We start from the raw sequence: 57,671 nt of genomic DNA, 5'->3' as shown, positions 1-57,671 counted from the left end.
CCGGACCCGCCAGGTTGCCCCGGTCGATGACCGCATAGCCCTGCCGCGCGAGCGCCTCCGGCAGGCCCGCCACGCGCAGCGCGTCGGGGCCCATGCCCGCGCCGCGCACGCTGGCGCCGACGTCGGTGGGTGCGCCGATCAGTTCGAGGGTGACCTTGGCTTTGCTCATTTCAACTCCTCAGGTGTCGCCACAGGTAGGCATAGCCCAGTGCGTCCATGAAAGCGGACTCCTTGTTGTCCGTGGCCGCGCTGTGGCCGCCTTCCAGGTTCTCGTAGAAGCTGCTGTCGTAGCCCAGCGCGCTCATCTTCGCGTGCATCTTGCGCGCGTGCACCGGGCCCACGCGGTCGTCGCGGGTGGAAGTGGTGAAGAGCACGGGCGGACAGGCCAGCCCCGGCTTCGCGTTCTCGTAGGGCGAGAAGGTGCGGATGAATTCCCACTCCTCGGGCTGGTCGGGGTCGCCGTACTCGGCGATCCATGAGGCGCCGGCCGACAGGTGCGTGTAGCGGCGCATGTCCAGCAGCGCGACCTCGCTCACGATGGCGCCGTAGAGCTTCGGGTGCAGCGTGAGCATGTTGCCCATCAGCAGGCCGCCGTTGCTGCCGCCCATGGCGCCCAGGTGCGCGGGCGAGGTGATCCTGCGCGCGATCAAGTCTTCGGAGACGGCCGCGAAGTCCTCGCAGGTGCGAAGCCGGTTCTCCTGCAGCGCGGCCTGGTGCCAGCGCGGGCCGTATTCGCCGCCGCCGCGGATGTTTGCGACGACGTACACGCCGCCCTGGTCCAGCCATGCGCGGCCGATGCTGCCGCTGTAGCTGGGCTGCAGCGGGATCTCGAAGCCGCCGTAGGCGTACTGCAGCGTGGGGTTGGTGCCGTCGGCCTTCAGCTCCTTCGGGGCGATCTCGAAGTAGGGCACACGCGTGCCGTCCTTCGAGGTGGCGAAGTGCTGGCTCACGCGGTGGCGCGAGGCGTCGAAGAAGGCGGGGCTGTGCTTCAGCACCTGGGGCTCGCCCTGCCCGATGGTGCCGATGTAGAGCGTGGTCGGCTGCAGGAAGCCGCTCACGGTGAGGAAGTAGTCGTCGTTCTCGTCCTCGTCGATGCCGCCCGCCGCGATGGTCGAGAGCTCGGGCGCGCCGCCCAGGCCCTCGCGCTTCCACGGGCCCTTGCCGTCGGCGGGAGGCGTGAGCACCTCGAGGCGGTTCACCACGTCGTGCATCACGTTGACGATCAGGTGGTTGCGCGTCCACGAGTAGTCGTCCAGCGCGGTGGTGTCGTCGGGCTCGAACAGCACCGTGAGCGCGCGGCTGCCAGCCATGTAGTCGTCGAACTTCGCGGCCAGCAGCGAGCCCGCCCTGTAGGTGGTGCCGCCCACGGTCCAGTCCTCGCGCGGCTCGACCAGCAGCCACTCGCGCGTGATGTCGGTGTCGCAATCGTCGGGCACGTCGATCTTCACCAGCGTGCCGTCGGCGCCGCGCAGCCAGGTCTCGCTTTCGTAGAAGTCCATCTGCCGCGAGACGAAGTCGCGCTCGAAGCCGGGCGTGTTGTCCCGGTAGGCGCTGACGGACATGTCTTCGTGCAGGCCCTCGTACACCGTCACCGCGCTTTCGAGCGGCGTGCCGCGCCGCCACTCCTTCACGATGCGCGGGTAGCTGGAGCTGGTCATCGAGCCGGGGCCGAAGTCGGTGGCCACGTAGAGGTGGTCGATGTCTTTCCAGCCCACGTGGTTCTTGGCCTCGGGCAGCGAGAAGCCGCCCTCGACGAACTGCTTCGTCTCCAGGTCGAACTCGCGCACCACGTCGGCGTCGGCACCGCCGCGCGACAGCGAGATCAGGCAGCGCCTGTACTCGGGCTCCAGGCAATCGGCGCCGTGCCAGACCCAGTTCTCGCCATCCGCCATGGCCAGCGCGTCGAGGTCGAGTACGGTCTCCCATTCGGGCCGGGGCTTGCGGTATTCGTCGAGCGTGGTGCGGCGCCAGACGCCCTTCGGGTGCTCCTTGTCGCGCCAGAAGTTGTAGAAGAAGCGCGGGCCGATCTTGCGGACCATCGGAATGCGCTCGTCGGAGTCGAGCACCTCGAGGATGCCCTGCTGGAGCGCCTCGAACGCGGGCGACTGCGCGTAGGCCTGCACGGTGACGGCGTTCTGCGCGCGTGCCCAGTCGAGCTGCTTCTCTCCGTCGATGTCCTCTAGCCAGAGGTTGTCGTCTTCGTCCTGTTGCGGATGCTGCGGGGGGAGGCTGGATGTCATGACCCCAGTGTACGGAGGCGCCGTGAAATACAGCGAGCCTTGTGAGCAGTTGTTGCGGCTTCTGCTGGCGTTCTTCTTTGGACCCGTACTTTGGGATTACTGGGGCAAACCCCTGTCGCGCCGGTGCCTGCCCTCGGTGGAAACACTGAATAAGCGAGGGCCCGGGAATGCGATGCGCACGGTATCCTGCCAAGCGGCTCATGCCCCACCAAGGAGACACTACACATGAAACACCTGAGCGGTCTTGATGCCACTTTCCTGCACCTGGAAACGCCGGAAATGCCGATGCACGTGGGTTCGCTCAACGTGCTCGACCTGCCCAAGGGCTACACGGGCGACTTCTACGAAGACGCCAAGAACTTCATGGCCAGCCGCATCCACCTGGCCGACGTGTTCACGCGCAAGCTCGCGCTGATGCCCTTCGACATGACCAACCCGGTGTGGGTGGAGGACGACGACATCGACCTCGACTACCACGTGCGCCACATCACGCTGCCCAAGCCCGGAACCAACCGGCAGTTGCAGCAGTACGTGGCACGGCTGCATTCCTCGCTGATCGACCGCAGCCGCCCGATGTGGGAGTTCTACATCATCGACGGCCTCAAGAGCGGGCAGGTGGCGCTCTACACCAAGGTGCACCACGCGGGCATCGACGGGCAGGCCGGCGTGGAAGTGGGCAAGGCCATCTTCGACCTCGAGCCCACGGGCCGCGTGGTGAAGCCGCCGCGCTCGCGTTCGCGCGGCCACAACTACCAGCTGGGCATGGCCGAGCTCGCGACCGCCGCGCTGCGCAACACCGCGCAGCAGTACGTGAAGCTCTTCAAGATGGCGCCGGCCATCGCGCGGGCCATCAGCGGACTCGCGAAGCCCGACGAGAAAGTGGCCGAGAAGGACGCGGCCGCCGCGCCGAAGAAGTTCAACCTCTTCGCGCCGCGCACCTCGCTCAACGTGTCGATCACCAACCAGCGCACCTTCGCCGGCCGCACCATCTCGCTGGCCGAGACCAAGTACATCGCCAAGCACTTCGGCGTGTCGCTCAACGACGTGGTGCTGGCCACCGTGTCGGGCGCGCTGCGCCACTACCTCGCCGACAACAACGAGCTGCCCGCCAAGCCGCTGGTGGCCGGCGTGCCGGTGAGCCTGCGCGAGGCGGGCGACGACACGGCCAACAACCAGGCCAGCATGATCCTGGTGAGCCTGGCCAGCGACATCACCGACCCGATCCAGCGGCTGAAGGCCATCAACGCCTCGTCGACCAGCTCCAAGTCGACCATGAACCGCTTCAAGGCGGTGGTCCTCGACGACTTCCCGACCTTCGCCGCGCCCTGGCTGGTGTCGGGCATCGCCTCGATGGTGGGGCGCTCGGGCATCGTCAACCTGCTGCCGCCGGCGGCCAACGTGGCGGTCTCCAACGTGGCGGGCGCGCCCTTTCCGATGTACTTCGCGGGTGCGCTGGTCACCTGCTACTACCCGGTGTCGATCGCCAGCCACGGCACGGCGCTGAACGTGACGGTGCAGAGCTACAACGGCCGCATGGACTACGGCCTGATCGCCTGCCGTCGCGCCGTGCCCGACATCACCGAGATCGGCGACTACATGCTGGCCGAGCACAAGCTGCTGATGGAGCTGACGCAGAAGCACCCGGCCGCCGCCGGCGCAGCGCCCGCGCCGGTGCCGCCGAAGACGGTGGCGGAGCCATCGGACGATGAGGCCGAGGCGAAGTCCGCAGTCGTCGCGAAGAAGAAGCCGGCCGCCCGCAAGAAGGCCCCGGTCAAGGTCGCGGCGAAGAAGGCGCCCGTGAAAGCTGCCGCGAAGGTGGCCGCCAAGGCTCCGGTCAAGGCTCCCGTGAAGATGGCAGCGCCCAAGGCCCCGGCCCGCAAGGCCGCTCCGGCCAAGCGTTCTTCAGGCTCCGCGCCCAGGGCTGCAACGGCCTGATCGGCACAAGGGGCGGGCCCGGAAAGGAAAATTGGGGCAGTTGGACTAGTTTTCCGACCGTTCTAGTTTTCCAGGCCTAGGCCCCCTGGAAGAAGATAGGCCCATCGCGACTGATACATCCCTGTTTCCTTCGCGAGCCTTTCAACTTCAAGGAAATCTTCATCATGTCCACGCAAACCTCCATCGCCTCCGCAGCCGTTCACGTCGTCGGCCAGTACAACGACGCGGGCAAGACCCTGGTCGGCGCCTACCGCGCTGGCGTGCATCGCCTGCTGGGCGGCGCGGCCTCGCGCTACAGCGACTTCCTCGGCAGCCGCAAGCTCCCGCTGGTGAGCGAGCAGGTCAAGGCCAATCTGATCGGCGCACAGGAGAAGATCAATGGCTTCCTGGCCAACCGCGTGGACATCGACACCGGCCGCATCGTCTCGGTGATGGACCGCGTCGCCGCCGGCACCACCAGCGGTATCGAAGCCGTTGCCGGCCGCGTGGCCCGCGTCGAATCGCCGGTCGCCACCTCGGTCATCAACGCCCTCGGCGCGCTGAACCAACCGCTGGCCACCGTCTCGGTGCAGATCGCCGACCGCATCGCCGCCGGCACCAGGCAGATCGAAGCCCGCGTGAATGGCGAAGAACAAGCCGTCAAGCCGGTCCGCACGGTGAAGGCCAAGGCCACCGCCGCCAAGAAGCCGGTTCGCCGCGCTGCCGCCCGCAAGGCGGCCTGATCCCCGGGGCGCGTTGCGCCCCTTTTTTTCTTCCCGGCATCTGGAGCACCGCATGGCCACCCGTCCCGACGAAACTGCAAGGTTGAAGAAGAGGGCGGCGCCTGCGAAAAAAGCTCCGGCCGCAAGGAAGGCACCCGCGGCAAGAAAGAAGCCCGTGGAGCAGCCCGGCAAGGCCGAAGTCCTGCTGCGAGCCGGCCTCAAGGCGCTGGACAACGTGCGCAACGACGTCGCCAAGCGCCAGGCCAATGTGATCGAGGGCTTGCTCGGCATCGGGCAGGGCAAGGTCCCGAGCCTGGGCCTCGACAGCTTCGGCATCCGCAAGTTCGAGGACGTGTTCGACCAGCGCGTCGCCACCGCCATGCAGCGCCTGGGCATGCCCGACGCGGCCGAAGTGCAGGTCCTGCGCGACGAAGTGGCGCGGCTGCGCGAGCGCGTGGCGCAACTCGAAGGCACCGGTGCCGCCACTCCCCGTGGCCGGGGCACCAAACGCTGAGCGGCAGGCAACAACGCGACAAGCCGCTTGTGGCCAGCTCCAACACCACGCGCGACCGCATCCTGCAGGCCAGCCTCGCGCTGTTCAATGCGCAAGGCCTCGCGGCCGTGTCGACCCACAAGATCGCCGCCGAGCTGGGCATGAGCCCGGGCAACCTGCACTACCACTTCAAGGCCAAGCAGCTCATCGTCGAATGGCTGTTCAGGCGCTTCGAGCAGAGGCTGGAGGCGCTGAACGGTTCCTCGGCATCCATCGCCGCCATCGACGACCTCTGGCTGGCGCTGCACCTGCGCTTCGAGGCCATCGACGAATACCGCTTCATCTACCGCGACATGGCCTTCCTGGCCAGCGAGTACCCCTCGCTGGGCCAGCGCGCGCAGGCCCTCACCGCACAGAACCTGCTGGCCGCGCAGACGCTGTGCGAGGGCCTCGTGGCCTCGGGCGTCATCGAGACCAGCGCCGAGCAGGCCCGCATCCTGGCGCTGCAGATGGTCTTCACCACCACCTGCTGGCTCTCGTTCGAGCGGCTGGTGCCGGGGCGCGAGGCGCTGGCGCAGGCCGATCCCGGTTTGGCGGCTTTCTACACACTCACGCTGGTTTCCCCGTATGTTTCCAGCGAATCGAGGGCTTACCTTGATTACCTGAGGGCCAAATACCTCGGATAAATGTCGCTGCCGTCCGACGGGGCATTCACTCCGCCGGCCTCATGTTCGTCCTGAAGCAGATACAAGAACCACAAAGGAGCCATCCATCATGACCACCGCCACCTACGCCAAGGAACACGTCGCGCCGCCGTCGCGCCTGCTGCTGCTGGCCGAAGCCCGTGCGCTCTGGGAAACCGGCGCCGGCCTCGCCATGTGGCCGCTGCTGCAGCTCACGCCGCGCGGTGACGGGCATCCGGTGCTGGTGCTGCCGGGCCTCGTGGCGGGCGACGGCTCCACGCTGCTGCTGCGCCGCTACCTCTGCAGCCGCGGCTACGACGCCCACGGCTGGGGCCAGGGCCGCAACTTCGGCCCGCGCGAAGGCGTGGAGCAGGGCATGGTCGAACTGCTGAAGAGCCTGCACGACAGCAGCGGCCAGAAGGTCAGCGTCATCGGCTGGAGCCTGGGCGGCGTGTATGCGCGGCTGCTGGCGTCTTCCTATTCGCACATGATCCGCAACGTCATCACCCTGGGCAGCCCCTTCTCCGGCAGCCCGCGCGCCACCAACGCATGGCGCGTGTACGAAGGCGTGAGCGGCCAGAGCTCGCACGACCCGCGCCGCATGAAGTTCGTGCAGCCCACGCCGCCCGTGCCCACCACCTCCATCTTCAGCCGCACCGACGGCGTCGTCGCATGGCGCTGCAGCATCGAGAAGACCGGCCCGCAGTCGGAGAACATCGAAGTCATCGCCAGCCACCTGGGGCTGGGCGCGCACCCGGCGGTGCTCTATGCGGTGGCGGACCGGCTGGCGCAGCCGGAAGGCGAGTGGAAGCCGTTCAATCGCGGGGTGCTGGGGCCGCTGGTGTATCCGGATCCGGATCGGCAAGGCTGACAAAGGCGCGGTCGGCCTTCGTCGCATCCGGTAGGTTGCGCAGCACGGTCAGGTGCTCAAAGGTCAAGCTCGGCTCTAAGCTTTTTCCTGATGCTCTCCATCATCGCCTTGTAGTCCGGGTCGAAGATGAAATCGATTTCTGACTCGGCCGCAGACTCGATCTCTCTCAGAACATGCTCTTCTTCCGGCGAGAGTCCGAACTGGGCGATCTTGGTACAGATTTCCATCAGGACGGCCATTTTGGCTTGAGACAGTGTGATGTTCACTTCCTTGTCGAAGTCGTACTTGTCATTCGTCACAGGCTGCCTCGTGTTTGGACGTTGTTGATCTGAGCCGGATTGAGCCGCCATCCGGAAAGAAAGTTGTGAGAAGTATCGGTCATGACGTTCAAGCCCGTGGAGGGATTGAGATAGTGAATGACAGAGTCTCCGCGGTATGTTCCGTTGATCATCTGGGTACCTGGATCCTGCACGTGGGCTTCCAGGGCTGACTGATAGTTCCCCGCCGCATTTTTCCCCCAAGGATCGTTTACGCCGAAGTCTTTGGCATGCTTGTACTTGGCCTGCAGCTGCTTCTTGTCGTACTGAACCTTGGGCCTCGGTGGTGGTACTGAAGGAGGAAGCCGTCGGACAACAGTGCCTTGCGTCGGGGTCTCCAGGGGCGGATTCTGTGTCGAAGTCTTTCCCCCGACGGGCCGGCTGACCGGTTCGAGAGGTGAGCCGCGAGAGCTTTCTCCGGCTCTTGGCAGAGGCTCTCCAGCACTCTTCTTTCCACCAAGACCCACATGCGCGGCAGCCATGTCGAACGCAGCAGCGCCAACCTGGTTGGCCGCCGCTACCTGTTGCTCGCTTCCCCCGAGCACACGCGTGGCCGCGCCAGGTGCCCCGAAGAGGGGCCCCAGCAGCGCGATGCCCAGCGAATTGCCGAAGCGCAGGTTCTGCTCGCTCAGCCAGGCGCTCTCGGCGCCGGAAACGCTGTTCTCCCAGCGCGGCCCCGGCGTGTAGACATCCTGCAGGAAAGAGGTTCTTCTCCTGAGCTCCAGCGACTGTTCGGGCGGCAGAGGATTCTTGCCGCTGTAGTGGTCGTTCAACTGCTGGAGCTTCTCGTCCAGCGCCGATTTCGGAATCTCGTCGGGCATCTGTTCGCATGCCCGCTGGAAGGTCTTGGCCGACTGCAGAGCATCGGTCGGTTCCAGGCGCGCGTCGCGTCCGAGGCCGATCCACATCCGTTCGTACAGCGGAATCTTTTCGAACTCCGCCTTCTCCCGCTCGTACCGCTCGCTGCAGATGCCGGGCCGGCGCCGCAGCATCGGCCCCTTGGGCACTTCGAAGGTCAGCACCCTGCCCAGCGTGCCGTTGCTGGTGAAGGCCGGTGTCGAGAAGGGCGACGAGGAAGAAGACGAAGACGTGGACAGCACCTGCCCCAGCGTCTTCCTGTCGTCGGGCATCGAACCCATCAGGCGGCTCCGTTCATCTCGCACAGGTCGCCGTGGCGGGCCACGGGGCGGCTCTCGACGAAGACCGTCTGCGAGCCCGAAATGATCTTCACGTTGCCCGCGCCGAGCGAGACGCCCGAACGCACGCCGCTGCCCGCGTTGCCCGTCACGCCCTTGACGATGCTGTCGACCATCAGCACTTTCTCGCTGCGTGCGAACACCGTGTGCGAATAGGCGGCCTTCTCGGGCGGCAGGATCGACACGATGTCGAAGGGAACGACCTGCGTGCCGACGATGCAGAAGTCGGGCACGACGTTGACCACCATGAAGCCCGACTCCGCGTCGGCGATGTGCTTTTCGGCGCTCATGCGGTCGTTTCCTCCTGGTGCGTGCCGGCGTCGCTCGCCGTGGCTTCTGCAAGCTGTCGGTGGAAGAGGTCGGCCGCCACCGTGTCGAGCGCCTGGTCCAGCGTGAGGCGCCAGGTGAGGTGCACGAGCATCTCCTCGAGGTCGATGTGCACGGTGTCGAGCTTCATGGCCTCGCTGCGTTCCGTGCCGCTGCGGTCCTTGCACAGCGCTTCGATCCACAGGTGCGGCAGTTGGAACTCGACCTGCGGCGCCGAAGCGAAGAAGCCGCTCATGTGCACCGATTCATCTCCCCGCAGGCCACCGGCCACGAGCTGGTCGGCGGGCGCGTACTGGAAGAAGCGCTCGTCGAAATCGTCGGCGTAGTCCATGTAGGGCTGACTGGCATGGCGTTCGCGCCAGGCCTCGTCGTAGGTGCCGGCCAGCGCGACGCGCGGCTGCCAGAAGCGTGCGACGGGCCCGAAGCCGGCGGGACGGGCGTCCTCCTGATTGGCTTGCCGCAGGGGCGCATCGGCGTACTCGATCTGCGGGCCGGGAAACGGCTGGCCGGCGGCATGGCGCGCCGCGGGATGATCGTCGCGGCTCGCACTGCCGAACCATCCGCGGCCGCAAGGGTTGGCTGGATGGGTGCGGGGCGGCGCCGATTCGTCGTCGCCCTGGTCGAAGCCCCAGCCGCCGTACGCGAGTTCGTAGCGCAGCGGCACGGCCAGCGCTGGCTGCGGATCGGAGAGGGTGCGCTGCGTGGCGTCCGGCTGCCAGTCCCACTGGCGCGGGCCCGTCAGGCGCAGCGCCTTCTGCAGCAACGGCTGCTGCCGCCGGTGCACCTGAAGCTGCGCCTGCCAAGCGGGCCGTGGTGTCCAGTCGAGCGCGTGCGCGGTGCCCGTCACGTAGATATCGGCGTCGGGCTTGCGCAGCAGCAGGTCGGTTGCCGCGCGCAGGCTCGACAGCGTCGCGAAGGACGCGTCCCAGGGCTCATCGGCGAAGACGGGCCCGCGGTGGAACGTCGCAGGCTCGAGCCGGCCGGGTGCCAGCACGAAGCTCGCGCACACCACCACCACGTCGTGGAAGCGCCGTCCCTTGCCCATCTTGTCGAACTGGAAGTGCGAAAAGGGCGTTGCGTTGCGCAACTGCGCGAGGCGCGGCGCGGGAATCGGAGGCGCGGGCTCAGCCACGGGTGTCGCCCTTGTCCGCCGCCATTTTCCCTACACCGGCGGAGACAGCCGCCGAGACGGTGCCCAGCACCTGCGTCACCTGGTCCGCCGCCCCGCCGCCACCACCGCCGCCGCCTCCGGCCACCTGCTGCGCGATCGACGCGAGCTGCCCCGCCTTGCCGAGCAGGTCGGCGGGGTTGCCTCCCATCAGCGCACCGAGGCTCGCCAGCGGGCTGCCCGGAGGCTCGGCCGGCGGCGAAGCAGGCACCGCGTTCGGCTGCAGCGCCGCGCCGCCGCCCTTGGGGTTGAGCCAGATGTGCTCGCCGTTGATGGTCACGTCATCGCCCTGCGCCGTGATGTTGATCTTCTTGCCGGTGACCGCGATGGAGCCGTCGGCCTTGAGCTGCATCACCGACGCGCCCACGCGCAGCGAGATGGTCTTGCCGTCCATCTCGATATGGCTGCCCTTGTCGCCGCCCACGGACAGCAGGTACTTTTCGCCGACCTTGGTGGTCTGCGTCTTGCCGACCATGGTGTTGTCCATCATGCCGACCACGCTGTTGCGCAGCATGCCGACGTTGAAGGAGTACGCCAGGCCGATGTTCACCATCTTGGCCAGGCCCACGTTGTGCATGTAGGCCATGCCGATGGTGGCCATCTGGTTGCGGCCCACCTTCTTGCTGCGGTCTTGCCCTACCGAGTGGGTCTCGTCGTGCTCGACCTCGATGTCCTGGTTGCGCTCGGCATGCAGCCACACCTGCTCCTGCCCCTTCTTGTCCTCGAAGCGAAGCGCATTGGCGTTGGCGCCGCTGCCGCCTTCGGAACTGCGCGTGAGCAGGCCGCTTTGCGTGGCGTTGTCGGGCAGCGTCCAGGGCGGCATGTTGTCGGCGTTGTAGACGCGGCCGGTCACGATCGGCCGGTCCGGGTCGCCGTTCTCGAAGTCGACGATCACCTCCTGGCCGATGCGAGGGATCTGGATGCCGCCGAAGTTGGTGCCGGCCCAGGGCGAGGACACGCGCACCCAGCAGGAACTGTTCTCGTCCTTCGTGCAGTAGCGGTTCCAGTGAAAACTCAGCTTCACGCGGCCGTACTCGTCGGTCCATATCTCGCGGCCGGCCGGGCCGGTGACGATAGCGGTCTGCGGGCCCGTGGTGCGCGGCCTGGGCACCGGCGGCACCGGCGCGCGAAAGACCTTGCTCGACGGAATCACGTCGAAGTCGACGCGGCACTCGAATTCCTGCTGCGAACTCGCATCGCCCACATCCTGCAGTTCCAGATGCGCATGCGTGACAAGGTACTGCCGGTTCGATTCGTTCTGCGGATGGCGCTCCAGCGTCACCATGCAACCCGGCACCACCGCGCGCAGGTTGCCCGAGCCGCTGGCGACCTCGCCCTGGCTGCCCGTCTCTTCCATGCGCGTGCGCACCAGTTGCTCGCCTTCGGACTCGACGACATAGTCGCCCGGCCAGCCGTAGCGCTCCCAGGTGTTCTGCGCGGTCTTGCGCGGCATGGCGCTGATCTGCTGCAGCTCGGCCTTGGGGCGCTTGAAGTCGAAGTCGTCAGTCACCCAGCGGCCGCTTTGCAGTTCCTCGCAGGCATTGAAGCGGTCGCAGTGCTCCTCGCGCACCGTCGCGTCCGCCGGATGGAAGGGGATGGTGCGGTAGCCCTCGTGGGCGAAGGGCTGGTGCGAGGCCATGTCATCCACGATGACCAGCTTGTGGCTGTTCTCCTCGTGCTCGAAGTAGAAGTACAGGCCCCATTCGTGCAGCAGCCGCGCGACGAAGTCGTGGTCGCTCTCGCCGTACTGCACCTGGAACTCGCGCGGCGGATAGCTCCTCGTCGTCCGGATTTCGAAGGGCAGGCCGTACTTGCCGAGCACCGCCTTGACGATGTCCAGCACGTTCTGGTTCTGGAAGATGCGGTAGTCGCTCGTGCGTGTCGCGAGCGTGAGCCACGGCTCGATCACGGCCTCGTAGAGCGCGCGCCGGTTCTCCAGCCGCAGGAAGCGCACGCGCGTGACCAGCCCCGAGATGTGGCGCTGCTCCGGCCCCGAGCCCGGACGGCCGTCGAGCACGATGTGCGCGGCCAGCATTTCGCCCACCAGCTGCTTGATGGTGACGTTGGCCGCCTGCCGCTCGTTGTAGCCCTGCTGCTCGGGCGTGGCCAGCGTCAGCGTGTAGCGAAACAGGCTGCTGAGGCCCTCGTCGCCCACGATGGCGATGGGTTCCAGCGCCGGCGAATTGCCGAGCGTGGGCATGGCGGACGAGGAGGCGGTAAGGACACGCGCGAGCTGCGCTGCGCCGACAGACATGAAATCTCCCTGATGTTCTTGGCTGACGAAGCAAATCGTAGCAATTCGAGCCTGAAACACCAGTAAGACGATAGATTGCTGCAGATCGGATATTTCCGGCGTTCCCGCGTTCGTGTACGCAAGATTGCGGCGAGCCATGACTTCCGTCACTTGTGGCGCCGCTGGTCCGCCTAAAACAATGGCTGCACCATGCACAGCCTCCCGCCCGTCTACCCCCGCATCAGGCATGCCGGCTTTCTGGAGCAGGCGATGCGGCCGGTGCTGGACCTGATCGAGGCGCTCGGAGGCAGCCGCGAGGCGCACGAGGCCGTGGCTTTTCCACTCGCCGCGGACTCCGACCTGCTTGTGAGCTTCGTGGTCGACACCTCGGCGCGGTTCGTCACGCTGACCCGCGAAGGCCTGCAGGAAACGGGACTCGACACGCAGTCGATGTACGAGCTGGCCATCGACAACATGCTGCGGCTCGTGGCTCCCAACGTCGGCACCCGGGACTTCGGCTGCTACAGGGCGCTCGTCGCGGGCGATGGCTTCGAGGCCTGCATGCTGCTGTTGCCGGACCTCTGGGAGCAGTTCGCGCAGGAGTTCGAGGGCGAGCTGATCGCGGTGGTGCCGCGCAGCGACGTCGTCTACTTCACCGACAGCCGGGGGAGCTTCGAGTCGCGCGGCGAGGCCGTCACCGCCGCCGATGCGCTGGGCCGCATGTGTTCGGCCGCTGCCAGGATCAAGGCAGCGGCGGGAGCCGAGGGCCTTTCCGACAGGGTGATGGCGCTGACCCCGGACGGCTGGTGTGTTCGCGGCACGCTGGGCGCCTTCGCGCCTGCGATGGAGGCCTGAGCCTCCACCTCCGCTTCAGTTGCCCGCCCACACGTCCAGCACGTAGCGCTGGTCGGCAATCATCTTGTCCATCCATGCGGTGCTGTCGTGCCCGTGCTCGCGTGCGAGGTCGCTGAGCGTGCGCCGCACGTCGGGCTCCATGCGCGAGCCATCGCCGCACACGTAGACCACCGCGCCGGCTTCCAGCAGCTTCCATACGTGGGCGGCCTGCTCGCGGATCAGGTCCTGCACGTAGACCTTGCGCTCGCCGGCGCGCGAGAAGGCGGTGTGCAGTTTCATCAGGCCGCGATGCGCCCAGGCCTGCAGTTCGTCGGCGTAGATGAAGTCCTGCTCGGGGTGGCGGCAGCCGAAGAAGAGCAGCGCCTCGCCGAGCGCGGTGCCCGCCTCGGCCTGCGACGCGCGCTCCTGCAGGAAGCCGCGGAAGGGCGCGAGGCCGGTGCCGGGGCCGACCATGATGAGCGGCCGGCCCGCATCCTCCGGCAGTCTGAAGCCTTCGGCCGTGGTCTCGCGCACCACGCCGTGCACGGTGTCGCCGGCCTCGGCCCGCGCGAGGAAGTTGGAGCACACGCCCTCGAAGGTGCCGATGCCCGACCTGGCCGGTCCGCTCACCACGCCCACGGTCACGCTGCACTTGCCCGGCGTCATCGCGGGCGACGAAGAGATCGAGTAGTAGCGCGGCGAGAGCGGCGACAGCATTTCCAGGAACACGGCAAACGGCACCTGGCAGGCCGGAAACTCCTGCAGCAGGTCGAGCACCGACTTGCGCTTGTGCAGCACCTCGGCCTTGTAGTTCGCCTGCGAGGCGTCGTCGCTGCCCGACAGCGCCGCCAGCTTGGGCTTGCTGAAGGGGCATTCGGTGTACGCCGCGAGCGTGGCGATCTGCTTGCGCGTGGCCACGTCCTGCAGCTCGACATAGTCGCCCAGCAGGCGGTCGACCGCGATCACCTGCTCCACCGGCAGCGCCGCCTTGCGGCCCGTGGCCGCGTGCAGCCGCACATGGGCCGTGCGGTCGAAGCCGAAGCGTGCCATCGCGCGCTCGACCTGCGCAGGGCCGTTGCGCGGCACCACGCTCAGGTGGTCGCCGGCGCGATAGACAAGGCCCTCGGGCAGCATCAGCTCGACGTGGCGCGTGGAGCGGCCGGCCTCGCCGTTGCCACCGCTTTGCAGTTCGCGGTTCTCGATCACGCGCAGCGGCACTGCGCCCAGCGCATCGACGATCGCGTTCTTCTGCGGCGGCGGCAGTTCTTCCAGCGTGTAGAGCGGCTCGCTCTGCGCGGGCGTGTCGGCGCCGGTCTTGATGCCGAAGGCCTTTGCCAGTTCGGGCCAGAGGGCGTCGCTCCAGTCCTGGAAGGCGCCGTCCATGTCCTCGCGTGCATCGCCTTCGCCGCGCGCATGCACGCGCGTGGCGCCCAGTGCCTCCAGCCGCTCGTCGATGCGGCGCGGCACGGCCTGGTAGGTGGAGGCCCAGTCGGTGTTGCCGCAGCCGAAGACGCTGAAGCGCACGCCGTTGAGCGAATCGTCGGCCTTGTCGAGCCAGCGGTGGAACTCGGCCGCGTTGTCGGGCGCCGCGCCGTTGTACGAGGCGCAGACGATGGCGACCGCGCCGCTGGCCGGCAGGCGCTCGGCGTAGTCGTCGAGCGAGGCCAGCTGCGTCGAGAAGCCGCGCATCTCGCCGGCCTCGGCCAACTGGCGCGCCAGGTCTTCGGCGGTGCCGAGGTTGGAGCCCTGCAGCACCAGCAGCGAGGTGCCGTGGCGCGCCGCCTGCGGCTTGCGCTCTGCCTGCTGCACGGGCTGAACCGGTGCGGCGGCCGCGTCGCTCATGTTGCCGCGCGGGCGCGTGGCCGGGTCGCGCAGCAGCGCCTTGATCCTGAAGTTCTCGGGCTTGATCGTCAGCGCTTCCTTGATCTTCAGCTTGTAGCCGGTGTGGTCCACCAGGTTGAAGCGCTGCAGGATCATGCCCAGCGTGAGCACCGCCTCCTGCAGAGCGAACTGCCGCCCGATGCAGGCGCGCTGGCCATTGCCGAAGGGCTTGAAGGCGTTCACCGGCCGCTCGCGCTCGGCCTCGCGGCTGAAGTGGTCGGGGTTGAACCGGTCGGCGTCCTCGCCCCAGATGCCCTTGTCGCGATGCAGCGCCAGCGCGTGCATGATGACCATGTTGTTCTTCTTGATCGTGTACTGCCCGCCGATCTTCGTTTCTTCCTTCGCGCGCATCGAGATCGCGGGCGCGGTGGGGTACAGGCGCAGCGATTCCTTCAGCACCTGCATCACGTACTGCAGGCGGTTGACTTGCGCGTAGGTGGGCTTCTGCGTGGTGTCGGGGCCGAACACGTTGTCGACCTCGGCCTGTGCCTTGGCCATGGCCTCGGGGTTGTTCAGCAGGAAGTAGATGGCAAAGGAAAGCAGGCCGCTGGTGGTCTCGTGCCCCGCGATGAGGAATTCGATGCACTCGTCGCGGATCATCTTGTCGGTGAGCTTCTCGCCGCTCTTCTTGTCCACGCCCGCGATCATGTAGCTCAGCAGGTCGGGCTTGGTGGCAATGTCGGCCCCGCTCGCGCGCCGCTCCTCGATGATGTCTTCCACCATCTTGTGCATGTAGCGGATGTCCTTGCGCTGCTGCGCGAGCTCCTTCTTCAGCATCAGCTCCTCCAGCGGCAGGCCGCGGCGGTTCTGCACCGTCTCCAGCGTGCGCACCATCGCATCGACGAAGGGGTGGAAGCCCTCGCGGTAGAAGGAATTGAAGCGGTAGCCGAAGCCGCACAGGCCGATGGTGTCGAGCGTGAGCGCTGTCATGTCGCGCACCACGTCCACCTCCTCGTCGAAGTTCAGCCGCTCCCACTTGGTGACCAGCTGCCCGGCGATGTCCAGCATCATCGGGTGGTAGGCCTGCATCGCGCGCTGGCTGAAGTTGGCCAGCAGGATGTTGTGCGGCTTCGACCAGGTCTCCTCGTTCGTGTCGGAGGTGAAGAGGCCGTGCGAGGCCGCGCGCAGCCGGCGCAGCGCGCCGCGCGTGCTCTTGTCGAAGCGTTCTTCCTCGCAGAGTTCGTCCACCAGCGCCGGAGACGACACCACGATCACCGGCATGCCCGGCATGTCCAGCCAGTAGATGCCGCCCAGGTCCTGCGCGATCTTCCACATGTCGAGCACGGGAGAGTCGGAGCCGATCGACAGCAGGTTGCCAACGAAGGGCTTCTTCGCTGGATGCGGGATCGGGTGGAGCGAGTTTTTGCCTGCCATCGTTGTTGTGCCTTCGGGTTGGACCCGCTTCGGATGTCCGTGGTGTAACAACCGGAGTATCCCGACGGCACGGGGGCAGGGAGGACGGGGTTTCCCTTAGCTTCTGGATTCGTTTCTCGGGGTCATTCAGGGCTCGCTCACGCCGACGGGGTACTTTGCTCCGCGAATGTCCTCCGCCCTTCGGGCTCCCCCTTTATTTCGCTGCGCAAGGCACCCCGCCGTCGCGAGCGTTCAGAGCACTTGCTGATCAGGCGCAAACCAGCAGCGTGCCCTGTGCGCAGGGCACGGGTGCTCCCCGCAGCGAAATAAAGGAGGAGGGGCGCAGCCCCGGGGGACATTCGCGGAGGGGAGTACCCGGTGGCCTGCGCACACGCCCTGGACCTGGAGGCCCTTGGAAGAGTCAGGGCCGAACCATCTTGCACTCGGTACCCTGAGCCAGCTCGTTCCCGGTATAGACCGCGTCAGTGCGAAACCCGTAGTTCGTGCCTTCCCAGCCCATCTTCACGGTCTTTCCGTCCACCGGCGCAATGGTGTTGACCACTTGCGGCAACAGCAACTGATGGTCTTCGCCACGCATGCGCACCGGCCCCACCACCGAATCGAAAGTCAGGTCTTCGAGCGCATGCGCCACCTTCACCGTGTCCGTAGAGCCGGCCTTGTTGATGGCCGCGGCCAGCAGGCGCGGCGTCATGTCGATGCGCGGCGCGAGGAAGTCCTTGCCGGTCTTGGCCTTGTAGGCCTTGGCCAGCGCGTCCACCTTGGGCGTGTCGGCCTCGCCCGGATGCCATTCGGCCACCCAGGTTAGCTGGCCCAGCTTCGCCTGCGACACCGCGGTGACCGTGCCCGGCACCGAGCCCGCGCTGTGGTTGAAGTAGCGCAGGTTGTAGCCCGCGTCGCCGGCGGCCTTCAGCAGCAGCGTCATGTCCTGGCCCCAGTTGCCGGTGATGACGGAGTCGGCGCCGCTTTGCTTCACGTTGGCGATGTAGGGTGCGAAGTCCTTCACGCGGCCGATGGGGTGCAGCGTCTCGCCGACGAACTGGATGTCGGGCCGCGCCAGGCCCACCATCTGGCGGCCATAGCTGGCCCACTGCTTGCCATGCGCGTAGTCCTGGTTCAGCAGGTAGACCTTCTTCACGTCGGGCGTCTTCTTGATGTAGTTGGCCAGCGCCTTCATCTTCATCGCGGTGTTGGCCTCGGTCTGGAAGTGCCAGAAGCTGCAGCCCTTGCCCGTCATCTCGGGGTCGATGGAGGAGTGGTTCAGCACGATCAGCTCCTTGCCCGGGTTGCGCTGGTTCCAGCGCGCCACCGACTGCACCAGCGCCGTGACCACCGAGGAGCCCGATCCACCAGTCACGATGGCCTTCGCGCCCTGGTCGATGGCCGCCTGCAGCGCGCTCTGGCTTTCCTGGGCCGACAGCTTGCTGTCGAACTGCAGCAGCTGCAGCTTCGTGCCGCCGAGCACGCCGCCCTTGGCGTTGATGTCCTCGATGGCGTATTGCGTGTGCATCAGCATCAATTCGCCCACGTTGGCGAAGGGCCCCGAGAGCGGGTCGATGTAGGCGATCTTGTAGGWCGCCTGCTGGGCGTGCGCAGCGCCGGCCGTGGCGGCCAGGCAGGCAAGAGCGATCCGCGCCAGTGGCGCATTCCTGAACTTCATGATGGTTTGTCTCCGGAGGTTGTTGTCTTCAGTTCTTCGTTCGCAGCCCGATCACGCGGCTGGCCAGCTTGGTGAGCTCGGCCACCACCTCGTCGGGCGAGAGGCGCCCGCCCGGGCGATACCAGCTGTAGAGAAAGCCCGGCAGGCTGCAGGCAGCCAGCGCGGTGATCTTTGTTTCGTCGAAGTCGAGGTCGCCGTCGGCGCGCGCTTCCTCGAGCAGCGGGCACAGCAGGTCGTAGAAGTGGTGCGCGAGCTTCTTCTGCGCGGCGAGGTACTCGGGCCGGTATACCTGCGGCTCGCGGTACGGGAAGAAGGCCACGGGGTGGTGCGAGATGGTCGCGCGGATGAGCCGCTCGATGCCTTCGAGCACCTTCTCGCTCGCGCGGCGCGGATCGGTGGCGGCGAAGTCGAGCGCGGTGAAGCAGTCGACAGCGGGGCGCCACGAGAGCGTCTCGAAGATCTCCTGCTTGTCGCGGAAGTAGTAGTAGACGAAGGGCTTGGTCATGCCCAGCTCGCGCACGATCTGCGCCATGGTGGTGTTGGCGTAGCCCTGGGCCGCGAAGAGCTGCGCGGCCGCCTGCAGGATGCGCTCGCGCTGCTGGTCGGTGCCCTGCGTGGCCGCGCGCTGCCGGCCCGTGCCCTGGGGCAGGTGCGGCTGCGCCGTGACGTTGCCCTGGTCTGCGGAGCCAGAGGGTTTTTGCCGTGTCGCGGAAGTTATACCCATGGGTAGGATTGTTCGTGCACCATGCACCATTGGCAAGCGCCTGCCCCTTGCGGGCTGCTATCGATAACCCTGAGAAAGTGACGCCATGGAGACATTGCCCGACCGCCCGCAGCAGCCCCTGCACGAGTACCTGCGCACCCACGCGCGCGAGCGCGGCGACAGCCCCGCCTGCATCTGGTACGGCAACACCACGAGCTGGAGCGAGCTCGACCGCGCCAGCGACGCCTTCGCGGCGCGCCTGCAGGCGCTGGGCGTCGGCAAGGGCGAGCCGGTGGTGCTCTTTCTCAACAACTGCCCTCAGTATCTGGTCGCGCACTTCGGCATCCAGAAGATCGGCGCCATCGTCTGCCCGAGCGGGCCGCTCAACAAGGAGCACGAGCTGGCCTACCAAGTCAACGACCTGAAGGCGCGCGTGATCGTCGCGGCCGCGCCGCTGCTGCCGGTGGTGCGCAAGGTGCAGCCCGAAAGCTCGCTCGAGCATGTGTTCGTGGTGCACTACGCCGACCTGCTGCCGGCCGAGCCCGCGCTCGACCTGCCGGCAGAGCTGGCCGCCGAACGCAAGACGGAGCGCAGCGTGCCCGAAGGCTGCGAAGACTTTCTCGCCGTGATGCGCGCCGACGCGAAGCCGCAGCCAGTGGCCATCGACATGGACGACGTGGCGCTCATGACCTACACCTCGGGCACCACCGGCCTGCCCAAGGGCGCGATGCTGAGCTACGGCAACGCGCTCTTCAAGACGCGCGCGGCGGCCGACTGCAACGGCGTGGGCCCCGCCGACGTGCTGCTCTCGATCGCGCCGCTCTATCACATCGCCGGCATGCTGATGGGCGTCAACGTGCCGGTGCTCACCGGCGCGGCCTCGGTGCTGCTGCACCGCTTCGATCCGCGCGCGGCGCTGCAGGCCATCGCCGCATACAAGGTGAGCTGGTGGTACAGCATCGCGCCGATGAACGTGGCCTGCATGCAGGTGCCGGACATCGCCAGCTTCGACCTGCGCAGCCTGAAGATGAACCCGGTGACCAGCTTCGGCATCGCCTTCACCGAGCCGCTGGCGCTGCAGTGGCGCTCGCACGCGCCTAACTGCACGTCCTTCGAGGCCGCCTACGGCCTGAGCGAGACCCACACCTGCGACACCTACACGCCGCACCATGCGCCGCGCTGGGGCACGCAGGGCGTGGCGGTGCCGGGCGTGAAGATCCGCATCGTCGATGCCGACACGCAGGCCGACCTGCCCGCGGGCGAGGTCGGCGAGATCGTGCTCACCAGCCCCGGCACCTTCAAGGGCTACTGGAACAAGCCCGAGGCTACGGCCGCCACGCTGCGCAACGGATGGGTGCACACGGGCGACATGGGCAAGATCGACGCCGACGGCTACCTGACCTTCATCGGTCGCTTCAAGGAGATGATCAAGGTCTCGGGCTACAGCGTGTTCCCGGAGGAGGTCGAGACCATCCTCATCAAGCATCCGGCGGTGGCGCAGGCGGCGGTCATCGCGCAGCCCGACGCGGAAAAGGGCGAGGTCGTGAAGGCCTTCATCGTGCGCAAGCCCGGCGCCGAGCTCGATGCGGAGGCGCTCATCGCATGGGCGCGCGACAACATGGCGAGCTACAAGGCGCCGCGCGCAGTGAGCTTCATCGACGCGCTGCCCACCACCGGCGCCGGCAAGGTGCTGCGCCGCCTGCTCAAAGACAAAAGCTGAGAGGTTCCGTTTGCTGTTCTCCAAAGTTCTGATTGCCAACCGCGGCGAGATCGCGGTGCGCCTGGTGCGCGCGCTGCGCGACCTGGGCATCGCCAGCGTGGCGGTGCATGCGCGAGACGATGCCGCCGCACTGCATGCGCAACTGGCCGACACGGCGGTGGCGCTCGACGCGACCGGCCCTTGCGCATACCTCGATGCCGCCGCGCTGATCGCCGTGGCGAAGGCGCAGGGTTGCGACGCGGTGCATCCCGGCTACGGCTTCCTCAGCGAGCGCGCCGACTTCGCGCAGGCCTGCGCGGATGCGGGCCTGGTCTTCATCGGCCCCACGCCGGAGCAGCTCGGCCTGTTCGGAGACAAGGCGCGCGCGCGTGAGCTCGCCACGCAATGCGACGTGCCCGTGATGCCCGGCAGCCCCGGCGCCGTGACGCTCGCGCAGGCGCAGGCCTTCTTCGCACAGCAGCACGCGCAGGGCGCGGGCGTGATGGTCAAGGCCATCGGCGGCGGCGGCGGGCGCGGCATGCGCGCGGTGCTGGATGCGCAGGAGTTGCCCGAGGCGCATGCGCGCTGCATGTCCGAAGCCAAGGCGGCCTTCGGCATCGAGGGCGTATACGTCGAGCGGCTGATGCTGAATGCGCGGCACATCGAGGTGCAGGTGATCGGCGACGGCAAGGCCGTGGCAAGCCTCGGCGAGCGCGAATGCACGCTGCAGAGGCGCTTCCAGAAGCTGGTGGAAATCGCGCCCAGCCCTTCGCTGCCCGAGGCATTGCGCGCGCAGGTCACGCAGGCCGCGCTGCGCATGGCGAAGGCGGTGGGCTATCGCGGGCTCGGCACCTTCGAGTTCCTGGTCGATGCGTCTTCTGCGACGCTGCCCTTCGTGTTCATCGAGGCCAATCCGCGCCTGCAGGTCGAGCACACGGTGACCGAGGCGGTGACGGGGCTGGACCTCGTGCAGCTGCAGATCGCTGTCGCCGCCGGCCAGCCGCTGGCCGAGCTCGGCGTGGAGGACGACCGCACGGCGCCGCAGCGCGGCTTCGCGGTGCAGTGGCGCATCAACGCCGAGACGCTCGACGCACAGGGCAACGCACGGCCTTCGGGCGGCACGCTCGCGCGCTTCGACCTGCCGGCCGGCCCCGGCGTGCGCGTGGACACGCACGGCTACGCGGGCCTGGCGCCTTCGCCGCACTACGACACGCTGCTCGCCAAGCTCATCGTGCATTCGCCGTCACAGCGTTTCGAGGACGCGCTGCGCCGCTCGCTGCGCGCGCTCGACGAGTGTCACATCGACGGCATCGCCACCAACCTCGCGCTGCTGCGTGCCATCGCGGCGCGGCCCGAGTTCGCGACGCAGGCGGTGCACACGCGCTTCGTGGAGGCGCATCTGGGCGATCTGCTCGCCGCCGCTTCGGCGCTGGAGAAGCAGGTGCGAAAGACGGTGGCCGCTCCGGTTGGGCAGATGCCCGTTGCCGGCGATGACGATTCCGACGAACTCACCGTCAAGGCCCCGATGCCCGCGCGCCTCGTGCAGCTCGAGGTCGAGGTGGGCGACGTGCTGCCGGTCGGCGCGCAGCTCGGCGTGTTGGAAGCCATGAAGATGGAGCATCTGCTGCACGCGCCCGTGGCCGGCCGCGTGGTGGCGCTGCAGGCCGCGCCGGGCGACTACCTCGTCGAGGGGCAGTCGCTGGTGCGGCTCGAAGCCGTAGACGCGCAGGCCGTGCAGGCCGAGGCGCGCGCCGAGCATGACCTCGACGCGATCCGCCCCGACCTGCAAAAAGTGATCGACCGCCATGCTTTCACGCTCGACGCCAACCGCAAGGCGGCCGTCGACAAGCGCCATGCGCAGGGCGGCCGCACCGCGCGCGAGAACATCGCGGACCTGTGCGACACAGTTTCCGACCCTGCCAACTTCATCGAGTACGGCGCGCTCGCCATCGCCGCGCAGACGCGCCGCCGCACGCTGGAAGACCTGGTTGTCAACACGCCCGCCGATGGCATGGTCACGGGGCTGGGCAGCGTCAACGCGAAGCAGTTCGGGCCCGAGGCCTCGCGCTGCGCGGTGCTGGCCTACGACTACACCGTGCTGGCCGGCACGCAGGGCATGCGCAACCACCACAAGACCGACCGACTGCTCGCGGTGGCGCATCAGCTGAAGCTGCCGGTGGTGCTCTTCGCGGAAGGCGGCGGCGGGCGGCCGGGCGATACCGACATGCCCATCGTGGCCGGCCTCAACAACCACACCTTCAGCCAGTTCGCGGCGCTCTCGGGCAAGGTGCCGGTGGTGGGCATCGTGCATGGCCGCTGCTTCGCGGGCAATGCGGCGCTGCTGGGCTGCGCCGACGTGATCATCGCCACCAGGGGCAGCAACATCGGCATGAGCGGCCCCGCGATGATCGAGGGCGGCGGGCTCGGCACCTTCGCGCCGGAGCAGATCGGGCCGAGCGGGGTGCAGTCGCGCAACGGCGTGATCGACATCCTGGTGGAAGACGAGGCCGCGGCGGTGGCCGCCGCGAAGCAGTACCTCTCGTACTTCCAGGGCGCGACCACCGACTGGCAGTGCGCCGACCCGCGCACGCTGCGCCACGTGGTGCCCGAGAACCGACTGCGGGTGTACGACGTGCGCGCCGCGATGCGCGGCGTGGCCGACACCGGCTCGCTGCTCGAACTGCGCGCGGGCTTCGGCGCGGGCATCGTCACCGCGCTCGCGCGCATCGAGGGCAGGCCGGTCGGGCTGATGGCCAACAACCCGCATCACCTGGGCGGCGCCATCGACGTGGAGGCGGCCGACAAGTCCGCGCGCTTCATGCAGCTGTGCAATGCGCACGGCCTGCCAATTGTTTCGTTGTGCGACACGCCCGGCTTCATGGTCGGGCCCGAGATCGAGGCGCAGGCGCAGGTGCGCCATGTATGCCGCATGTTCATGGTGGCTTCGCATCTGCGCGTGCCCTTCTTTGCCGTGGTGCTGCGCAAGGGCTATGGCCTGGGCGCACAGGCGATGACGGCTGGCGGCTTCGATGCGCCGGTGTTCACCGTGGCCTGGCCCACCGGCGAGTTCGGCGCGATGGGGCTCGAAGGTGCGGTGCGGCTGGGCTTCCGCAAGGAACTGGCCGCCGCGCCCGAAGGCGCCGAGCGCGATGCGCTGTTCAGGAAGCTGGTGGGGCAACAGTACGAGAACGGCGAGGCGATCCACATGGCGCAGACGCTCGAGATAGACGCGGTGATCGACCCCGCCGACACGCGCACCTGGCTGGTGCGCGGGCTGTCGTCCGCGACGAAGGCGCAAGCGCCTGCTGTTGCCTACGTAGACACCTGGTAACCGGGCTTTAGACCTCGTCACGTACGGGAGATCGGTGGCTCCGTACACTGGCCCGCTTTGCTTGCATGAATCTGGTTTCCCGTTGGGTGGCCCGCCTTCGCGACGTGGCCGTCGCGCACTGGGCGGCGGCCTTCTTCCTTGCCTTGCTGGCCGTCGGTGTGCATGCCGTCACGACGGATGGGCGGCCGCGGCAGCCCGCCGAGGCGCATTGGGTCGCGAGCTGGGCCGTGGCGCCCCTCGACTTCGCCGAGTTGGCCGCGAGTCCGGGCGGCGCCAAGTACTCCTCGCCCGCAGGCAATGACCTGCGCGGGCGCACGCTTCGCCAGAAGGTGGAACTGTCGCTCGATGGCGAGCGCATCCGCATCCGCTTCTCGAACCGCTTCGGCAAGACGCCGCTGCGCATCGCCGCCGCGAGCGCCGCGCGCGGTACCGGCGCCGAGGCCTTCTCGCCGGCCACCCTGCGCGAGCTTCGCTTCGGCGGGCGGCCCACCGTCACCATCGCACCCGGCGCCGAGGTGTGGAGCGACGGCGTCGATCTGGCGGTGCAGGCGGGGCAGACCGTGGTCGCGAGCGCCTTCTTCGATCGCGCCGCGCCGTTCGCCACCATCGCCCTGCAGGAGCCGGGCACGACATGGATGGCGCCCGGCAACGCGGTGAGGGCACCGAAGCTCCAGAACCCGACGCCGCTTTCGTTCAACCAGATCGTGACCGGGCTGGACGTGCTCACGACCAAGCCCATCCGCACTGTCGTGGCCTTCGGCGACTCGATCACCGCGGGCGGCGCGGAAGCCACGCTCGGCTCCTATCCGGACATGCTCGCCACGCGCCTGCGCGATACGCAACCCGGCGGGCAGGACGTCGCGGTGCTCAACGTGGGCATCGGCGGCAACCGCCTGCTGGCCGACGGCATCGGGCCCAGCGGTCTTTCGCGCTTCGAGCTCGACGTGCTGAAGCAGAGCAGCGCGACGCACGCGATCATCCTGCTGGGCACCAACGACATCGGCCGCGCGATGTTCGCCAAGGTGCCGGGCGCCGAGCTGAAGTCGCGCGACGTGCCGACGGCCGAGCGCATCACCGAGGGCCTGCAGCAGCTCGCGAAGCAGGCGCGCGCCAAGGGCGTGAAGGTGCTGATCGGCACCGTGCCGCCGTTCAGGAACACGCCCTACTGGAGCGAAGCGAGCGAGGCCATGCGCGAGGCCGTCAACCTCTGGATCCGCGGCAGGCAGGACATCGACGGCGTGATCGACTTCGACGCCGCGCTGCGTGACCCGGCCGATCCGCAGGCGCTGAACCCGCTGTTCGATTCGGGTGACCATCTGCATCCCAACAAGGCCGGCCATGCCGCGATGGCCGCGGCCATCGACCTGCGGGAACTGCAGGAATGAGCCTTTCATGGGCTTCCTGCGCGAGTGAGTGAGCGCTAGCAAGAGCCAGAAAGACCCCAAAGGCGCGTCACAGCTTTACACAAGACTTCGCGCGCGGCTTACAGGAGGTTCACAAGGGCTGGGCAGCATGAAGGTTCCTCCAACAACTCATGAGGAGTTCTTCATGAAAAAACTCGCATTGGCTCTTTCCGTGGGCGCTGCATCGCTTCTGTCGGTGGGCGCGCTGACCGTTCCGACGGCCGCGCAGGCGCAACCCGTGGTCACCATCCAGGTGCCGCCACCCCCGCCGCGCTATGAACGCGTTCCGCCGCCGCGCCGCGGCTACGTGTGGGCACCGGGGCACTACGAGTGGCGCGGCGGCCGCCACGTGTGGATCCGCGGCGGCTGGGTCCGTGCCCGCCCGGGCTATGCCTACCGTCCGCCGCAGTGGCGCCAGGACGGCGGCCGCTGGGTCTACAACGCGGGTCGCTGGGACCGTGACGGCGACGGCGTGCCCAACCGCTACGACCGCCGGCCGAACAATCCGTATCGCAACTGACGCCACGGGCGTGCGGGGCTGCCTTGCGAGGCAGCCCCGCCGCATCGAGCTCCCTAGCGGATGCTGACCAGTTCCAGGGTTTCGCGGACCTGGAATGCGGCCGGCCCCGCGCCGCCGCGTGTTTCCGCCTCGAAACGCACCACGCGCTTGAGTTCCGGCGAGAACCAGACGTTCGCGAGATAGCGGCCGTATTGGTTGCCGACCACGGCGCCCGCGTTCGGGAAGCGTTGCGTATATCCCTTGTATTCGATGCGCACGACCTTGAGCTCCCTGCCGCCAATGGTCAGCGCGGTGTCTTCCATCACCGTCGCGTTCAGGTCCATGTTGGAGCGCGAGCCGCCCAGCGTGGAGTTGTAGCGGGCTCTCCAGGCGGCTTCTTCCTTGAGGTTCTCCTTGGTCCAGCCGCCTGGCGGCATGACCGAATCGAATTCGCCCGCGATGGCCGAAGTGACGCTGACGACTTCGCCGTTCGGCTTCTCGACCCAGCCGCCGTTGTTGAAGCTGATCTGCTCGTCCGTCGAAGGGTCGATCCTGTAGACCACCTTGCGGTAGGTGTTGGTGAGGCGGTCGTGCAGCTGGTATTCGATGACGTTGGGCCGACCCGCCACCAGGCTTGCCGGGCCGCTGGTGCCAATTGCGGGGCCGCCGCTGGCCGGGTTGGCGACAGGCAGCGAAGCGAGCCGCTCGATCGCTCGCCCGCCGCGTTCGGGCAACTGCGCGATCCACGATGCCGGCATCGCGAGGTTTGTGAGTGGCGCACCCGTGGCTGATGCGGGAAGCAGGCCCACGAGCCGGCCCTGTGCATCGAACACTCCGGCACCGCCGAGTCCTGCTTCCGCAGCGGCAGCCAGTTGCAACGCTTCCAGTTCGCCCGCCGCGCCGCGGCGGATGCCCCCCAGCATGCCGACGCCCAGCGTCAGTTCCCTGCCGCGCGGAGAGCCGACGACGTAGAGCGGCATGCCGACCTGCAATGCGTTGGCCGGTGCCACTTCGGCGACGGGGGCGGGCAGATTCGGGATGCGCAGCTGGCACAGGTCGCGTTCCACGTCGGGCAGTGCCAGCGTGGCGCCGTAGCTCACGTTGTCGCGCTTCAGCGTCACAGTGCTCGCTTTTGCGAGCAGCTGGCAACTGGTCACTGCGGTGCCGGCGCCCGTGGCGACCGCGCTGCCGGTGGCGAGCACTTTGCCTTGAGCGTCACTGGCCTGCACCACCCACACGCTGGGCGAGACGCGGGCAAAGAGCGCGTCGGGTGCGAACGCCGTGGTATTGCGCGAATCCTGCGCGGAGGCCGTCAGGACTGGCAGGGCGATGGCGAGCGCTGCAAGCGCCGGAGAAGACAGGTATTTCATCGCGCGCGTCTCAGCGGTTGGCCTGCAGGAGCAAGCGCAGATCGTTCAGGGAAGTCCTGGCAAAAGGAGTGGGTTCGGGCGCCGCCGGTACCGTGGTGCGAGCGACGGGCGATGGTGCTGCCGCTGCAGCTGCCGCTGCCGCCGGCGGCTGGGCGGGTGCCAGTGGCGCGGCGGCCACCGTTGCCGTGGGAACCACGGGCTTGCTCACTGCCATGGGGACCGCGGCCGTGGGCGCTGTCGCAGCACTTGCGGGCGGTGCGACGGTGGAAGCCTTGGCGGTCCTGGATTCTGGGAAGGCGTCGTCATAGGCCAGCGATTGCAGTTCCTTGCGGCCTTCGGCTTCGGAAACGCGTTCGAAATTCGGATGGCCGACGAAAACGCCCATGCTGATGCTCATCGAGACATAGGCTGTCTGCTTCGGCCGCAGCACGACGTCGATCGTGCCTTCGGCCTCGGTCCGGGCGCTGGCCCGGTAGGTGCCGGCCGGACGGTCGATATAGAAGAAGCTGTTGGGCCGGGACGTGCCCACCACCTTGCCGTTCACCGAGACATCGGGCTGGACCGCCATGCCGATGATGGAATTTCGATAGAAGTAAATCCGCCCTTCGTTCTCACCCAGCGACGGCATGCTGCCCGCCATCTCCGAGAACCGGGGCCCGCTCGCCGAGCACCCGAACAGGCCGGCCGCAAGCACGGCCAGCAAAACCCCACCGATCCAACGTCGCAACATCGCGCCTTCTCCTCTTTTTCTGGCGCGAGATGCTACACCCGCCTTCCTGCGGGCCTTGGCTTCAGCGAAAGCTCAGCGGAATACCACCGTGCGGTGCCCGTTCAGCAGCACCCGGTGCTCGCTGTGCCACTTCACCGCGCGCGCCAGCACCTGGCTTTCGGTGTCGCGGCCGCGGGCCGTGAGGTCTTCCACCGTGTCGGTGTGGTCGGCGCGGGCCACGTCCTGCTCGATGATCGGGCCTTCGTCGAGGTCGGCCGTCACGTAGTGGGCGGTGGCGCCGATCAGCTTCACCCCGCGGTCGTGGGCCTGGTAGTAGGGCTTGGCGCCCTTGAAGCTCGGCAGGAACGAGTGGTGGATGTTGATCGCGCGGCCCGACAGGCTGCGGCAGAGGTTGTCGCTCAGGATCTGCATGTAGCGCGCGAGCACCACGAGTTCGGCGCCCTCGGCCTCGATGATCTCGAGTTGCCTGGCCTCGGCCTGCGCCTTGGTCGCGCCCGTCACCGGGATGTGGTGGAAGGGCACGTTGTAGCTGGCGGCCAGCTGGTAGAAGTCGCGGTGGTTCGAGATGATGGCGCGCACGTCGATGGCGAGCAGGCCGCTCTTCCAGCGGAACAGCAGGTCGTTGAGGCAGTGGCCTTCCTTGCTGACCATGATGACGGTCTTCATCGGCTCGGCGGCCGCGTGCAGCTGCAGCGTCATGCCGAAGCCGGTGGCGAAGGCCTTCAGCTCCTCGCGCAGCACGGCTTCGCTGTGGGCGCCGCAGGCGAAGCGCACGCGCATGAAGAAAAGACCCGTGTCATGGTCGTTGTACTGGGCCGCCTCCTCGATGTTGGCGCCGTGCTCGAGCAGGAAGCCCGAAACGGCGTGCACGATGCCCGTCCGGTCGGGGCAGTAGAGGTTCAGGATGTAGGCGGGCGAGGTGGGCGTAGAGGTCGTCATCGGGATGGGATTGTCGCAGGGGTGCCAGAATCGCGATTTTCCCCTCCCAGATAACCCAACCGCAGGAGCGAGACATGGCCTACCAGGACTTCAACATGGACAACCAGTGGTTGCCCTTCACCCCCAACCGTCATTTCCGCAAGGACCCGCGCGTGTTCGTGGCGGCCGACGGCATGGAGTTCACCACCCACGACGGGCGCAAGGTGATCGACGGCATCTCGTCGCTGTGGTGCGTGGGCGCGGGCCACAACCGCAAGCCGATCAACGAGGCGATCAAGCAGCAGCTCGACACGCTGGACTACGCCACCGCCTTCCAGGTGAGCAACGACAAGGCCTTCAGGGCGGCCGAGATGATCGCCTCGCTGGCCCCGGGCGACCTGAACAAGGTGCTGTTCTGCAACTCGGGCTCGGAAGCGGCCGACACCTCGATGAAGGTGGCGCTGGCCTATCACCGCGCGCGCGGCGAGGGCCACCGCAACGTGTTCATCGGCCGCGAGAAGGGTTATCACGGCGTGGGCTTCGGCGGCATGTCGGTGGGCGGCATTCCGGGGAATCGCAAGGTGTTCGGCTCGGCCTTCCTGCCGCGCGTGGACCATATGCGCTTCATCCACGACCCGGTGAACCACGCCTACATCCACAACGAGGAGCCGGTGTGGGCCGAAGACCCGCTGGTCGAGCTCGAAACCCGCATCCTGCCGCTGCACGACCCGAGCAACGTGGCCGCGATCATCGTGGAGCCGGTGGCCGGTTCGGCCGGCTGGTACCTGCCGCCCAAGGGCTACCTGAAGCGCCTGCGCGAGATCTGCGACAAGCACGGCATCCTGCTGATCTTCGACGAGGTCATCACCGGCTTCGGCCGCATGGGCACCAACTTCGCGTCCGACTACTTCGGCGTGGTGCCCGACATGCTGAACTTCGCCAAGTGCGTGACCAACGGCGTCATCCCGCTGGGCGGCGTGATCTGCCGCGACAAGCTCTACGACGCGATGATGAAGACCGACGCACCCGAGCACGTGGTCGAGTTCTTCCACGGCTACACCTACTCGGGCCACCCGGTGGCCTGCGCGGCCGCCATTGCCACGCTCGATCTCTTCAAGCAGGAGAACCTCTTCACGCGCGCAGGCGAAATGGGCAAGGTGCTGGGCGATGCCTCCCACAGCACGCTGAAGGGCCTGCCCAACGTCATCAGCATCCGCAGCCTCGGCCTCGCCGCGGCGGTGGAGCTCGCACCCATCGCGGGCACGCCGGGCAAGCGCGCCTACGAGATCTTCCTCGACTGCTTCCACAAGGGCGCGCTGGTGCGGCCCGCGGGCGACGTGCTGGTGATCGCGCCGCCGTACATCGTCGAGAAGTCGCACATCGACACGCTGGTGAACACGCTGGCCGATTCGATCAAGGCGCACGCCTGAGCAGAGCCGGCGATCGGCCGGAGACCGATGGTCGGAGGCTGCCGGTGAAGGCGGCGGGAACGCGCGGCACGTGAATGCTCGCGGCCCGCCGCCTTTTCTTTTCCGCGGGGCGCGCCATGCTGACGCTGCGATCGAGCCACGTCAGGCGGCTGCCGGGCGGGCTTCTTCCTGTCACCGCCGACTCCGGCGAGGTCTTTCTTCTGCTTTGACAGAACGCGGCCGGCGCATCACGCTCCGGCCAGGAAAAAGAGCAGGAGACGGAGATGCCCAGAAGCGTCGAGCGTTGGATGGATCGACCATTTCCCACGGGCCGCCAGATTGTTCTCATGGTGGTGGCGCTGGGCTCGGTCAGCGTCTGGTTGCTGCTCTGGTTCGGCGATTAGAGCCTGTTCATTTCTACCGTTTCCCGGGATGCCGTCTACCGTTTCCCGGGATACTGGTCACGGCGGCCGGTATCTAGCATTCCCTCGCGAAACGCAGCACCCGTGAATTCATCGGGTGTGTCTTCGAGAGAGGGACCGTCATGCAACGCGTATTTCTTTGGGCACTGCTGTGCGTGCCTCTGGCTGCGCACGCCAACAACGTCGGCGAGAACGCCGCATGGCAGTTCCAGACCAGCACCGACAAGGTCAACCAGGCCGCGATCCAGGACATGATCCGCAAGCAGAAGAGCGGCTACTACTCCGCGCCGGTCTACAACACGAACAACTACATCGGCCGCCAGTACAACTGCAACGTCTCGGCCAGTTCCACCGGCAACGACGGCAACAACAGCACGGTGGCGAATTCGCCGAGCACGGCAGGCGCCACCTCGAACGCATCGGGCAACGACAGCCGCACGGCGGTGGGCACGCTGGGCGGTGCGACGGTGGGCACCTCGCAGGCCAACTCGGGTGCGGTGGCGTCGGGCATCGTGGGCGGCACCAGCTCGCAGGTGCAGGGCGCGGCCAACCAGGCGCTGAATTCGGCGCAGGGCAACACCGGCGCGCAGACCGCGAGCGTGGGCGGCAGCTCGGCCTGCGCCTTCGGCGTGCTCAACTGAGCGGGAGCGAGTCATGCAGCATCGCATCCGCCGTACACCCGTTCTCGCAGCAGCCGTCGCCACGCTGGCGCTCGCGGGCTGCGTCTCCGCGCCGCAGCAGCGCTTCGCGCCGAACGAGGCACCGGTGGTGCTCGGCCCCTCGGTGCGCGACAACGTCACGCCGATGGAGGCGGTGCTCGCCTGCTACGCCGACCACATCGCGGCCACGCGCCGCGCGCCGGTGATCATCGGCGTGGGCGACGTGAAGGACTACACCGGCAAGTACAGCATCAACGAAGGCAACGCCATCACGCAGGGCGGCGCGCTCATGGTGTATTCGGCACTCGGCAAGCTCGGCGGCGCGGTGAGCATCGCCGAGCGCTTCGACCCGGTGATCGCCGAGCGCGAGCTCGCGTATGCCGACCGCCGCCAGCTCGGCGACGGCCGCACGCACCAGCTCGGCGGTCCCAACGGCGGACAGAACGTGCCGTGGCTGCCGTACTTCGGCGGCACCATCAACAAGTCCGACTACTTCATCGTGGGCGGCATCACCGAGCTCAACTACAACATCAACTCGGGTGGCGCCGAGTTCGGCGTCAACCAGGTGGGGGTGAAGGCGCGCACCTTCAGCCAGTCGGTGAGCATCGACCTGCGCATCGTCGACACCAAGTCGCTGATGGTGGTGCGCACAGTGAGCCTCACCAAGCAGTTCAACGGCTACGAGGTGGGCCTGAACGTGTTCCGCTTCTTCGGCAGCAAGCTGTACGACGTGGACATCGGCGCCAAGGGCCAGGAGCCGGTGCAGATGGGCGTGCGCGCCGCGCTGGAGGAGGGTGTTGTGCGCCTCATGTCGGCCGTCACCCAGGTCGACTATCGCCCCTGCATGACGATGCGCCCAGGCGGCGGCGAGCCCATCGCGCTCACGCCGGCAGCCGAGCTGCGCAAGGTCGACAACCCTGGCGACGCGGCCGTGGGCGGCGCCGCGGTCACTTCTGCGGTAGTGCAGGGCGGCGTGGCCGTCAATGCCGCTGGCGCGGGTGGCGCGCGCCTCACGGGCACGGCGACGCAGGTGCCCTTCGACTTCGGTGCGACCACACTGGCCGGCAGCTCGCTCGCGCTGATCGACCAGATCGCCGGCGCTGCCAAGAAGGGCACGACCGACATCGTGCTGGTGGCGCGTGACACCGAGAACTGGGACGCCCGCAAGCGCGACGAGCTCACCGACCAGCGCATCGCGGCCGTGACCTCGGCGCTGGCCAACCGGGGCGTGGCGCCGGGCGCCATCAGCATCACCTGGCGGCCGGACGCGGCCGACACCTCGATCCACCGCGACGGCCCGGGCCTGCAGGAGATCGCCAAGCTGCGCATCGGCAGCCCGGTGGTCAGCGGCTCGGCGCCTTCGCCTTCTTCCGACAGCGCCGTCAAGGGCGACTGACCGGCTCCGCGCGCACAGCGCGCTCACCAGTTTTCCAAGCCAGACCGCATCCAACATCCGAGGAGTCACGACCATGAAAGCACGCAAGATCCAGAGCCGGGCCGCACGCGCGCCCATGTTCAGCCGCAGCAGCATCGGCACCGCAGTCGCGCTGGCGCTGATGGCGGCCGCCTCCGGCACGCAGGCGGCGGAGACGACGGTAAGCCCCGCGTACAACGGCACCGCCACCGGCACGCCCTCGGTGAACGCGGGCACCACCAACTCGGCCGCCGTCAACGCCACCATCACCAGCGCCACCGTGGGCACCACCTCCACCGGCACGCCGTCGAACCCGAACCCGGTGGCGATCGGCACCACCGGCAACCTGATAGGCGCGACCGCCACCGGCAACACCTTCGGCAACGGCATCCAGCCCGCGCCGGGCTCGCCGGTGAACAACGCGGCGACGCTGGGCGTCGCGACCAACACCGGCGTGATCAACAGCAGCGTGACCGGCAGCAAGCTGGCCTCGGAATCGAGCGTGCTGCAGTCCGGCAGCGTGGTCAACGCCGACAACACCATCTCGGCCACCACCACGCTCAACAACGGCAGCTCGGTGATTGCGGGCGCCGCGGCGGCGGCGGCACCGGCGCAGGCCGGCACTTCGGTGCTGACCTACCCGGTGGGCGCGCCGCTCTTCGATGCCAAGGGCAACATCGTGGTCACCTCGCTGCAGTCGGCCACGGGTGCGGGCTCGGGCGCGGCGGTGCTGGGCAACACCGTCGACCTGATGTTGACGGCAAACGCGGGCAACACGCTGACCACGGCGGCGGCGCTCGAACGCAATTCGATCTCGGCGGTGCTCAAGGCCAACAGCGCCAACAGCACGGCCGAGATCCAGTCGGGCGGCGCGCCGGCCTTCGCGGGCTCGGCCGTGGTCGCGAACCTGCAGGCGAACGGCAACGGCATCCTCGGTGTCATGCACAGCGCCACCAACTCGGGCTCGGTGATCATGGGCATCGTCAGCGGCGCGCCGGCGGGCGGCAGCAACGTGCTGCAGGGCTCGCTGTCGGTGCAGGGCAACGCGATTTCCAGCGCCGCCACCGGCAACGAGGCGCTGGGCGCCACGGCCGGCGTGGCGGGCAACCGCATCCTGATCGACGACGTGAGCGTCGCGGGCACTGGCACGGCCGCCACCGCGGCCAACAACAGCATCCACAACGGCGTGGGCGTGACCAGCAACGTCAACAGCGACCTGGCGATCGTCAACAGCCAGGGCAACCTGGGCGTGACCACCTTCGCCCAGACCTCGGGCGCGCAGATCCTGGCCGGCGTGCAGTCGAGCAAGAACAGCCAGGTCACGCTGGCGGACAACAGCATCACGGCGGCGGCCACGGGCAACACGGCATCGAGCGCCATCGCCAGCGGCAAGAACGCGGCCTCTTTCACCGGCACCGCGGCGGTGTCGAACCAGCAGGCGAACTCGGCGGCGCCGCAGACGGCCTTCCTGTTTCCGTCGGTCATCGCGGCGCAGACGGGCGAGTCGCCCGGCACGGGCCAGACCACCGGCAGTACGGTCAGCGTCTCGGACAACACATCGGCTGCCACCGCGCAGGGCAACCAGATCACGCAGAGCCTGGCGATCCAGGCCGGCACGGTGGCGCTGGGCGGCACCAATGCCGTGCTCACGGGCGGCACCAACTCCGACGGGCGCGTGTCGGCCAGCGGCGCGGCAACGCTCACCAACCTGCAGGGCAACTACAACGGCAGCGGCCCCGCGGCGCTCAACTTCGGCTCGCAGATCGCACTCACCGCCAACGGCGGCGGCGCGCCGGTCGCCAACAGCACGCTGGTGCTGGACGGCAACCGGCAGGAAGCCGTGGCGCTGGGCAGCGGCGCCACCAACACGCTCACGCTCACCGGCAACTCGGTGGGCACCGGCGCGGGCATCGCGAGCGTGCAGATGAACGACGCGAGTTCCGCGGTCGGCGCAGGGCTGGCGACTCCCGAGGCGCGCATCACGGTGAACGGCAACCTCGCGGGCGGCTCGGCCTCGCTCACCGACAACCTCCAGCGCGCCATCGCCTATGGCAACTCGGCCACCAACACGCTGGGCGTGAGCGCGGGCAACCTCGCGGCGGCGCCCGGCCCGGGCATCACGCCGGCGTCGAACGTCACCGTCGACGTGCTCAGCGGGCTGCCGTTCAGCAACTCGGCCGGCGCCCTGCCCACGGTGAGCGCGGCCTACGGCATCCTGAACGACCAGTCGGTGCAGGCGAACGTCAACGCCGCGGCCGTCGGGCCCAACACCTTCGCTGCCACGGTCAACGGCAATGTCTCCGCCGCCAGCGTCGCCAACAGCGGCAACGCATTCGTCGCCGCCACCTACGGCAACGACGCGGCCAGCGGCGTGACGCTGAACCTCAACAACGCGAGCGGCGTGAACGCCTCGGTGGCGAATGTCACCAACACGCAGGCGGTGGCGGGTACGGGCACCGTCATCGACGCCACCGCGGCCGGCGGCATCGTGGCGCGCACGACGGTCGCGGGCACGCTGACCAACGGCTCAGTCGCCAGCTCGGGCAACACCGCCGAGGCGCTGGCCTACGGCAGCCGCGCCACCGGCAACACGGTGAAGGTGACGGGCAACAACATCGACACCTCCGGCCTCTCGCTGTCGGGCGCGACGCTCACGGGCAACGCGCTCGCCGTCAACGCGGCCTTCAGCGTGCAGAACGCGCAGTCGGGCCAGGGCACGGTGTCGGCGCAGCGCAGCGGCGGGCCCGAAGTGAACGTCACGGTCGGCGGCGCGGTCGGCAACTCGAAGATCGCCGCCACCGGCAACGCCACGCTGGCCGGCGCGACCAGCAACAGCGCGGCCAACGGCGTGGCCATCGATGTCGTCGGCGTCTCGACCACCAGCGCGGTGCAGAACCTGCAGCTGACCAGCGCGGCGGTGAGCTCGCTCACCGGCCAGGAAGGGCCGCTGCTGAGCAACAAGGACGGTGTGCAGGTGGTGCTGGGCGGCGCGAGCATCCAGGGCTCGCAGGTCACGGTGGACGGCAACTCCGCCGGCGGCTCGGCCACCGGCAACGCCGCGGCCAACGGCATCGACGTGAAGGGCAACACCATTGCCGTGGGCAACGGCCTGCCGATCGGGGGCGCGGCGAACATCGCCGCGGGCCTGGCGGGCGCGGTGGCCGACCATGCGCTGTCGAGCATCCAGCTGGTGACCAGTCCGACCATCTCTTCCAAGGTGGCGGCCGCCTTCGGCGTCGACACGGTGCCGGGCGCCGCGATCAGCGGATCGACGCTGAGCGTGTCGAACAACGCGCAGAGCGCGAAGGCCGTGGGCAACACCGGCAGCAACACGATCGCGCTCGCGGCCACCGATGTGTCGGCCCGCTCCGCGCTGCTGTCGGCGCAGGGCAGTACGGCGGCGGTGGAGTCGCGCTCCTTCATGCAGGCTTTCGCGCCGGCCTCGGTGTCGGGTTCGCCGGTGAAGCTGTCGAACAACGCCAACACGGCGCTGGGCGTGATCAACGACGTGAGCAACAAGGTCTCCGTCTCGGGCGGCACCTCGGGCTCGCTGCCGGCGCCGGCGCTCATCGCCCAGGGCACGCTGCCGGGCAACACTATCGCTGCGGGCGACCAGGTGCTGGTGAACCGCCAGTCGGCCGGCGCCTCGGTCGCCAGTACCGCAGACTCCGCGATCTACAACGAAGACCGCCTGGTGCCAGGCAACTCCGGCCTGACCAACGGCAGCTTCGCCGCCTCGGGCAACACGACCTACTCGGAAGCCTCGGCCAACCGCGCGACCAACGCGGCCTCGCTGGCCGGCGGCGCCTCGCAGTCGGCCAGGACCGCGGTGCTGAACGCGCAGGACAGCAGCGCGGTGGTGACCGCCAACGCCAACAACGCGACCAGGCTCACGCTGACCGGCCCCTCGGCGCTGGTGGGCAGCAGCGCCACGCTGGACGGCAACAGCACCATCGCCGCCGCCACCGGCAGCGCATCGACCAACAGCATCGACGTGAAGAGCGGCGCCATCGCCGGCGGCGCGCCGGCACCGGCCACCGCGACGGGCGCAGCGGCCTCGTCCGTTGCTGTGTCGGCCGACCATGCGCTGGCCAACGTGCAGGTGGGCTCCGGCGCGGTGTCGGCCACCGCGACGGGCAGCATCGGCATCGACACGGCGCCGCTGTCCGCGGTGAGCGCCTCGACGCTGGGCGTGACCAACAACAGCCAGAGCGCGAAGGCCGTGGCCAACACGGCGCTCAACAGCGTGACGCTGGCGGGCTCGAACGTGGGCGCGCGCACCGCGCTGCAGTCGAGCCAGTCGGGCACCGCGCCGGTGGCTGCATCGTCCACGCTGGAAGTGTTCGCACCGGCCGGCTCCACCGGCTCGACGGTGCGGCTCTCGGGCAACAGCAACGCCGCGCTGGGCGTGATGAACGACGCGGCCAACACGCTGAGCGTGAGCGCGGTCAACACCCTGCCGGCGGGTGCGACGGGCTCGGCCGCGCTTGCCGAGACCGGCAGCCCCGACAACGTGTCGGCCACCGGCGACCACGTGTTGTCGAACCGCCAGACGGCCTCGTCGACGGTGAGCAGCACGGCCGCCACCTCGATTCACAACGACGACAACGCCGCGCCCACGACGACGCTGGCCAACGGCGCGCTCACCATCTCTGGCAACAGCACCTTCGCCGAAGCCACGGCCAACCGCGCCGCCAACACCGCCACGGTGGCGAGCAGCGCGACGCAGGGCGCGAGCGCCGGCATCCTCAACGTGCAGGGCAGCACGGCGGGCGTGACGGCCACTGCGAGCACGGTGGCCAACGCCACGCTGTCGAGCGCGGTGCCGCTCAACGGCAGCACCGTCTCGCTCGACGGCAACACCACGGCGGCGCTGGCGCGCGGCAATGCGGCGACCAACGTGCTCGAGTCGAGCGCCGGCAGCAGCTACGGCGGCGCGGCCACGGTGGGTTCGTCGAGCCTGGTCGGCGTGCCGCTGGCACTGAACGTCGGTGCGAGCGCGGCGATCCTCAACAGCCAGAACAACGCGGGCGCGGTGACGGCCAGCAGCACGGGCACCAGCTACCAGGTGGCGCTCAACGGCACCGGGGCGGGTGTGTCTGGCGGCACGGCCGGCGTCACCGGCAACGCGCTGGCGGCGCAGGCCTTCGGCAACAGCGCGACCAACCGCGTGACGCAGACCGCGCTGAACACCGGCGCGCCGAGCGCGGCGGTGGGCAACTACCAGGTCAACAGCGGCGCGGTGACGGCCACGGTGACCAGCGTGAACTTCGGCGTCGCCGTCTCGGGCCCGGTGGGCAACAGCACGCTGCGCACCACGGGCAACCAGATCACGGCGTCGGCGACGGGCAACTCGGCGGTGTCGACGATCACCTCGCGCTGAGCTGCCGCGCTCTGAGGGCGACAAAAAGCCGCAGGCCTTCGGGCCGGCGGCTTTTGCTTTTCCCGTTCTTCCTCAGGTCCTGGGCTGCGGCCTGGCCTGTCGCTTGAACTCGGCGCAGTAGTCTTTGTCGGGCAGGGGCGGCGTGCGCCAGATGCGGTCGTAGTCGCCGGTCTCGGGGCCAGCCGCCGAAGCCGGTGCGGCCATCAGCCGTACGGCGGCGATCTTCACGTCGTCGGGCAGGTGCTGCGGCACGCCGAGCGCGCGCACCACGTGGCCGGCGCCGGCGATCAGCAGCACCGTCTGGCCCGGCCGCTTCGCCTTGACGATGGCCTGCGCCATCGCCCGGTCGCGGCCCACCTGGATGCGCGTCATGGGGACGATCTGCGATTCAGGGAGCATCCGGCAGTGACCTTCGCGCACGGCGTCCTGCTGGGCGGTGAAGGCCTCGCCGTTGAGCTGCACGTCGAGCGAGACGTCGGCCATCGCGTCCTTCATGCGGGCGCGCGGCAGGTTGGCGCCGACCACCGGCACACCGGCGCGCACGGCGGCCATCACGGCGGGGCCGTAGCTGGCCCAGGGCCAGGCCTTGTCGCTCCAGTCGAGCGCGGCCTGCACCTGCGCCTCGGTGGCGGCGGGCGTGAGCTGCGCGGTGCTGCGGCCTTCCTCGGCCATCTCCAGTGCCAGCGCGGCGAGGTGGCCGCGCGCGGCCAGCGCCTCGACGGTCTCGCGCTCGATGACGTGGTGCTCGGGCGCGTCGTGCTGTTCGCCGAGCAGCAGGGCATCGACCGGCTGCAGTGCCGCGACGCGGCGCGCGACGGGGGCGTCGGGCGCATCGGCACCCGAGGCGGAAAGGCTGGAAAGCGCCGAGCAGCCCGCGAGCGCGGCGGCGGCGAACAGGGGAAGCAGCAGCGGCAGCCAGGAAGCCCGAGCGGGCCGGTGAGGAAGAAGCATCGCGCCATACTATGCCCCCGGCGCGCGCCCGCGGTGCCGTCCGCCGCCGCTTTTCCCTGTCGTCCCTTCTTCCGGTCCGTGTCTTCCCGATATCCCGTTCGCGTGCTGGCCACGCTGCTGCTGGCGCTCGCTGCCGCGTGTGCGTGCCTGGCGCTGCATACGCCGCTGCCCTGGATGATCGGCCCGCTGCTCGCGGTGTCGCTGGCCTCGATCGCGGGCGCGCCCACCGCGAGCTACACGCCGCTGCGCAACGCGGGGCAGTGGATCATCGGCACCGCGCTGGGGCTGTACTTCACGCCGCACGTGGTGGGGCTGGTGGCCAGCGTCTGGTGGGCGATCGTGCTGGCCATTGCCTGGGCGCTGCTGCTGGGCGTGGGCTTCGGCCGCTGGCTGCACGCGATGCATGCCACGCGCATGCCGCAGGTGCCGGCGAAGTCCATGAGAGCCACGACTTACTTCTCTGGCGCCATCGGCGGCGCATCGGAGATGACGCTGATGGCCGAGTCGGCCGGCGCGCGCACCGACCTCGTGGCCGCGGCGCACAGCCTGCGGCTGGTGGTGGTGACGGTGACCATTCCCTTCGCGATGCAGTGGAGCGGGCTGCACGGCCTGGAGATCAACCCGCCGGGCGTGCGCGAAGTGAACCCCGTCGGCCTCGCGCTGCTGGCGGCGGCGACCGGCATCGGCGCGCTCGCGATGCGCGCGCTGAAGCGCACCAACCCGTGGTTCATCGGGCCGCTGCTGGTGGCGATGGGCTTCACCATCGCGGGCCAGTCGCTGTCGGCCGTGCCCACGTGGATGTCGAACACGGCGCAGCTGGTGATCGCCGTGAGCCTGGGTGTGCGCTTCAGCCGCGAGTTTCTGCACGCGGCGCCGCGGTGGCTGGGCTCGGTGGTGCTGGGCACCTTCGGCATGCTGCTGCTCTGCGCCGCGGTGGCGTGGCTGCTGGCCTGGGCGACCGGGCTGCATCCGGCCACGATGATCCTGGGCACCTCGCCGGGCGGCATCGCGGAGATGTCGATCACCGCCAAGGTGCTGCAGCTGGGCGTGCCGGTGGTCACGGCCTTCCAGGTCTGCCGGCTGGTGGCGGTGCTGCTGATCGTGGGGCCGATGTTCCGGTGGATCTACCGCCGTGAGTCAGCGAAGCCGGCGCGGCCATGAAAAAAGCGCCCGAGGGCGCTTTCTGGTGACTCCGAGGGAGCTTGGCGGGCCGGATGCGGATTCAGTGCACCAGAACGGGTGTGTGGGCCAGTTCGGCATAACCCTCGAGCGTGTCCTCGACTTCTTCCTGCGTGGGAGTATTGAGCTGCCAGGCGGCGATCTGCTGCTGGAACAGTTCGGCCCAGGAGCCGTCGAGGTACACCTCCTTGCCCGAACGCTTGTCCACGATCTCGAAGCCATGGCGCTCCAGAACCGGCATGTTCGGCTGCGCGGACTCCTCGCCTTCATTGGGCTGCACGTGGACGACGACGAAAGACTCCGAGTCATAAAGCATGTTCATGGCGGGCCCTGTGAGGATGTCGATGGCGTTCATGGGGGTTAGATAGCAATCAACGCGCCAGTTTCAAGATAGGTTGTCTATCTGTAAAACCAACTGGCTAATTGGCATATCCCTGGCTCCTTTCGCTTCGTTGTTGTGACTTTCTCCTCAATTGGGCGGACCGGGAGGCAGGGGTTTGCGCAATTGGGCGTCAGCGAAGTCCCCGTTGGCCTCCGTCTGCTTGATGCGCACGGGCAGGTAGCCGTACTCCGGGGCGAGCCAGAGTTCCAGTTTTCTGTCGAAGGCCTTGCGCGGGTCGCGGGTGAGCTTGCGCGCGGTGAATTCGCCGGCCGGCAGGCTGAGCTTCTCCTCGTCGCCGACCACGAAGACCCAGACTTCGGCATCCTTGGGCCCCACGGTCTGCACCGAGATCCTGGTGCCGGCCGGATAGCGCTGCGGGCTGGCCGCGAGCAGGCCGCCGAGCTGCATCATGACGCTCATGCGGTCCTGCGCGCCGGGCAGCAGCGGTACAGGGGGAGCGTTGCTGCTGAACACGATCTGGTTCTGGTCGCGCACGAAATGCGAAGCCACTTCCGATTTGCGGCTCTCGGAATACCGCTCCGGCTCCAGGCCCGAGGGGCCGATGCGCCCGGTGCTGTGCCAGTTGAGCAGGGTGAAGAACACTGCCTTGAGCGTCAGCCGGCCGTCGTAGCGGCTGCCGTCCTGCAGCCAGACCAGCTCGCCGAACACGCCGCGCTGCGGCGAGGCGCCGGACTGGCCGGTGGCCTCGAAGTCCAGCGTGACCGAGCCGGGGATCTTCATCGCCTGCGTTCCTGCGATGGTGCCCGAGGCCTCGCCGCCGGCCGCCGCGGCGGTGCCGGTTCCGGTGCCGCCGGAGGGCGATGTCGGGCCGGCTGGGGCGCTGGCCGCCGCTTCTGGCGGCGCTGCTCCCGAATCGGTAGCGGCCTGAGCCGTCAGGTCGGGCGTTTCCGTCGAGGGCGTCGCGGCCGCCGCGGGTTCGGGCGCCGGTTCGACGGGGATCGGCTTCGGTGCCGGCTTGGGCTTGGGCCTTGGCACCGACGCTTCGCGCGGCCGCTTGGGCTTCGGTGGCGGTGCGGGCTTCGCTTCGGCGGGCGCGGCTGCCGGCGCGGGTGCCTCGGAAGCCTGAGGCGCGATCACGATGGTGCGCGTGCTGAACTTGCTCGCCAGCGGCGAGGGCTCCGGCCCCATGGCCATCGGCGCCAGACCGAGCAGCAGCAGGTGGACCAGCCCCACCAGCAGCGTCAGCCCGATCAGCACCCGCCACGACGGACGCCCCGGCAGGCCGGGAGGCAGCGACGGCGAGGAAGAAGGGGCGACGAGCGTCGGCATCGGTAAGTGGAGTGGGGCGCCGGCCCGGAGGTTCACCAAAGACCACCTCGGTAAACTGCCGCCCGTTCAACCAGTTTAAGTGGGAGCGGCTACAGGCCTAGCGCCGGCGCCGTGTCCCTGTTCTCACGCACGCACCGCATCATGAAACTCGCCACCCTGAAGGACGGCTCGCGCGACGGCCAGCTCGTCGTCGTATCGCGCGACCTCACGCTCGCCCACTACGCCACCGGCATCGCCAACCGGCTGCAGCAGGTGCTGGACGATTGGGGCTTCATGAGCCCGCAGCTGCAGGACCTGTACGCCAGCCTTAACGCCGGCCGCGCGCGCCACGCCTTTCCCTTCGACCCGGCCATGTGCATGGCCCCGCTGCCGCGCGCCTACCAGTGGGCCGACGGCTCGGCCTACCTGAACCACGTCGAGCTGGTGCGCAAGGCGCGCAACGCCGAGGTGCCCGAGAGCTTCTACACCGACCCGCTGATGTACCAGGGCGGCAGCGATGACTTCCTTGGCCCCACCGACGACGTGATCGTGCCCAGCGAAGCCATGGGCATCGACTTCGAGGCCGAGATCGCGGTCATCACCGGCGACGTGCGCATGGGCGCCACGCCCGATCAGGCGCTGGACGGCATCCGCCTCGTGATGCTGGCCAACGACGTGAGCCTGCGCAATCTCATTCCGGCCGAGCTCGCCAAGGGCTTCGGCTTCTTCCAGAGCAAGCCCGCCACCGCCTTCAGCCCCGTGGCCGTCACCCTCGACGAACTCGGCGAGGCCTGGCAGCACGGCCGCGTGCACCTGGCGCTGCAAAGCAGCTGGAACGGCCGCAAGGTCGGCATGTGCGACGCCGGCCCGGAAATGACCTTCCACTTCGGCCAGCTCATCGCCCACATCGCCAAGACCCGCAACGTGCGCGCCGGCAGCATCGTCGGCAGCGGCACCGTCAGCAACAAGGGCGTCGAGAAGAAGGACGGCCAGATGGACTGGCCCAAGGGCTACTCGTGCATCGCCGAGAAGCGCTGCATCGAGACCATCCAGACCGGCCAGCCCTACACCGACTTCATGAAGTTCGGCGACACCATCCGCATCGAGATGAAGGGGCTGGACGGGCGGTCGCTGTTCGGCGCGATCGACCAGGAGATCGTGTCGACGGCGGGGCGACCGAAGGACGCTCCGGTGTCGCTGGTGAAGCCGCAGCAGGGCGATGGCGAGGGCGACGCGCCGGACGAGGCGCAGCCGGAGCAGGAAGCTTCCGAAGACTGAGGGCTGAATTCAGTGCGGCCCCGCGCCGCGCAACAGCTCCTTCTGCGACCGTATCCCCAGCCGCCGGAACGCCCGGTACTGGTGGGTGCGCACCGTAGTCAGTTCCACGCCGATCTCGCGCGCGGCTTCCTTGGCCGTCCGGCCCGCCATCAGGTGGCCGATGACTTCGCGCTCGCGCAGGCTCAGCCTCAGCAGCCGCTCGGCGAGGGCAGGCTCCACCGTCTTGCGCGCGGCCACGGCGCTGCGGCCGTGCGCGGCGGTGGCGTCGGCCAGCAGCGTGGCGTGGGCCTCGATGAGCGCGAAGTCGGCCGCGCCGAACTCCGGCTGCGCGAGGCTGCGGTAGAAGCTCACGGCCACGCGCTGGCCGGTGGGCTGCAGCAACAGCACCGAAGCCCGCTCGCGGATGCCCACGTCGCCGTAGCAGGCGGCGCGGTACACCGGGTCGGCCACCTCGTCGGCGCGCTGGTGGCCCATCCAGAGCTGCGCGCGCCTGGGCAGCTTGCGCGCGGCCAGCCAGGCCATGTTCGGGTCGAGCAGGTCGAAGCGCTGCGCCACGTAGCGCTCGGATGTGCGCTCGGCCGTGCTCCCGTAGCTGCTGGCGGCCGACACCAGCTCGATGCGCCCGGCGGCATCGACCACGAACACGGTGCAGAAGGTGACCGGCATCACGCGCTGCATGGCCCTGAGATAGCTGGTCGCCAGCAGCGGGGTGCMCACGCCGGAGAGCACGTCGCCGACCACGGCCGCGGCCAGCGCGGCGTCTTCGGAAGGGTGGATGCGCCAGCGTCTCATGGCTGTGAAAGGAAGGAGAAAAGGGMGTGCATGCGGGTAAACACCTCGTACGAAGTTATGACATTGCCGCCCCTTGCGCATCGGGACAATCCCGCCGGATGACGAACTCCCCCGCTGCCACCCTGGGCGATGCCGCCAGCGGCCCCGTGCCGCCGAAGCCCGGCGCCGACGCCGGACTGCCGCCCTCGGTCGGCGCTTTCCACTACACGCGCTACGAACCCCGCACGCCCGAACTCGGCCCCGACGGCGTCGAAGCAGCCAGCCACCCGGTGGTGATCGCGGGCGGCGGCCCGGTCGGCATGGCGCTCGCGCTGGGGCTCGCGAACCACGGCGTGCGCAGCGTGATCCTCGAAGCCGACGACACCGTGTGCGTGGGCAGCCGCGCGGCCTGCATCTCGCGCCGCAGCCTGGAGATCATGGAGCGGCTCGGCGTGCTCGGCGCCTTCATGGACAAGGGCCTGCCCTGGACCGGCGGGCGCAGTTTCTACAAGACGGCCGAGGTGTTCCGCTTCGAGATGCCGAACGACGAGCGGCAGAAGCTGCCGCCGATGATCAACCTCGAGCAGTACTACGCCGAGCACTACCTGCTCGCGGAGATCCTGCGCCGCAACGAGCGCACGCCGGGACTCATCGACATCCGCTGGGGCACCGAGCTCACCGGCCTCGTGCAGGACGATGAGGGCGTGACCCTCGACGTGCGCAATGCCCTCGGCGCCTACCGGCTGCGCGGCCAGTGGCTCGCGGCCTGCGACGGCGGCCAGAGCTTCGTGCGCAAGTCGCTGGGGCTCGCGCTCGAAGGCACGGGCTACGAGGGCCGCTACGTGATCATCGACATCGAGCTCAAGAGCAGCCACCCCACCGAGCGCCGCGCCTGGTTCGACCCGACGTGGAACCCCGGCTCGACCGTGCTGATGCACCGCCAGCCCGACGACATCTGGCGCATCGACTACCAGCTGCGCCCCGGCCAGAGCACCGAAGAGGCGCTGCAGCCGGCCGCCGTCGCCGAATTCGTGCAGCGCCACCTCGACGCCATCGGCGAAGGCCATCTGCCGTGGAAGACGGTGTGGACCTCGGTCTACCGCGCCGGCGCGATGACGCTGGAGAGCTACCGCCACGGCCGCGTCGTGTTCGCGGGCAACGCCGCGCATGCGATGCCGATCTTCGGCGTGCGCGGGCTCAACTCCGGTTTCGACGATGCGGACAACCTCGCGTGGAAGCTGGCCTTCGTCGCCCGGGGCCTGTCGGACGCGGCGCTGCTCGACTCCTACTCGCAGGAGCGCATCGAGGCCTTCCATGTGAATGCCGAGAACGCCATGCGCAGCACCGAGTTCATGTCGCCGCCATCGCGCGGATTCGACCTGCTGCGCGAGGCGGCGCTGTCGCTGTCGGAAGCGCACCGCGGCATCGCGCAGCTCATCAACCCGCGCCAGACCCAGGCGGTGCGCTATGCCGGCTCACCGCTGTCCAGCGAAGGCGACGAACTGCCCGCCGGCCCGCTGCCGGGCGAGGCGATGCCCGAGCAGCAGCTCGAGCGCGGCCATCTCACCGACTGGATCGCGCCCAGCTTCACGCTGCTGGTGCTGCGGCCCGACCTCGTCGCGCTGCCGTCCGACGACATCGAGCGTGCACGCAAGGGCGCGCTGCCCTTCGTGGTCCGCGCCATCGCGAGCCCGGGCACCGATGGTGCCGATGCACACGCCTCGCCCACCGTGTTCGAAGCGCTCGGCGCGAAGGACGGCGCGGTCTACCTGCTGCGCCCCGACGGCCACGTGGCCGCGCGCTGGCATCGACTGCCGCCCGGCGCCCTGCAACCCGCACTGGCCCGCGCGGCCCGGGAGCTTTCCGCATGACCGAAACCATGACGACACAGCTGCAGCCCGACGCCCGCGACCGCCTCTACGCCGAGTGCGCGCGCGCCATCACCGAAGCCGGCGCGGAGCGCGAATCGCTGTTCCTTGCGCGGCTCGCGCTGCTGCTGTTCGAGCAGGTCGGCGACGAGGAGCGCTGCCGCGCGGCGCTGGCCGACGCGCTGCGGGCGCTGCCCGTACCATCGCTGTCCGCTTCCTGATTTCCGGAACTACATACAACCAGCAGATTGGAGACTGAATCCATGGACCGCCGCACCCTTCTCGCCACGCTCGCCTCCGGCGCCGCAATGGCCGCATCGCCCTTCGCCCGCGCGCAGGAATACCCAGCACAGCTCATCAAGTGGGTCGTGCCCTATCCGGCGGGCGGCGGCACCGACGTGATCGCGCGCGTGCTGGCCGAGGCCATGCGCCAGACGCTGGGCCAGCAGATCGTGGTGGACAACCGCCCCGGCGCCTCGACCAACATCGGCGCCGACATCGTCGCCAAGAGCAAGCCTGACGGCTACACGATCATGTCGGCCGACAACGCGGTGCTGGCCTTCAACGAGCACCTGTTCAGCAAGCTGCCCTTCAGCCCCGAGAAAGACTTCACCTACATCGGCGCCATCGGCAAGTTCCCGCTGGCGCTCGTCGTGCACCCGGACTTCCCGGCGAAGAACTTCAAGGAGTTCCTGGCCTACGTGAAGGCCAACCCCGGCAAGGTCAACTACGCCTCGCCCGGCAACGGCTCGCCGCACCACCTGGCAATGGAAATGTTCAAGGTGCGCACCGGCACCTTCATCACCCACATCCCGTACCGCGGCGCGGCGCCGGCCATGGCCGACGTGATGGGCGGCCAGGTGCCCTGCATGTTCCTCGATCTGGCCTCGGGCCTGCCGATCATGCAGACCAACAAGGTGCGCGTGCTGGCCATCGGCTCGGGCGCGCGCAGCAAGCCGCTGCCCAACGTGCCGACGCTGGCCGAGGTGGGCGTGCCCAACACGGAGGTGTTCGCGTTCCAGGGCATCCTGGGCCCGGCCAACCTGCCGGCGGCGGTGGTCAACAAGCTCAACGGCGACCTGAACAAGGCCTTCGGCACGCCGGCCGTGCAGAAGCGCTTCGACGACTTCGGCATGGAAGCGATGCCGGGCACGCCGGCGCAGTTCGCGGCGCTGTCGCGCGCGGAATCGAAGCGCTGGGGCCCGATCATCAAGCAGGCGGGAATCAAGCTGGACTGAGCTCCCAAGAGAAGTCCTTTTCGCGAAACACCGCGGAACCGGCTTCGCCGGGCCGCAGGTGTTGCCCCCGGTAGGGGGTTGGCGCAGCGACACGAAGTGCGCGGAGCCTGGGGGCGTTACCTTGTATATGCCTTGCGCGAGCCGTCCTCGAAGACTTCGTCGTCGCGCTGCAGCTCGCCGTTCTCGTCCCAGGCACGCTCGCGGGTCACGCGGCCCTTGGCGTCGAAGTTCGACTCGGCCAGCAGCGTGCCCTTCTCGCTGAAGCGCTGGTGCGTGCCGACCGGGATCTGCCGGTTGCGGCCCTGTATCTCGTAGCGGCCCTGCGCGGCGCGCTGGCCGCTGTCGTAGAACTCTGTGACTTCGACGGTGCGCGCGTCGCCGCTGCCGCTGTAGGCCGACTTGCTGCGCGGCTGGCCGTTGAGGTAGTAGGCGTCGTCGACGATGGGCTCGCCCGCGCTGTTCCAGCGCTGGTCGCGCAACAGCGTGCCCTTTTCGGAGAAGGCCTGCTCGCGCACGCGGATGCTCGCGCGCTCCACCAGCAGGAAGGCCGTCTCGCGGCGTTTGACGCCTTCCGATGAAAAGCTCTGCTCGGTGCGCTGGTTGCCCACGGTCTCGTCGAGCGACGAGGTCTTGCCGTTGTCGTAGAAGCTCTGCGCCCGCACCCGCTTGCCCGACACGTAGGCCAGCCGCGAGCGCAGCGTGCCGCGCGCGTCGAACAGGTCGACCTGCGACGGGCCGGTGCCCGAGAAGCCGCAGAGCTTCGCGTCGTCGACCACCGGCGCCAGCACGGGCGCGTCGGCACAGCGCAGGGCCGAGAGCTGGCCGCGCTCGGTGAACTCGACCGAGGCGCGCTCGTTGCCGCCGCCGGTGTCGGAGTTGGGATAGAAGATGGCACGGCGCAGCTTGCCGTCGGGGTAGAAGCTGCGCACCAGGCCGCGTTCCTGGCCGTCGTCGTAGGTGGCGTCGCGCAGCACGCGGCCGGTGGGCGAGAACTCGCGGGCGCGGCCCTGCAGGTTGCCCTTGGCGTTGATGCTCTGCTCCTTGGCGAGCTTGCCCTTCTCGTAGATGCGCACGAGACCCATCGACACGCCGTTCTGTATCTGCTCCTCGCGCTGCAGCTCGCCAGTGGTGCGGTCCTTGCAGCGCAGCAGGCCGGTCTTGCCGGCGGTGCTGCTGCCGTTGTCGGGGTTCACGCTGCGGCCGTTGAGCTCGCAGTCGAGCTGGGCGTGCGCGAGGGTGGCGCACAGCAGCGCCAGGGGCGCGATGACAGCGGCCGGGCGCGGGAGCATTTGCTTACTTGTCGTAGAGGGTGTCCAGGGAACGGAAGCCCTTGACCTCGATCGGATTGCCGAACGGGTCATGGAAGAACATCGTCCATTGCTCGCCGGGCTGGCCCTCGAAGCGCACCTGCGGCTTCAGCACGAACTCGGTGCCGGCGGCCTCCAGCCGCTGCGCCATCGCCTGCCAGTCGGGCAGCGCGAGCGCGAGGCCGAAGTGCGGCATGGGCACCATCACGTCGCCGACGCGGCCGGTACGGGCGGTGGCGAAGGGTTCGCCCAAATGAAGGGAAATCTGGTGACCGAAAAAATCGAAGTCGACCCAGGTGTCGGTGCTGCGGCCCTCGGCGCATCCGAGCACGCCGCCGTAGAAGCTGCGTGCGATGTCGAGGTCGCGAACGTGAAAGGCAAGGTGGAAGATGCTCTGCATGGTTTCGGATTATGGGCAGCGGTGCTGTGAGAATGCCGGACTTTCTTTCATCGTGGAGCAAGCCTTGCGGATACTCCGGATCCTCGCCGCGCCCCTGTGCGGCATCGCTTTCCTCTTCACCTTCGGGGCGGCCCAGGCGGCCTGCCCGCCCTCGGCCATCGCCAGCCTGGAGAAGCCCGGCGTCGCCATGCGCAACGGCGTCGACCGCGGCGTGCTGTGGCGCATCGAGCGCGACGGGCGCACCTCGTGGCTGTACGGCACCATCCACATCGGCCGCGGCGACTGGGTGCGGCCCGGCCCCACCATCCAGAAGGCGCTGACGCAGAGCGACACCGTCGCCCTTGAACTCGACATGCGCGACGAAGCCACCGCGCGCGCCATGGCCCGACCGGCCGACCCCGATCTGCTGGCCCGCATGATCAGCGGCGAGCGCGCCCGCCGGCTGGAGCGCCAGAACAGCGAGGCCTGCGTGCCGCCGGGCTCGCTGTCGAAGCTGCAGCCGATCCTGCAGGTCACGGCGCTGGCCGGGCTGGTGGGGCGCGCCGACGGCCTCTACCCCGAGTTCGGCGTCGACGAGACGCTGGCGGTTGCCGCGCGCAACAGCAACAAGCCGATCGTGGCGCTCGAGAATGCGGAAGACCAGCTCAAGGTGCTGACCGGCAATTCAGAAGCCGAGGAGACCGAGCAGGTCGACGCGGCCCTCGACGAGCTCGAATCCGGCAAGCTGCGCGGCCAGATCAAGGAGCTGGCAGACGTCTGGGCCCGCAGCGACGCCGCCCGGCTGGCCCGCTACCCCGAGTGGTGCGACTGCCTCAAGACGCCCGCCGAGCAGCGGCTGCTCAAGCGGCTGCTCGACGACCGCAACCCGAACCTCGCTGACGGCATCGAGCGCCTGCACGCCGGTGGCAAGGGCGTGTTCGCCGCGGTCGGGGCGCTGCACATGATCGGCCCGCAGGGGCTGCCCACGCTGATGGCGGCGCGCGGCTTCACAGTGACGCCGGTGCTGACCAACGCGCAGGAGCAGACGGCGCAGCCGATGCCCGCGCTCGCGGCGCCGTCGCCCGCGTCCAGGGCCGCGCGCGGCGGCAAGGCGGTCAAGGGCCAGCGCGCAAAGGCCGCGCCGGCGGCCGCCGCAAGAGGCGCAAAGTCGGCCAGGGCGGCGCCCGCCGCCGCCAGGGGCGGAGCCCGCGCACCGGCCAAGGCTGCCGGCAAGACCACGGCCTCCAAGGCCGCGGCCCCTGCCGCCAAGGGCAAAGTGCGCAGATAATCGCGGCCGCCATGCACGCGCTCCACCGATCCACCCGCTTCCTCGGCCTCGTCGGCCGCTGGGTGCTGCTGTGGTTCGTGATGTCGCTGGGCGTGGCGGTGGCGTCGCCGCTGGTGAACCCGCAGGCCATGGAGCTGGTGTGCTCCGGCGCGGGTTCCATCAAGGTGGTGGTCCACACCGAGGACGGCGTCAAGGAAATGGGCGCCTCGCACATGGACTGCCCGCTGTGCGTGCTGACCGGCGCGCCGCCGCCGGCAATGGCGGTGCCGGCCTTCGACCTTCCCCTGCCGCTGGGCCGCGTGCTCCAGCCCATTCCCGCCGCGCGCCTTGCCGCGGCCACCGCCGCGCCGCTGCCGGCGCGCGGGCCTCCAGCCTTCTCCTGACGCTCTCAAAACCGTAGCTGTGCACGCGCGCCCGAAGCGCGTGCGCGGCTTATCCGGCCTGTCCGGCTTGAAGCTTCGTGGAGAAGGTTCCTCTTGAAAATGCATTCCCGCGCCCTGGCGATCGCCATGGCATTTCCCCTTTTTCCCCTTGGCGCGCCCGCGCTGGCGCAACAGGCGCAGCCGGCCGACGCCCCTGAAGGTGCCCCCGGCGGCCGCACGCTGAACACCATCACCGTGACCGGCGGGCGGCCGACCTCGCTGCCCGCGCAGATTCCCACCACCATCGAGGGCGTGACGCACGATCAGATCGTCGAGACCGTCAACGCCACCGACAGCGAGGACGCGCTGAAGTATCTGCCGAGCCTGGTCGTGCGCAAGCGCTACATCGGCGACTTCAACCACGCCGTTCTGGCCACGCGCGCCTCGGGCACCGGCAACAGCGCGCGCTCGATGGTCTACGCCGACGGCATCATGCTGTCGAACCCGCTGGGCAACGGCGCCACCTACGCGCCGCGCTGGGGCATGGTGTCGCCGGAGGAGATCGAGCGCGTCGACGTGCTCTACGGACCGTTCTCGGCCGTCTACCCCGGCAACTCGGTGGGCGCGGTGGTCGACTACGTGACGCGCATGCCCACCAAGTTCGAGGCGCACGTCAAGCTCAGCGGCTTCGTGTCGAACTTCGACCTTTACAACAGCCACTCCTCGCCGGCCGGCCAGCAGCTCGACCTGTCGCTGGGCAGCCGCAGCGGCGACTGGTCGTGGTGGCTCAGCGCCTCGCGCACGCACAGCAAGGGGCAGGCGCTGGTGTTCGGCAACCGGCTGGTGAGCGCCGGCACGGTCGGCAACGCGGGCACGCCGGTGACCGGCGCGGTGGGCGGGCTGAACCCGTCGAACCAGCCGTGGTGGCTGGTGGGCGGCTCCACCATCTACGACACCACGCAGGAACAGGCCAAGCTCAAGGTGGCCTACGACTTCTCGCCCACCGTGCGCGCCACCTACACGCTGGGCGCATGGAACAACACCACCCACGGCGGCGTCGACACCTGGCTGCGCGACGCCTTCGGGCGGCCGGTGTACGGCGGGCGGGTGAACATCGGCGGGCGCAGCTACAACCTCGACTCGCCGAGCGCCGCGCTCGCGCCCACCGAGACCGCGCTCACGCACTACATGCACGGTCTTTCGGTGAAGAGCCACACCGGCGGCGCGTTCGACTGGGAAGTGGCGGCCAGCCTGTACGACTACTCGCGCGACACCTCGCGCACGCCCACCACGCCGCTGCCGGGCGCCTTCAGCGGCGGCCCGGGCCGTACCACCGACATGGGCGGCACCGGGTGGAACACCTTCAAGGCGGCCGGCACCTGGCGGCCCACCGGCTCGGCCGAGGGCGTGGGCGCGCACGTGGTCGACTTCGGCTTCCAGCAGGACACGGCGCGCCTGCGCACCAGCGTCGGCAACACGCTGGACTGGATCAATGGCGCGCCCGTCTCGCCGTTCTCGGCCTTCAACGGCAACACCCGGCTGCAGTCGCTCTACGCGCAGGACACCTGGCGCTTCGCGAAGGACTGGAAGACCACGCTCGGCCTGCGCCACGAGCGCTGGGAGGCCTACGGCGGCCAGCTCGGCAACGCCGGCACGCTGCTGGGCTTCGCGCCGCGCAAGAACAACTACGACTCGCCCAAGGCCGCCATCGCCTGGCAGGCCACCTCCGACTGGCTGCTCAAGGCCTCGACCGGCCGCGCGGTGCGCATGCCCACGGTGAGCGAGCTCTACCAGGGCTCGATCAGCGGCAACCAGATCGTCAACACCAACCCGAACCTGCGCCCCGAGCGCTCATGGACCACCGAGCTCACGGCCGAGCGCGACCTGAAGGGCTGGGGGCTCGACGGCGTGCTGCGCACCACGCTCTTCTTCGAGAACACCAAGGACGCGCTCTACACCCAGGCCCTCACCAACCTCGTGAGCACCGTGCAGAACGTCGACGCCATCCGCACGCGCGGGCTCGAGGTGGCGCTGAACGCGGTCGACGTGGGCGTGCGCGGGCTGGACCTGAGCGGCAGCCTCACGCTGACCCGCTCGAAGATCACCGCCAACAGCGGCTTCGCGGCCAGCGTCGGCCACGACCAGCCGCGCGTGCCCAGGGTGCGCGCCACGCTGCTGGCCACCTACCGGCCCGATGACCGCTGGAGCTACACCGTGGGCGCGCGCTACAGCGGCAGGCAGTACGGCACCCTGGACAACAGCGACCCCAACGGCTTCGCGTACATGGGCTTCTCGAAGTTCTTCGTGGTCGACGCGCGCATACGCTACCGGATCGACCGGCAGTGGAGCGCCTCCTTCGGCATCGACAACCTGAACAACAACAAGTACTGGGCCTTCCACCCGTACCCGCAGCGCACTTACGTGGCCGAACTCAAGTTCGACCTCTGACGACTTCCCACTCCAACTTCAACCGCAAGGACCACACGACATGATGAACACGACTTCGATGGCCATCCTCAGGACCACTGCCGCCGCCTGCGCCATGCTGGCCGGCGTGGGCGCCGCCGTGGCGCACGTCACGCTGCGCCCGGGCGGCGTGACCGTCGGCAGCGACTACGACGCCGCCTTCCGTGTCGGCCACGCCTGCGAGGGCGCCAAGGCCACCACCGGCCTGGCCGTGCGCCTGCCCAAGGGCTTCATCCTGAGCGACGCGCAGGCGCGCAAGGGCTGGAAGCTCGACGTGCGGAAGAGCGCGAAGGACGGCGACGGCGAAGTCCGCTGGACCGCCGAGAAGCCCGAGAACGCGCTGCCCGGCAGCGAGCGCGCCGAGTTCGTGCTGCGCGGCAAGGTGCCGGCGACGCCGGGCACGCTGTGGTTCAAGGTGCTGCAGACCTGCGACGTGGGCGCGGCCGACTGGGCCGAGGTGCCGGCCTCGGGCAACTCCACCGCCGGCCTGAAGAGCCCGGCCGCGAAGTTGAACGTGGTGGCGCAGGGCGTGGCCACGGTCGACGTGCGCGACGGCTGGGTGCGCCAGTCGGTGCCGGGCCAGAGCGGCACCGGCGCCTTCATGAAGCTGACCTCGCCGACCGGCGCGAAGCTGGTGGGCATCTCCACGCCGGCAGCCGGCGTCGCCGAAGTGCACGAGATGAAGATGGAAGGCGACACCATGAAGATGCGCGAGCTCGCCGGCGGCCTCGACCTGCCCGCGGGCCAGACCGTCGAGCTCAAGCCCGGCGGCTATCACGTGATGATGATGGACCTGAAGGGGGCGCTGGCGAAGGGCGCGACGGTGCCGATGACGCTGAGGTTCGAGGACGCCAAGGGCGTGAAGACCACGCTGGACGTGACGCTGCCGGTGGGCACGCCTGAAGGTGCGGATGCGGCTGGTGCGGCGCACCAGCACAAACACTGAAGAGCTTTTGCTTCAAAGCAGTTGGTCCGGCGCCAGCGGCCCGAAGAGCCTGAGCATCAGCCGGAGCATCGTGCCGGCGTCGGGCTCGGTGGTGGCGTCCTTCAGGCCGCTGCCCTGCGGTGCGCGCCACACCAGCGAGCCGTCGACCAGTTCGACGTGCCATGAGCGCTCGCGCATGCCGCGCTCGATCTGCTCGGAGGCGGCGTGCGAAAGCTCGTTGCTGCGGATCAGCAGAGCGATCTCGGTGTTCTGCAGCTGCGAGCGCAGGTCGAGGTTCATCGAGCCCACCACCAGCAGCCGGCCGTCCATCACCAGCACCTTGGAGTGCAGCATCGCGCGCGACTCGCCCGAGACGCCCGTGCTTCCGCCGCTGCGGCCGCCACTTCCCGTGGAGCCGCCGAAGACGGTGCCGAAGCTCGCCTGCTCGCTGCGCAGCTCGTAGAGCTCGATGCCCATCTTCAGCAGTTCCTCGCGGTGGCGCGCGTAGCCCACGTGCGCCACCGGAGCGTCGTTCGAGGCCAGCGAGTTGGTCAGCACGCGGATGCGTACGCCGCGGCTGCGAGCGGCTGAGAAGGCCTGGAGCATGTCCTTTCCCGGCACGAAATAGGGCGAGATGATGATCAGGTCGGTGCGCGCCTGGCCGATGAGCTGCAGCAGTCCCTCCACTACGGTGTCTCCGCCGGCGGCGAGGTCGGAGGCGGCTTCCAGGGAGGCCGCGCCGCGCGAGCTGCCGGCCTTGTCGTCGGGGCGGCTCACCACGAGGCCGGGCGCTTTCTTGTTGCCCGGGTCCGAGTCGGCGGGAATCTTGCCGGGCTTGTCGGCCAGCATCACGGCCGGCGCCCAGACGAAGGTGGCGGTGCGCAGGTCCAGCGGTTTCTCGTCCCAGGCGCGGGCTCGCTGCTCGGCGGTGGGGACGCCGCCGTCTTCCTGCTGGCGGACAGATTCCGCAGCCAGTTCCTGGTCGGCCTTTCTCGCGCGCTCGCGCATCGCCTGGAGCTCCTCGCGCGTGACCAGCGACTGCACCGGGTAGGCGCGCTCGTTGTTCCAGTAGCTGTCGAAGCTGCGCGACAGGTCCTGCACGATGGGGCCGGCGGCCAGCACGTCGACATCGACGAAGTTGCCGTTGGTCGCGTTGCCGAAGTAGGCGTCGCCGAGGTTGCGCCCACCTGTCACCCCCAGCACGTTGTCGGCCAGGAACAGCTTGTTGTGCATGCGCTGCTGGATGCGCGAGGCGTCGTCGATCGAGTTGAGCAGCCGGCTGAAGCTGGAGTCGCGCGAGCCCGCGAGCGGGTTGAACAGCCGCATCTGGATGTTGGGAATGAAGGCCAGGCCAAGCACCAGCGCGTCGCGGCCGGTGGTGTGGAAGTCGTCGAGCAGCACCCGCACCCGCACGCCGCGCTCGGCCGCCGCGCGCAGGCCGCGCACCAGCCGGCCGGTGCTGGCGTCGGCGTGAATGGCGTAGTACTGCAGATCCAGCGTCTTCTGGGCGCCTTCGATCAGCGCGAGGCGGCTGCCGTAGGCGGCCTGCGGACCGCCAAGCAGCAGGAAGCCGGATTCGTAGCGGGCCTTGTCGGCCTGCCGGCGCTGCTGCACCAGGTCGGCCAGGGCGGTGCCGGTGGCCGGGGATTCGATCGCGGTCGAGACGGGGCGGTCGACGTTCTGCGGCAGTTGCGCGCAGGCGCCGAGGATCAGCAGCGCGAGCAGTGCCGTGGATCGGCGGAAGAACGTCTGGAGGGAGAAATGCATGCGGCTACTTTCCCGGGGCTCGGAGGGAGGTGCCGCATATATAGCCTAGTCGGCGCCCGCCGCGCGTCGGACGGCGGGCCCGGGCGGCTGTCAGCGGCCAGCGCCGAGCTCTTCCTGGCGCTCCATGGCGGCGAGCAGCTCGTCGTCGATCCGGGAGTGGCGCTCCGCCAGCTCGGTCGCGCGCGAGGAGTCGGTGGCGTAGATGGCGCCGCCGTCGAGTTCGAGCATTTCGGTGATGCGCTTCTGCTCGGTTTCGAGGGCTTCGATCTGGGCGGGGAGGGCATCGAGCTCGCGCTGCTCTTTATAGGAGAGCTTCTTGCGGGCGCCTGTCGCCGCCTTGGGAGCGGAGGGTTCCGCCGCCGGGGCAGGCGCGGGCGCCGGGGCTGCGGCGGGCGCGGCGGCCAGGCGCTGCTCGGCGATCTCGCGGGCGCGCTTGGACTGGGTCAGCCAGTCCTGCACGCTGCCCTCGTACTCGCGCCAGCGGCCGTCGCCTTCGTAGGCGATGGTGCTGGTGACCACGTTGTCGAGGAAGGTGCGGTCGTGGCTCACGAGGAACACGGTGCCGTCGTAGTCCTGCAGCAGGTTCTCGAGCAGTTCGAGGGTGTCGATGTCCAGGTCGTTGGTCGGCTCGTCCAGCACCAGCACGTTCGCCGGACGCGCGAAAAGGCGCGCCAGCAGCAGCCGGTTGCGCTCGCCGCCGCTGAGAGAGCGCACGGGGGAGTTGGCGCGCGCGGGGGAGAAGAGGAAGTCGGAAAGGTAGCTCTTGACGTGCTTCTTCTGCGTGCCGATCTCGATCCACTCGCTGCCGGGGCTGATGAAGTCTTCCAGCGTGGCGTCGAGGTCGAGCTTGTCGCGCATCTGGTCGAAGTAGGCGACCTGAAGGTTGGTGCCGCGGCGGATCTTGCCGCTGTCGGGTTCGAGCTCGCCGAGGATCAGCTTCAGCAGGGTGGTCTTGCCGGCGCCGTTGGGGCCGAGCAGGCCGACCTTGTCGCCGCGCAGGATGGTGCCGCTGAACTTGCGGATCACGGTCTTCTCGCCGAAGGACTTGGTGGCGTCGGTAAGCTCGGCCACGATCTTGCCGCTGGACTGGCCCGAAGCCACGTCCATGTTGACGCTGCCCTGCACCTCGCGGCGGGCGGAGCGGCTGGCGCGCAATTCCTGCAGGCGGGTGATGCGGCTCTGGCTGCGGGTGCGGCGTGCCTCCACGCCCTTGCGGATCCAGATCTCTTCCTGGGCCAGGAGCTTGTCGGCCTTGGCGTTGATCACCGCCTCCTGGGCGAGCTGCTCTTCCTTCTGCAGGAGGTACTGCTCGAAGTTGCCGGGGTAGGAGCCCAGCTTGCCGCGGTCGAGTTCGACGATGCGGGTGGCGACGCGGTTCAGGAAGCTGCGGTCATGGGTGACGGTGACGACGCTGCCCTTGAAGTCGATCAGCAGTTGCTCGAGCCACTCGATGGAGTCGAGGTCCAGGTGGTTGGTGGGCTCGTCCAGCAGGAGGACGTCCGGAGCCGCCACCAGCGCCTGGGCCAGGGCCACGCGTTTGCGGGTGCCGCCGGAGAGGGAGCCGACGCGGGCGTCGCGGTCCAGATGCAGGCGGTGCAGCGTCTCTTCGACACGCTGCTCCCAGTTCCAGGCGTCGAAGGCTTCGATCTGCGACTGGAGTGCGTCGAGGTCGAGGCCGTCCGCACCGGACAGATAGAGGTCGCGGATGGCGATGACGGGGGCCAGGCCCTGGCTGGCTGCGGTGAAGACATCCGCGTCCATGTCCAGCGCGGGCTCCTGGGCGACGTAGGCCACGCGGAGGTTCTGCTGCAGCTGGAGGGTGCCGTCGTCGGTCTTCTCCAGGCCGCCCAGTATCTTGAGCAGGGAGGACTTGCCTGCGCCGTTGCGGCCAATCAGGCCAATGCGCTCCGATTCCATGAGAGAGAAGTCCGCATGATCCAGCAGCGGGACGTGACCGAACGCAAGCTGCGCGTCGAGGAGTGTGATGAGTGCCATGTGGCGCGGATTATCGGAGGAGGGGATGTCGGGTCGCCCGGGGGATGTGGCCGCTGCTCTACATGGAGAGACCGTGGGGACGCCAATCCAAGATTCTTTCACGAACATCTTGCGCGAGCCCGAATCTGTCATATACTCGTGGGCTTCGCTACTGACAGCCGTTTGGTTGTTGAAGCGGCCGGTCTCTTTGGGGTTCTGGTTGTGGTGGTGAAGAAAAAGTCTTCGAAAGTTGACCGGTTCTTAAAAAACGGTGCATAATCGAAGGCTTCGCTGAAACGAACTGCTTCAGTGGCTTGCGATGAGAGTTGCGGGTTGCGAAAGAAGTTGGTGGATGTGAAAGCCAAAATAGTTTGGTTGATTTGAAAAAATCGTGCTAGACTACAAGGCTTCGCCGAA

The 57,671-nt window shown here is 68.7% G+C and carries 45 protein-coding genes (1 of these 45 running past the window's edge); 23 read left to right on the top strand and 22 right to left on the bottom strand.

The genetic code is table 11. The features are described 5' to 3' along the window. Positions 1-169 carry the 5' portion of an arginase gene (rocF, locus tag QMO14_RS14550; RefSeq protein ID WP_301507916.1) on the bottom strand. The gene continues 752 nt to the left of window position 1, outside the view, so only the first 169 of its 921 coding nucleotides appear in the window; its start codon is at positions 167-169; its stop codon lies off the left edge, out of view. A gap of 1 nt (position 170) precedes the next feature. Next, positions 171-2,240, bottom strand: a complete 2,070-nt coding sequence (locus QMO14_RS14545; RefSeq protein ID WP_301507915.1) for a prolyl oligopeptidase family protein — start codon at positions 2,238-2,240, stop codon at positions 171-173. Between the two features lie 225 nt (positions 2,241-2,465). On the opposite strand from QMO14_RS14545, the gene QMO14_RS14540 reads away from it, so the two are divergent. The 5 genes from QMO14_RS14540 to QMO14_RS14520 all read left to right on the top strand — a co-directional run bounded on the left by QMO14_RS14540 (position 2,466) and on the right by QMO14_RS14520 (position 6,923). Then, positions 2,466-4,175 carry a wax ester/triacylglycerol synthase family O-acyltransferase gene (locus tag QMO14_RS14540; RefSeq protein ID WP_301507914.1) on the top strand — a complete coding sequence of 570 codons (1,710 nt, stop codon included), beginning with the start codon at positions 2,466-2,468 and terminating at the stop codon, positions 4,173-4,175. A gap of 164 nt (positions 4,176-4,339) precedes the next feature. Continuing rightward, positions 4,340-4,897 carry a hypothetical protein gene (locus QMO14_RS14535; RefSeq protein ID WP_301507913.1) on the top strand — a complete coding sequence of 186 codons (558 nt, stop codon included), beginning with the start codon at positions 4,340-4,342 and terminating at the stop codon, positions 4,895-4,897. Between the two features lie 154 nt (positions 4,898-5,051). Further along, a complete protein-coding gene (locus QMO14_RS14530; protein WP_301507912.1) occupies positions 5,052-5,390 on the top strand; it encodes a phasin family protein in 339 nt (112 codons plus the stop codon). Positions 5,391-5,419: 29 nt separating this feature from the next. Further along, positions 5,420-6,055, top strand: coding sequence for a TetR/AcrR family transcriptional regulator (locus tag QMO14_RS14525; protein ID WP_301507911.1), 636 nt, complete (start codon positions 5,420-5,422; stop codon positions 6,053-6,055). An 88-nt stretch (positions 6,056-6,143) separates the two neighbouring features. Then, positions 6,144-6,923: a triacylglycerol lipase gene (locus QMO14_RS14520; RefSeq protein ID WP_301507910.1), complete on the top strand. Its 780-nt coding sequence runs from the start codon at positions 6,144-6,146 to the stop codon at positions 6,921-6,923. Between the two features lie 56 nt (positions 6,924-6,979). Here the strand turns inward: QMO14_RS14520 and QMO14_RS14515 are convergent, their stop codons facing one another. Genes QMO14_RS14515 through QMO14_RS14495 form a run of 5 tightly spaced genes read right to left on the bottom strand, consistent with a single transcriptional unit; the run spans position 6,980 to position 12,185 of the window. After that, positions 6,980-7,222 carry a hypothetical protein gene (locus tag QMO14_RS14515; protein WP_301507909.1) on the bottom strand — a complete coding sequence of 81 codons (243 nt, stop codon included), beginning with the start codon at positions 7,220-7,222 and terminating at the stop codon, positions 6,980-6,982. Continuing rightward, entirely contained in the window at positions 7,219-8,379 is a 1,161-nt protein-coding gene (locus tag QMO14_RS14510; protein WP_301507908.1) for a colicin D domain-containing protein, read from the bottom strand. Before QMO14_RS14510 ends, QMO14_RS14515 begins: the two co-directional genes overlap by 4 nt. Then, complete coding sequence (locus QMO14_RS14505) at positions 8,379-8,726, bottom strand: PAAR-like domain-containing protein (protein ID WP_301507907.1); 348 nt, start codon at positions 8,724-8,726, stop codon at positions 8,379-8,381. The genes QMO14_RS14510 and QMO14_RS14505 overlap by 1 nt, the downstream gene beginning before the upstream one ends. Further along, complete coding sequence (locus tag QMO14_RS14500; protein ID WP_301507906.1) at positions 8,723-9,895, bottom strand: DUF2169 domain-containing protein; 1,173 nt, start codon at positions 9,893-9,895, stop codon at positions 8,723-8,725. The genes QMO14_RS14505 and QMO14_RS14500 overlap by 4 nt, the downstream gene beginning before the upstream one ends. Beyond that, the gene (locus QMO14_RS14495; protein ID WP_301507905.1) at positions 9,888-12,185 is read right to left on the bottom strand and encodes a type VI secretion system Vgr family protein; all 2,298 of its coding nucleotides are present in this window, start codon (positions 12,183-12,185) and stop codon (positions 9,888-9,890) included. The genes QMO14_RS14500 and QMO14_RS14495 overlap by 8 nt, the downstream gene beginning before the upstream one ends. Positions 12,186-12,374: 189 nt before the next feature. Between QMO14_RS14495 and QMO14_RS14490 the strand changes: the two genes are divergently transcribed. Then, entirely contained in the window at positions 12,375-13,019 is a 645-nt protein-coding gene (locus tag QMO14_RS14490) for a hypothetical protein (RefSeq protein WP_301507904.1), read from the top strand. A 15-nt stretch (positions 13,020-13,034) separates the two neighbouring features. Here QMO14_RS14490 and QMO14_RS14485 read toward each other — a convergent pair whose 3' ends face one another. The 3 genes from QMO14_RS14485 to QMO14_RS14475 all read right to left on the bottom strand — a co-directional run bounded on the left by QMO14_RS14485 (position 13,035) and on the right by QMO14_RS14475 (position 18,634). Then, a complete protein-coding gene (locus QMO14_RS14485) occupies positions 13,035-16,253 on the bottom strand; it encodes a bifunctional cytochrome P450/NADPH--P450 reductase (RefSeq protein WP_301507903.1) in 3,219 nt (1,072 codons plus the stop codon). 400 nt (positions 16,254-16,653) lie between these two features. Continuing rightward, a complete protein-coding gene (locus QMO14_RS14480) occupies positions 16,654-17,910 on the bottom strand; it encodes a branched-chain amino acid ABC transporter substrate-binding protein (protein ID WP_301507902.1) in 1,257 nt (418 codons plus the stop codon). 28 nt (positions 17,911-17,938) lie between these two features. After that, positions 17,939-18,634, bottom strand: coding sequence for a TetR/AcrR family transcriptional regulator (locus QMO14_RS14475; RefSeq protein ID WP_301507901.1), 696 nt, complete (start codon positions 18,632-18,634; stop codon positions 17,939-17,941). 85 nt (positions 18,635-18,719) lie between these two features. On the opposite strand from QMO14_RS14475, the gene QMO14_RS14470 reads away from it, so the two are divergent. From QMO14_RS14470 to QMO14_RS14455, 4 genes are all read left to right on the top strand, one after another. Then, a complete protein-coding gene (locus QMO14_RS14470; protein WP_301507900.1) occupies positions 18,720-20,333 on the top strand; it encodes an AMP-binding protein in 1,614 nt (537 codons plus the stop codon). Between the two features lie 13 nt (positions 20,334-20,346). Beyond that, positions 20,347-23,643, top strand: coding sequence for a carboxyl transferase domain-containing protein (locus QMO14_RS14465; RefSeq protein ID WP_301507949.1), 3,297 nt, complete (start codon positions 20,347-20,349; stop codon positions 23,641-23,643). A gap of 65 nt (positions 23,644-23,708) precedes the next feature. Next, positions 23,709-25,028, top strand: coding sequence for a GDSL-type esterase/lipase family protein (locus QMO14_RS14460; RefSeq protein WP_301507899.1), 1,320 nt, complete (start codon positions 23,709-23,711; stop codon positions 25,026-25,028). 163 nt (positions 25,029-25,191) lie between these two features. Further along, entirely contained in the window at positions 25,192-25,566 is a 375-nt protein-coding gene (locus QMO14_RS14455) for a YXWGXW repeat-containing protein (RefSeq protein ID WP_301507898.1), read from the top strand. A 53-nt stretch (positions 25,567-25,619) separates the two neighbouring features. Here the strand turns inward: QMO14_RS14455 and QMO14_RS14450 are convergent, their stop codons facing one another. The 3 genes from QMO14_RS14450 to purU all read right to left on the bottom strand — a co-directional run bounded on the left by QMO14_RS14450 (position 25,620) and on the right by purU (position 28,584). Next, positions 25,620-26,915 (bottom strand): serine protease, encoded by a 1,296-nt coding sequence (locus QMO14_RS14450; RefSeq protein ID WP_301507897.1) that lies wholly within the window; start codon positions 26,913-26,915, stop codon positions 25,620-25,622. A gap of 10 nt (positions 26,916-26,925) precedes the next feature. Continuing rightward, positions 26,926-27,645, bottom strand: coding sequence for a DUF2846 domain-containing protein (locus QMO14_RS14445; protein WP_301507896.1), 720 nt, complete (start codon positions 27,643-27,645; stop codon positions 26,926-26,928). A gap of 72 nt (positions 27,646-27,717) precedes the next feature. Beyond that, a complete protein-coding gene (gene purU / locus QMO14_RS14440; RefSeq protein WP_301507895.1) occupies positions 27,718-28,584 on the bottom strand; it encodes a formyltetrahydrofolate deformylase in 867 nt (288 codons plus the stop codon). A 74-nt stretch (positions 28,585-28,658) separates the two neighbouring features. Here purU and QMO14_RS14435 point away from each other — a divergent pair, with 74 nt between their 5' ends. The 4 genes from QMO14_RS14435 to QMO14_RS14420 all read left to right on the top strand — a co-directional run bounded on the left by QMO14_RS14435 (position 28,659) and on the right by QMO14_RS14420 (position 37,850). Next, entirely contained in the window at positions 28,659-29,993 is a 1,335-nt protein-coding gene (locus tag QMO14_RS14435) for an aminotransferase class III-fold pyridoxal phosphate-dependent enzyme (RefSeq protein ID WP_301507894.1), read from the top strand. 523 nt (positions 29,994-30,516) lie between these two features. After that, complete coding sequence (locus tag QMO14_RS14430) at positions 30,517-31,035, top strand: hypothetical protein (protein ID WP_063827435.1); 519 nt, start codon at positions 30,517-30,519, stop codon at positions 31,033-31,035. 13 nt (positions 31,036-31,048) lie between these two features. Next, the gene (locus QMO14_RS14425; protein WP_301507893.1) at positions 31,049-32,449 is read left to right on the top strand and encodes a CsgG/HfaB family protein; all 1,401 of its coding nucleotides are present in this window, start codon (positions 31,049-31,051) and stop codon (positions 32,447-32,449) included. 73 nt (positions 32,450-32,522) lie between these two features. Next, entirely contained in the window at positions 32,523-37,850 is a 5,328-nt protein-coding gene (locus QMO14_RS14420) for a hypothetical protein (protein WP_301507892.1), read from the top strand. 72 nt (positions 37,851-37,922) lie between these two features. Here QMO14_RS14420 and QMO14_RS14415 read toward each other — a convergent pair whose 3' ends face one another. Further along, on the bottom strand, positions 37,923-38,801 hold the full coding sequence (locus QMO14_RS14415) for a ChaN family lipoprotein (protein ID WP_301507891.1): 879 nt from the start codon (positions 38,799-38,801) through the stop codon (positions 37,923-37,925). Between the two features lie 78 nt (positions 38,802-38,879). On the opposite strand from QMO14_RS14415, the gene QMO14_RS14410 reads away from it, so the two are divergent. Beyond that, complete coding sequence (locus QMO14_RS14410) at positions 38,880-39,962, top strand: AbrB family transcriptional regulator (RefSeq protein WP_301507890.1); 1,083 nt, start codon at positions 38,880-38,882, stop codon at positions 39,960-39,962. A gap of 61 nt (positions 39,963-40,023) precedes the next feature. On the opposite strand, the gene QMO14_RS14405 is transcribed toward QMO14_RS14410, so the two are convergent. Both QMO14_RS14405 and QMO14_RS14400 read right to left on the bottom strand, forming a co-directional pair. After that, a complete protein-coding gene (locus QMO14_RS14405) occupies positions 40,024-40,335 on the bottom strand; it encodes a DUF3567 domain-containing protein (protein WP_301507889.1) in 312 nt (103 codons plus the stop codon). A gap of 114 nt (positions 40,336-40,449) precedes the next feature. Beyond that, complete coding sequence (locus QMO14_RS14400; RefSeq protein ID WP_301507888.1) at positions 40,450-41,652, bottom strand: DUF3108 domain-containing protein; 1,203 nt, start codon at positions 41,650-41,652, stop codon at positions 40,450-40,452. A gap of 141 nt (positions 41,653-41,793) precedes the next feature. On the opposite strand from QMO14_RS14400, the gene QMO14_RS14395 reads away from it, so the two are divergent. Then, positions 41,794-42,909 (top strand): fumarylacetoacetate hydrolase family protein, encoded by a 1,116-nt coding sequence (locus tag QMO14_RS14395; protein WP_301507887.1) that lies wholly within the window; start codon positions 41,794-41,796, stop codon positions 42,907-42,909. Between the two features lie 9 nt (positions 42,910-42,918). Here QMO14_RS14395 and QMO14_RS14390 read toward each other — a convergent pair whose 3' ends face one another. Next, the gene (locus QMO14_RS14390; RefSeq protein WP_301507886.1) at positions 42,919-43,701 is read right to left on the bottom strand and encodes a LuxR C-terminal-related transcriptional regulator; all 783 of its coding nucleotides are present in this window, start codon (positions 43,699-43,701) and stop codon (positions 42,919-42,921) included. A gap of 98 nt (positions 43,702-43,799) precedes the next feature. Between QMO14_RS14390 and QMO14_RS14385 the strand changes: the two genes are divergently transcribed. Genes QMO14_RS14385 through QMO14_RS14375 form a run of 3 tightly spaced genes read left to right on the top strand, consistent with a single transcriptional unit; the run spans position 43,800 to position 46,786 of the window. After that, a complete protein-coding gene (locus tag QMO14_RS14385) occupies positions 43,800-45,551 on the top strand; it encodes an FAD-dependent monooxygenase (protein WP_301507885.1) in 1,752 nt (583 codons plus the stop codon). Next, the gene (locus QMO14_RS14380; RefSeq protein WP_301507884.1) at positions 45,548-45,769 is read left to right on the top strand and encodes a hypothetical protein; all 222 of its coding nucleotides are present in this window, start codon (positions 45,548-45,550) and stop codon (positions 45,767-45,769) included. The genes QMO14_RS14385 and QMO14_RS14380 overlap by 4 nt, the downstream gene beginning before the upstream one ends. A gap of 42 nt (positions 45,770-45,811) precedes the next feature. Continuing rightward, positions 45,812-46,786, top strand: coding sequence for a tripartite tricarboxylate transporter substrate binding protein (locus tag QMO14_RS14375; protein WP_301507883.1), 975 nt, complete (start codon positions 45,812-45,814; stop codon positions 46,784-46,786). A 116-nt stretch (positions 46,787-46,902) separates the two neighbouring features. Here the strand turns inward: QMO14_RS14375 and QMO14_RS14370 are convergent, their stop codons facing one another. Next, positions 46,903-48,075: a toxin-antitoxin system YwqK family antitoxin gene (locus QMO14_RS14370; RefSeq protein ID WP_301507882.1), complete on the bottom strand. Its 1,173-nt coding sequence runs from the start codon at positions 48,073-48,075 to the stop codon at positions 46,903-46,905. 4 nt (positions 48,076-48,079) lie between these two features. Then, on the bottom strand, positions 48,080-48,493 hold the full coding sequence (locus QMO14_RS14365; protein WP_301507881.1) for a VOC family protein: 414 nt from the start codon (positions 48,491-48,493) through the stop codon (positions 48,080-48,082). Positions 48,494-48,557: 64 nt separating this feature from the next. On the opposite strand from QMO14_RS14365, the gene QMO14_RS14360 reads away from it, so the two are divergent. From QMO14_RS14360 to QMO14_RS14345, 4 genes are all read left to right on the top strand, one after another. Continuing rightward, complete coding sequence (locus QMO14_RS14360) at positions 48,558-49,760, top strand: TraB/GumN family protein (RefSeq protein WP_301507880.1); 1,203 nt, start codon at positions 48,558-48,560, stop codon at positions 49,758-49,760. Positions 49,761-49,771: 11 nt separating this feature from the next. Next, positions 49,772-50,143 (top strand): DUF2946 family protein, encoded by a 372-nt coding sequence (locus QMO14_RS14355; RefSeq protein ID WP_301507879.1) that lies wholly within the window; start codon positions 49,772-49,774, stop codon positions 50,141-50,143. A 126-nt stretch (positions 50,144-50,269) separates the two neighbouring features. Further along, complete coding sequence (locus QMO14_RS14350) at positions 50,270-52,570, top strand: TonB-dependent receptor (RefSeq protein ID WP_301507878.1); 2,301 nt, start codon at positions 50,270-50,272, stop codon at positions 52,568-52,570. Between the two features lie 40 nt (positions 52,571-52,610). Continuing rightward, entirely contained in the window at positions 52,611-53,534 is a 924-nt protein-coding gene (locus QMO14_RS14345) for a copper chaperone PCu(A)C (protein ID WP_301507877.1), read from the top strand. A 12-nt stretch (positions 53,535-53,546) separates the two neighbouring features. Here QMO14_RS14345 and QMO14_RS14340 read toward each other — a convergent pair whose 3' ends face one another. The 3 genes from QMO14_RS14340 to QMO14_RS14330 form a co-directional block, all read right to left on the bottom strand. Beyond that, positions 53,547-55,280 carry a phospholipase D family protein gene (locus tag QMO14_RS14340; protein ID WP_301507876.1) on the bottom strand — a complete coding sequence of 578 codons (1,734 nt, stop codon included), beginning with the start codon at positions 55,278-55,280 and terminating at the stop codon, positions 53,547-53,549. Positions 55,281-55,370: 90 nt separating this feature from the next. Next, positions 55,371-57,275: an ATP-binding cassette domain-containing protein gene (locus QMO14_RS14335; RefSeq protein WP_301507875.1), complete on the bottom strand. Its 1,905-nt coding sequence runs from the start codon at positions 57,273-57,275 to the stop codon at positions 55,371-55,373. A 128-nt stretch (positions 57,276-57,403) separates the two neighbouring features. Further along, a partial coding sequence (locus QMO14_RS14330; protein ID WP_301504398.1) for a hypothetical protein occupies positions 57,404-57,671 on the bottom strand: 268 nt, incomplete at its 5' end.

The organism is Variovorax sp. CAN15, assembly GCF_030462475.1.
In the GTDB taxonomy this organism is placed as follows: domain Bacteria; phylum Pseudomonadota; class Gammaproteobacteria; order Burkholderiales; family Burkholderiaceae_C; genus Variovorax.
The sequence above is the reverse complement of the archived record's forward strand: the minus strand, read 5'-3'. Positions and strand labels throughout refer to the sequence as shown.

What these genes read in the sequence shown, in the direction of transcription:
- QMO14_RS14545 (WP_301507915.1), bottom strand. Translation starts at nt 2,240, where the DNA reads ATGACATCCAGCCTCCCCCCGCAGCATCCGCAACAGGACGAAGACGAC.
- QMO14_RS14540 (WP_301507914.1), top strand. Translation starts at nt 2,466, where the DNA reads ATGAAACACCTGAGCGGTCTTGATGCCACTTTCCTGCACCTGGAAACG.
- QMO14_RS14535 (WP_301507913.1), top strand. Translation starts at nt 4,340, where the DNA reads ATGTCCACGCAAACCTCCATCGCCTCCGCAGCCGTTCACGTCGTCGGC.
- QMO14_RS14520 (WP_301507910.1), top strand. Translation starts at nt 6,144, where the DNA reads ATGACCACCGCCACCTACGCCAAGGAACACGTCGCGCCGCCGTCGCGC.
- QMO14_RS14510 (WP_301507908.1), bottom strand. Translation starts at nt 8,379, where the DNA reads ATGGGTTCGATGCCCGACGACAGGAAGACGCTGGGGCAGGTGCTGTCC.
- QMO14_RS14505 (WP_301507907.1), bottom strand. Translation starts at nt 8,726, where the DNA reads ATGAGCGCCGAAAAGCACATCGCCGACGCGGAGTCGGGCTTCATGGTG.
- QMO14_RS14495 (WP_301507905.1), bottom strand. Translation starts at nt 12,185, where the DNA reads ATGTCTGTCGGCGCAGCGCAGCTCGCGCGTGTCCTTACCGCCTCCTCG.
- QMO14_RS14490 (WP_301507904.1), top strand. Translation starts at nt 12,375, where the DNA reads ATGCACAGCCTCCCGCCCGTCTACCCCCGCATCAGGCATGCCGGCTTT.
- QMO14_RS14485 (WP_301507903.1), bottom strand. Translation starts at nt 16,253, where the DNA reads ATGGCAGGCAAAAACTCGCTCCACCCGATCCCGCATCCAGCGAAGAAG.
- QMO14_RS14475 (WP_301507901.1), bottom strand. Translation starts at nt 18,634, where the DNA reads ATGGGTATAACTTCCGCGACACGGCAAAAACCCTCTGGCTCCGCAGAC.
- QMO14_RS14470 (WP_301507900.1), top strand. Translation starts at nt 18,720, where the DNA reads ATGGAGACATTGCCCGACCGCCCGCAGCAGCCCCTGCACGAGTACCTG.
- QMO14_RS14460 (WP_301507899.1), top strand. Translation starts at nt 23,709, where the DNA reads ATGAATCTGGTTTCCCGTTGGGTGGCCCGCCTTCGCGACGTGGCCGTC.
- QMO14_RS14455 (WP_301507898.1), top strand. Translation starts at nt 25,192, where the DNA reads ATGAAAAAACTCGCATTGGCTCTTTCCGTGGGCGCTGCATCGCTTCTG.
- QMO14_RS14450 (WP_301507897.1), bottom strand. Translation starts at nt 26,915, where the DNA reads ATGAAATACCTGTCTTCTCCGGCGCTTGCAGCGCTCGCCATCGCCCTG.
- QMO14_RS14445 (WP_301507896.1), bottom strand. Translation starts at nt 27,645, where the DNA reads ATGTTGCGACGTTGGATCGGTGGGGTTTTGCTGGCCGTGCTTGCGGCC.
- purU (WP_301507895.1), bottom strand. Translation starts at nt 28,584, where the DNA reads ATGACGACCTCTACGCCCACCTCGCCCGCCTACATCCTGAACCTCTAC.
- QMO14_RS14435 (WP_301507894.1), top strand. Translation starts at nt 28,659, where the DNA reads ATGGCCTACCAGGACTTCAACATGGACAACCAGTGGTTGCCCTTCACC.
- QMO14_RS14430 (WP_063827435.1), top strand. Translation starts at nt 30,517, where the DNA reads ATGCAACGCGTATTTCTTTGGGCACTGCTGTGCGTGCCTCTGGCTGCG.
- QMO14_RS14425 (WP_301507893.1), top strand. Translation starts at nt 31,049, where the DNA reads ATGCAGCATCGCATCCGCCGTACACCCGTTCTCGCAGCAGCCGTCGCC.
- QMO14_RS14420 (WP_301507892.1), top strand. Translation starts at nt 32,523, where the DNA reads ATGAAAGCACGCAAGATCCAGAGCCGGGCCGCACGCGCGCCCATGTTC.
- QMO14_RS14415 (WP_301507891.1), bottom strand. Translation starts at nt 38,801, where the DNA reads ATGCTTCTTCCTCACCGGCCCGCTCGGGCTTCCTGGCTGCCGCTGCTG.
- QMO14_RS14405 (WP_301507889.1), bottom strand. Translation starts at nt 40,335, where the DNA reads ATGAACGCCATCGACATCCTCACAGGGCCCGCCATGAACATGCTTTAT.
- QMO14_RS14400 (WP_301507888.1), bottom strand. Translation starts at nt 41,652, where the DNA reads ATGCCGACGCTCGTCGCCCCTTCTTCCTCGCCGTCGCTGCCTCCCGGC.
- QMO14_RS14395 (WP_301507887.1), top strand. Translation starts at nt 41,794, where the DNA reads ATGAAACTCGCCACCCTGAAGGACGGCTCGCGCGACGGCCAGCTCGTC.
- QMO14_RS14385 (WP_301507885.1), top strand. Translation starts at nt 43,800, where the DNA reads ATGACGAACTCCCCCGCTGCCACCCTGGGCGATGCCGCCAGCGGCCCC.
- QMO14_RS14380 (WP_301507884.1), top strand. Translation starts at nt 45,548, where the DNA reads ATGACCGAAACCATGACGACACAGCTGCAGCCCGACGCCCGCGACCGC.
- QMO14_RS14375 (WP_301507883.1), top strand. Translation starts at nt 45,812, where the DNA reads ATGGACCGCCGCACCCTTCTCGCCACGCTCGCCTCCGGCGCCGCAATG.
- QMO14_RS14370 (WP_301507882.1), bottom strand. Translation starts at nt 48,075, where the DNA reads ATGCTCCCGCGCCCGGCCGCTGTCATCGCGCCCCTGGCGCTGCTGTGC.
- QMO14_RS14365 (WP_301507881.1), bottom strand. Translation starts at nt 48,493, where the DNA reads ATGCAGAGCATCTTCCACCTTGCCTTTCACGTTCGCGACCTCGACATC.
- QMO14_RS14355 (WP_301507879.1), top strand. Translation starts at nt 49,772, where the DNA reads ATGCACGCGCTCCACCGATCCACCCGCTTCCTCGGCCTCGTCGGCCGC.
- QMO14_RS14350 (WP_301507878.1), top strand. Translation starts at nt 50,270, where the DNA reads ATGGCATTTCCCCTTTTTCCCCTTGGCGCGCCCGCGCTGGCGCAACAG.
- QMO14_RS14345 (WP_301507877.1), top strand. Translation starts at nt 52,611, where the DNA reads ATGATGAACACGACTTCGATGGCCATCCTCAGGACCACTGCCGCCGCC.
- QMO14_RS14340 (WP_301507876.1), bottom strand. Translation starts at nt 55,280, where the DNA reads ATGCATTTCTCCCTCCAGACGTTCTTCCGCCGATCCACGGCACTGCTC.
- QMO14_RS14335 (WP_301507875.1), bottom strand. Translation starts at nt 57,275, where the DNA reads ATGGCACTCATCACACTCCTCGACGCGCAGCTTGCGTTCGGTCACGTC.